At 63.1% G+C, this 56555-nt stretch carries 54 protein-coding genes (2 of these 54 only partly in view); 27 read left to right on the top strand and 27 right to left on the bottom strand.

What is annotated here, in order from left to right:
• The 5 genes from rluB to LU684_RS20455 form a co-directional block, all read right to left on the bottom strand.
• Positions 1-1062 carry the 5' portion of a 23S rRNA pseudouridine(2605) synthase RluB gene (gene rluB, locus LU684_RS20475; RefSeq protein ID WP_016488510.1) on the bottom strand. It extends 6 nt beyond the left edge of the window, so 1062 of the gene's 1068 nt are visible here — the first part of the coding sequence; it begins with the start codon at positions 1060-1062; its stop codon lies beyond the left edge, outside the window.
• Positions 1063-1245: 183 nt separating this feature from the next.
• Positions 1246-2013 (bottom strand): SMC-Scp complex subunit ScpB, encoded by a 768-nt coding sequence (scpB, locus tag LU684_RS20470; protein ID WP_024717734.1) that lies wholly within the window; start codon positions 2011-2013, stop codon positions 1246-1248.
• On the bottom strand, positions 2000-2725 hold the full coding sequence (locus LU684_RS20465; protein WP_161775556.1) for a segregation and condensation protein A: 726 nt from the start codon (positions 2723-2725) through the stop codon (positions 2000-2002). Before LU684_RS20465 ends, scpB begins: the two co-directional genes overlap by 14 nt.
• A 125-nt stretch (positions 2726-2850) precedes the next feature.
• Complete coding sequence (locus LU684_RS20460) at positions 2851-3480, bottom strand: L-threonylcarbamoyladenylate synthase (RefSeq protein WP_060519139.1); 630 nt, start codon at positions 3478-3480, stop codon at positions 2851-2853.
• A 13-nt stretch (positions 3481-3493) separates the two neighbouring features.
• Positions 3494-4354, bottom strand: coding sequence for a PHP domain-containing protein (locus LU684_RS20455; RefSeq protein WP_016488514.1), 861 nt, complete (start codon positions 4352-4354; stop codon positions 3494-3496).
• 66 nt (positions 4355-4420) lie between these two features.
• Between LU684_RS20455 and LU684_RS20450 the strand changes: the two genes are divergently transcribed.
• The 5 genes from LU684_RS20450 (at position 4421) to LU684_RS20430 (ending at position 8120) form a co-directional block, all read left to right on the top strand.
• Positions 4421-5014 (top strand): septation protein A, encoded by a 594-nt coding sequence (locus tag LU684_RS20450; protein ID WP_023048351.1) that lies wholly within the window; start codon positions 4421-4423, stop codon positions 5012-5014.
• A gap of 1 nt (position 5015) precedes the next feature.
• A complete protein-coding gene (locus LU684_RS20445; protein ID WP_016488516.1) occupies positions 5016-5315 on the top strand; it encodes a YciI family protein in 300 nt (99 codons plus the stop codon).
• Between the two features lie 142 nt (positions 5316-5457).
• Positions 5458-6135 (top strand): response regulator transcription factor, encoded by a 678-nt coding sequence (locus LU684_RS20440; RefSeq protein ID WP_016488517.1) that lies wholly within the window; start codon positions 5458-5460, stop codon positions 6133-6135.
• Between the two features lie 167 nt (positions 6136-6302).
• Positions 6303-6719: a Spy/CpxP family protein refolding chaperone gene (locus LU684_RS20435; protein ID WP_016488518.1), complete on the top strand. Its 417-nt coding sequence runs from the start codon at positions 6303-6305 to the stop codon at positions 6717-6719.
• A gap of 60 nt (positions 6720-6779) precedes the next feature.
• Positions 6780-8120, top strand: coding sequence for a sensor histidine kinase (locus LU684_RS20430; RefSeq protein ID WP_102689259.1), 1341 nt, complete (start codon positions 6780-6782; stop codon positions 8118-8120).
• A gap of 150 nt (positions 8121-8270) precedes the next feature.
• Here LU684_RS20430 and LU684_RS20425 read toward each other — a convergent pair whose 3' ends face one another.
• Entirely contained in the window at positions 8271-8828 is a 558-nt protein-coding gene (locus LU684_RS20425) for an NAD(P)H nitroreductase (protein WP_060519140.1), read from the bottom strand.
• 102 nt (positions 8829-8930) lie between these two features.
• Between LU684_RS20425 and LU684_RS20420 the strand changes: the two genes are divergently transcribed.
• Positions 8931-10385, top strand: a complete 1455-nt coding sequence (locus LU684_RS20420; protein WP_016488521.1) for a TrkH family potassium uptake protein — start codon at positions 8931-8933, stop codon at positions 10383-10385.
• Here the strand turns inward: LU684_RS20420 and LU684_RS20415 are convergent.
• The gene (locus tag LU684_RS20415; protein WP_016488522.1) at positions 10342-11403 is read right to left on the bottom strand and encodes an AraC family transcriptional regulator; all 1062 of its coding nucleotides are present in this window, start codon (positions 11401-11403) and stop codon (positions 10342-10344) included. The genes LU684_RS20420 and LU684_RS20415 overlap by 44 nt on opposite strands.
• Before the next feature lie 154 nt (positions 11404-11557).
• Here LU684_RS20415 and LU684_RS20410 point away from each other — a divergent pair, with 154 nt between their 5' ends.
• Complete coding sequence (locus tag LU684_RS20410; protein WP_016488523.1) at positions 11558-11869, top strand: DUF962 domain-containing protein; 312 nt, start codon at positions 11558-11560, stop codon at positions 11867-11869.
• 39 nt (positions 11870-11908) lie between these two features.
• On the opposite strand, the gene LU684_RS20405 is transcribed toward LU684_RS20410, so the two are convergent.
• Entirely contained in the window at positions 11909-12721 is an 813-nt protein-coding gene (locus tag LU684_RS20405; protein WP_016488524.1) for a UDP-2,3-diacylglucosamine diphosphatase, read from the bottom strand.
• A gap of 127 nt (positions 12722-12848) precedes the next feature.
• On the opposite strand from LU684_RS20405, the gene LU684_RS20400 reads away from it, so the two are divergent.
• Together LU684_RS20400 and LU684_RS20395 are read left to right on the top strand one after the other, a co-directional pair.
• Positions 12849-13616 carry a helix-turn-helix domain-containing protein gene (locus LU684_RS20400; protein ID WP_016488525.1) on the top strand — a complete coding sequence of 256 codons (768 nt, stop codon included), beginning with the start codon at positions 12849-12851 and terminating at the stop codon, positions 13614-13616.
• A 167-nt stretch (positions 13617-13783) separates the two neighbouring features.
• A complete protein-coding gene (locus LU684_RS20395; protein WP_232894980.1) occupies positions 13784-14674 on the top strand; it encodes a DMT family transporter in 891 nt (296 codons plus the stop codon).
• Here LU684_RS20395 and LU684_RS20390 read toward each other — a convergent pair whose 3' ends face one another.
• Positions 14675-14956: a SelT/SelW/SelH family protein gene (locus LU684_RS20390; protein WP_016488527.1), complete on the bottom strand. Its 282-nt coding sequence runs from the start codon at positions 14954-14956 to the stop codon at positions 14675-14677. It abuts the gene before it with no gap.
• A 67-nt stretch (positions 14957-15023) separates the two neighbouring features.
• On the opposite strand from LU684_RS20390, the gene LU684_RS20385 reads away from it, so the two are divergent.
• The gene (locus tag LU684_RS20385) at positions 15024-17210 is read left to right on the top strand and encodes a patatin-like phospholipase family protein (protein WP_210668651.1); all 2187 of its coding nucleotides are present in this window, start codon (positions 15024-15026) and stop codon (positions 17208-17210) included.
• A 34-nt stretch (positions 17211-17244) separates the two neighbouring features.
• Here the strand turns inward: LU684_RS20385 and LU684_RS20380 are convergent, their stop codons facing one another.
• Together LU684_RS20380 and recQ are read right to left on the bottom strand one after the other, a co-directional pair.
• The gene (locus tag LU684_RS20380; protein ID WP_016488529.1) at positions 17245-17682 is read right to left on the bottom strand and encodes a MarR family transcriptional regulator; all 438 of its coding nucleotides are present in this window, start codon (positions 17680-17682) and stop codon (positions 17245-17247) included.
• A 150-nt stretch (positions 17683-17832) separates the two neighbouring features.
• Positions 17833-19980 carry a DNA helicase RecQ gene (gene recQ, locus LU684_RS20375; RefSeq protein ID WP_232894979.1) on the bottom strand — a complete coding sequence of 716 codons (2148 nt, stop codon included), beginning with the start codon at positions 19978-19980 and terminating at the stop codon, positions 17833-17835.
• Positions 19981-20225: 245 nt separating this feature from the next.
• On the opposite strand from recQ, the gene LU684_RS20370 reads away from it, so the two are divergent.
• From LU684_RS20370 to LU684_RS20360, 3 genes are all read left to right on the top strand, one after another.
• On the top strand, positions 20226-20813 hold the full coding sequence (locus tag LU684_RS20370) for a YecA/YgfB family protein (protein WP_010955200.1): 588 nt from the start codon (positions 20226-20228) through the stop codon (positions 20811-20813).
• A 7-nt stretch (positions 20814-20820) separates the two neighbouring features.
• On the top strand, positions 20821-21186 hold the full coding sequence (locus tag LU684_RS20365; protein WP_016488531.1) for a YbaN family protein: 366 nt from the start codon (positions 20821-20823) through the stop codon (positions 21184-21186).
• Positions 21187-21497: 311 nt separating this feature from the next.
• Positions 21498-22856: a TolC family outer membrane protein gene (locus tag LU684_RS20360; protein ID WP_016488532.1), complete on the top strand. Its 1359-nt coding sequence runs from the start codon at positions 21498-21500 to the stop codon at positions 22854-22856.
• A 171-nt stretch (positions 22857-23027) separates the two neighbouring features.
• Here the strand turns inward: LU684_RS20360 and LU684_RS20355 are convergent, their stop codons facing one another.
• The 3 genes from LU684_RS20355 to LU684_RS20345 form a co-directional block, all read right to left on the bottom strand.
• Positions 23028-23627, bottom strand: a complete 600-nt coding sequence (locus LU684_RS20355) for a tRNA-uridine aminocarboxypropyltransferase (RefSeq protein ID WP_232894977.1) — start codon at positions 23625-23627, stop codon at positions 23028-23030.
• A gap of 64 nt (positions 23628-23691) precedes the next feature.
• On the bottom strand, positions 23692-25257 hold the full coding sequence (locus LU684_RS20350; RefSeq protein WP_210668652.1) for a methyl-accepting chemotaxis protein: 1566 nt from the start codon (positions 25255-25257) through the stop codon (positions 23692-23694).
• 136 nt (positions 25258-25393) lie between these two features.
• Positions 25394-26287: a LysR family transcriptional regulator gene (locus LU684_RS20345; RefSeq protein ID WP_016488535.1), complete on the bottom strand. Its 894-nt coding sequence runs from the start codon at positions 26285-26287 to the stop codon at positions 25394-25396.
• 225 nt (positions 26288-26512) lie between these two features.
• Between LU684_RS20345 and speB the strand changes: the two genes are divergently transcribed.
• Positions 26513-27463, top strand: coding sequence for an agmatinase (gene speB / locus LU684_RS20340; RefSeq protein ID WP_016498452.1), 951 nt, complete (start codon positions 26513-26515; stop codon positions 27461-27463).
• A gap of 131 nt (positions 27464-27594) precedes the next feature.
• Entirely contained in the window at positions 27595-28974 is a 1380-nt protein-coding gene (locus LU684_RS20335) for a sodium:solute symporter (RefSeq protein WP_016488537.1), read from the top strand.
• Between the two features lie 98 nt (positions 28975-29072).
• Here LU684_RS20335 and LU684_RS30530 read toward each other — a convergent pair whose 3' ends face one another.
• Positions 29073-29201 carry a PA1414 family protein gene (locus LU684_RS30530; RefSeq protein ID WP_009683677.1) on the bottom strand — a complete coding sequence of 43 codons (129 nt, stop codon included), beginning with the start codon at positions 29199-29201 and terminating at the stop codon, positions 29073-29075.
• A 124-nt stretch (positions 29202-29325) separates the two neighbouring features.
• Positions 29326-30219, bottom strand: a complete 894-nt coding sequence (ptrR, locus tag LU684_RS20330; protein ID WP_016488538.1) for a putrescine utilization regulator PtrR — start codon at positions 30217-30219, stop codon at positions 29326-29328.
• Positions 30220-30325: 106 nt separating this feature from the next.
• Between ptrR and LU684_RS20325 the strand changes: the two genes are divergently transcribed.
• On the top strand, positions 30326-31495 hold the full coding sequence (locus LU684_RS20325) for an MFS transporter (protein WP_096426616.1): 1170 nt from the start codon (positions 30326-30328) through the stop codon (positions 31493-31495).
• Positions 31496-31542: 47 nt separating this feature from the next.
• Here LU684_RS20325 and LU684_RS20320 read toward each other — a convergent pair whose 3' ends face one another.
• Both LU684_RS20320 and LU684_RS20315 read right to left on the bottom strand, forming a co-directional pair.
• Positions 31543-32469, bottom strand: a complete 927-nt coding sequence (locus tag LU684_RS20320) for a DMT family transporter (protein ID WP_016488540.1) — start codon at positions 32467-32469, stop codon at positions 31543-31545.
• 106 nt (positions 32470-32575) lie between these two features.
• Positions 32576-32971 carry a hypothetical protein gene (locus tag LU684_RS20315; RefSeq protein WP_016498447.1) on the bottom strand — a complete coding sequence of 132 codons (396 nt, stop codon included), beginning with the start codon at positions 32969-32971 and terminating at the stop codon, positions 32576-32578.
• Between the two features lie 175 nt (positions 32972-33146).
• Here LU684_RS20315 and LU684_RS20310 point away from each other — a divergent pair, with 175 nt between their 5' ends.
• From LU684_RS20310 to LU684_RS20300, 3 genes are all read left to right on the top strand, one after another.
• Positions 33147-33449: a type II toxin-antitoxin system RelE/ParE family toxin gene (locus tag LU684_RS20310; protein ID WP_016488542.1), complete on the top strand. Its 303-nt coding sequence runs from the start codon at positions 33147-33149 to the stop codon at positions 33447-33449.
• A complete protein-coding gene (locus tag LU684_RS20305; RefSeq protein WP_191086862.1) occupies positions 33442-33735 on the top strand; it encodes an addiction module antidote protein in 294 nt (97 codons plus the stop codon). The genes LU684_RS20310 and LU684_RS20305 overlap by 8 nt, the downstream gene beginning before the upstream one ends.
• 89 nt (positions 33736-33824) lie before the next feature.
• Positions 33825-34097, top strand: coding sequence for a hypothetical protein (locus LU684_RS20300; protein WP_096426618.1), 273 nt, complete (start codon positions 33825-33827; stop codon positions 34095-34097).
• 121 nt (positions 34098-34218) lie between these two features.
• Here the strand turns inward: LU684_RS20300 and LU684_RS20295 are convergent, their stop codons facing one another.
• Positions 34219-35580 (bottom strand): DEAD/DEAH box helicase, encoded by a 1362-nt coding sequence (locus LU684_RS20295; protein ID WP_016488545.1) that lies wholly within the window; start codon positions 35578-35580, stop codon positions 34219-34221.
• Between the two features lie 103 nt (positions 35581-35683).
• Here LU684_RS20295 and LU684_RS20290 point away from each other — a divergent pair, with 103 nt between their 5' ends.
• On the top strand, positions 35684-36985 hold the full coding sequence (locus tag LU684_RS20290; RefSeq protein ID WP_232894975.1) for a mechanosensitive ion channel family protein: 1302 nt from the start codon (positions 35684-35686) through the stop codon (positions 36983-36985).
• A gap of 108 nt (positions 36986-37093) precedes the next feature.
• Here the strand turns inward: LU684_RS20290 and LU684_RS20285 are convergent, their stop codons facing one another.
• From LU684_RS20285 to LU684_RS20270, 4 genes are all read right to left on the bottom strand, one after another.
• The gene (locus LU684_RS20285) at positions 37094-38029 is read right to left on the bottom strand and encodes an AEC family transporter (protein WP_016488547.1); all 936 of its coding nucleotides are present in this window, start codon (positions 38027-38029) and stop codon (positions 37094-37096) included.
• A 1-nt stretch (position 38030) separates the two neighbouring features.
• On the bottom strand, positions 38031-38906 hold the full coding sequence (locus LU684_RS20280; protein ID WP_016488548.1) for a carboxylate/amino acid/amine transporter: 876 nt from the start codon (positions 38904-38906) through the stop codon (positions 38031-38033).
• 229 nt (positions 38907-39135) lie between these two features.
• Positions 39136-39735: an FMN-dependent NADH-azoreductase gene (locus LU684_RS20275; RefSeq protein WP_232894974.1), complete on the bottom strand. Its 600-nt coding sequence runs from the start codon at positions 39733-39735 to the stop codon at positions 39136-39138.
• Positions 39736-39842: 107 nt separating this feature from the next.
• Positions 39843-40157, bottom strand: a complete 315-nt coding sequence (locus LU684_RS20270; RefSeq protein WP_031311949.1) for a hypothetical protein — start codon at positions 40155-40157, stop codon at positions 39843-39845.
• A gap of 48 nt (positions 40158-40205) precedes the next feature.
• Here LU684_RS20270 and LU684_RS20265 point away from each other — a divergent pair, with 48 nt between their 5' ends.
• The 4 genes from LU684_RS20265 to LU684_RS20250 all read left to right on the top strand — a co-directional run bounded on the left by LU684_RS20265 (position 40206) and on the right by LU684_RS20250 (position 44402).
• On the top strand, positions 40206-41129 hold the full coding sequence (locus LU684_RS20265) for a LysR family transcriptional regulator (RefSeq protein WP_016488550.1): 924 nt from the start codon (positions 40206-40208) through the stop codon (positions 41127-41129).
• A 13-nt stretch (positions 41130-41142) separates the two neighbouring features.
• Entirely contained in the window at positions 41143-41955 is an 813-nt protein-coding gene (locus LU684_RS20260; RefSeq protein ID WP_060519163.1) for an alpha/beta fold hydrolase, read from the top strand.
• On the top strand, positions 41949-42506 hold the full coding sequence (locus tag LU684_RS20255) for a peptidylprolyl isomerase A (protein ID WP_016488552.1): 558 nt from the start codon (positions 41949-41951) through the stop codon (positions 42504-42506). Before LU684_RS20260 ends, LU684_RS20255 begins: the two co-directional genes overlap by 7 nt.
• A 63-nt stretch (positions 42507-42569) precedes the next feature.
• Positions 42570-44402: an ABC transporter ATP-binding protein gene (locus tag LU684_RS20250; protein ID WP_232894972.1), complete on the top strand. Its 1833-nt coding sequence runs from the start codon at positions 42570-42572 to the stop codon at positions 44400-44402.
• Between the two features lie 163 nt (positions 44403-44565).
• Here the strand turns inward: LU684_RS20250 and LU684_RS20245 are convergent, their stop codons facing one another.
• Entirely contained in the window at positions 44566-45693 is a 1128-nt protein-coding gene (locus LU684_RS20245) for a GNAT family N-acetyltransferase (protein ID WP_016488554.1), read from the bottom strand.
• Positions 45694-45955: 262 nt separating this feature from the next.
• Between LU684_RS20245 and LU684_RS20240 the strand changes: the two genes are divergently transcribed.
• The gene (locus LU684_RS20240) at positions 45956-47200 is read left to right on the top strand and encodes a putative porin (protein ID WP_016488555.1); all 1245 of its coding nucleotides are present in this window, start codon (positions 45956-45958) and stop codon (positions 47198-47200) included.
• A gap of 214 nt (positions 47201-47414) precedes the next feature.
• Here LU684_RS20240 and LU684_RS20235 read toward each other — a convergent pair whose 3' ends face one another.
• Positions 47415-48536: a beta-ketoacyl-ACP synthase III gene (locus LU684_RS20235; RefSeq protein ID WP_016488556.1), complete on the bottom strand. Its 1122-nt coding sequence runs from the start codon at positions 48534-48536 to the stop codon at positions 47415-47417.
• Positions 48537-48710: 174 nt separating this feature from the next.
• Positions 48711-52616 (bottom strand): ATP-dependent RNA helicase HrpA, encoded by a 3906-nt coding sequence (gene hrpA, locus LU684_RS20230; RefSeq protein WP_060519169.1) that lies wholly within the window; start codon positions 52614-52616, stop codon positions 48711-48713.
• Positions 52617-53186: 570 nt separating this feature from the next.
• Between hrpA and LU684_RS20225 the strand changes: the two genes are divergently transcribed.
• Both LU684_RS20225 and LU684_RS20220 read left to right on the top strand, forming a co-directional pair.
• Entirely contained in the window at positions 53187-54551 is a 1365-nt protein-coding gene (locus LU684_RS20225; protein WP_016488558.1) for a glutamine synthetase family protein, read from the top strand.
• Positions 54552-54575: 24 nt separating this feature from the next.
• Complete coding sequence (locus tag LU684_RS20220) at positions 54576-55883, top strand: NAD(P)/FAD-dependent oxidoreductase (RefSeq protein ID WP_096426622.1); 1308 nt, start codon at positions 54576-54578, stop codon at positions 55881-55883.
• A 157-nt stretch (positions 55884-56040) separates the two neighbouring features.
• Here the strand turns inward: LU684_RS20220 and fadD1 are convergent, their stop codons facing one another.
• Positions 56041-56555, bottom strand: partial view of a long-chain-fatty-acid--CoA ligase FadD1 gene (fadD1, locus tag LU684_RS20215; protein WP_016488560.1) — the final stretch only. 1183 nt of this gene lie beyond the right edge of the window; 515 of the gene's 1698 nt are visible here — the last part of the coding sequence; its start codon lies off the right edge, out of view; it ends in the stop codon at positions 56041-56043.

The raw sequence follows: 56555 nt of genomic DNA, 5'->3' as shown, positions 1-56555 counted from the left end.
ACGCGGCTTGCCGCGACCACGGCCTGCCGGCTTGTCACCCTCAGGCTTGCCGGTACGTTTGCGCATCTCGCTCGGGCGCTCGGCCACCGTGCTGCCACGGTTAGGTTTACGCGGGGCCTCTTCACGCGGCTGACGCGCCGGACGCTCGCCGGTAGCAGCACCTTCGTGAGCCGGGCGCAGGTTGCGCACGCGCTCGCCACGGCCCAGCGGGCGGGTCGACTTGCGCTGCAGGCGCTCCATCTTGTCCTTGGCCTTGAGCTTCATGGCAGGCAGCGCGACTGGCTGCAGGCCCACTTCGGCGGCCAGGATGTCGATTTCGCCCTGGGTCATTTCACGCCAGCGGCCCATCGGCAGGTCAGAGTTGAGGAACACCGGGCCGAAACGCACGCGCTTCAGGCGGCTGACCACCATGCCCTGGGATTCCCACAGGCGACGCACCTCACGGTTACGGCCTTCCATCACCACGCAGTGGTACCAGTGGTTGAAACCTTCGCCACCCGGTGCCTTCTGGATGTCGGTGAACTTCGCCGGGCCGTCTTCCAGCATCACGCCGGCTTTCAGGCGCTCGATCATCTCGTCGTCGACTTCACCACGCACCCGTACCGCGTACTCACGGTCCATCTCGTAGGACGGGTGCATCAGGCGGTTGGCCAACTCACCGTCGGTGGTGAACAGCAGCAAGCCGGTGGTGTTGATGTCGAGGCGGCCGATGTTGATCCAGCGGCCCTCTTTTGGCCGTGGCAGGCGGTCGAACACGGTCGGGCGGCCTTCAGGGTCGTCGCGGGTGCAGATTTCACCATCAGGCTTGTTGTACATGATCACCCGGCGAGTGGCCTCGGCGGCCTCTTCGCGCTTGATCAGCTTGCCGTCTACGGCAATGGCGTCGTGCAGGTCGACGCGCTGGCCAAGGGTGGCTGCGACGCCGTTGACCTTGATGCGGCCCTGGCTGATCCAGGCCTCGACGTCACGGCGCGAACCCACGCCAATGCGCGCCAGCACTTTCTGCAGCTTTTCGCCAGCGGGTGGGGTGATCTCGGTATCTTGCAGGTCTTGCTCACTCATCTGGGCACCTCCCGGTGTAGGAATGAAAACAGGTTCTTGGCGACGAACGCGCCAAAAGGCCGCGCATCATACGCGGTTCGGCAATGGAACGCACTGGAGGTTAGAGGGTTTTGCACGCATTGGGAGAGGTTTCAGCCTAGTGGTCTTGTGTTGATCTCACTGGCCCTGTCGCCAAGAGAAGAATCAGGGCTGTAACTTGCCCTCTTCCCCCAGAGAAGCCTCAGGCTCCTCCTCGCGCAAGTCATCAAAATCGATCTTCAACCCCTCCTCCATGGCATCCAGCTCCACCAGCAAACTACGGAAGCTGGTTTCGTCCTTTGGCTCAGAAACGTCTTCTTCCCCAAGGCTGGCATCTGCCAACGCCTGCAGGTGCGCGGGCACTGGCGCATCATCCGGGTCGAGCAGCGGCTCCGGCTCCATTTCGCGCAGCTCGGCCAGGGCCGGCAGCTCATCCAGGCTCTTGAGGTTGAAATGGTCGAGAAACGCCTTGGTGGTGGCAAACATCGCTGGCCGCCCGGGCACTTCGCGGTAGCCAACCACGCGAATCCACTCGCGCTCGACCATGGTCCTGATGATATTGCTGTTCACCGCCACGCCCCGCACGTCTTCGATCTCGCCACGGGTGATGGGCTGGCGGTAGGCGATCAGGGCCAGGGTTTCGAGCAGCGCGCGCGAATAACGCTGCGGGCGCTCTTCCCACAGGCGCCCGACCCAGGGCGCAAAGTCCTCGCGAATCTGCAGGCGGTAGCCGCTGGCCACTTCCTTGAGCTCGAAGGCACGGCCGCTGCACGACTTGCCCAGCACCTCAAGGGCCTGCTTGAATACCTGGGGCTCGGGGCGCTCGGCCTCTTCGAGCAGCTCGTACAGGCGCTCCAGGGATTGCGGCTTGCCCGAAGCCAGCAAAAAAGCTTCGATCAGTGACGCCAGGTCGCGGGGGTCATTCAGGTTCATCAGGTTCTTCAACAAGCGCTGGGCGAAGCCGCACATGGATAGCGGCGAAGGGTTCATTCTGCACCAGTTCGATCAGCGATTCCTTCACCAGTTCGAGAACCGCCATGAAGGTCACCACCACACCCAGCTTGCCCTCTTCGGCGGCAAACAGGTCGCCGAACGGCACGAAAGCACCGCCCTTGAGGCGCTCCAGCACCTGGCTCATGCGCTCACGGGTGGACAAGGTCTCACGGCTGATCTGATGGCTTTCGAACAGGTCGTTGCGGCGCATGACCTCGGCCATGGACATCAGCAACTCTTCCAGGCTGACCTGCGGCAACAGCTTGCGGACCTTGGCCTGCGGTGCTTCCAGGCGCGGCACAACGACCTCGCGGCCCACCCTTGGCAGGTCGTCAATGCCCTCGGCTGCGGCCTTGAAACGTTCGTACTCCTGCAGACGGCGGATCAGCTCGGCGCGCGGGTCGCCCTCCTCCTCCTCGACATCGGCCGAACGCGGCAGCAGCATGCGCGACTTGATCTCGGCGAGCATGGCGGCCATCACCAGGTACTCGGCAGCCAACTCCAGGCGCACGCTTTTCATCAGTTCCACGTAGCCCATGTACTGACGGGTGATTTCCGCCACCGGGATGTCAAGGATGTCGATGTTCTGCTTGCGGATCAGGTACAGCAAGAGGTCGAGCGGCCCTTCGAAGGCTTCCAGGATGACTTCCAGGGCATCCGGCGGAATGTACAGGTCCAGCGGCATTTCGGTCAGGGCTTCGCCGTAGACCAGGGCCAGTTGCAACTGCCGAGGCGACTCGGCCTGCTCAGCCGGTGCCTCGGGCGCTTCCATCTGGCTCACGCGTTGACCATAAACGGCGTGGGGTCGCCGCAGCCTTCGCGGATCAGGGCGGGCTCATCGCCAGTGAGGTCAATGACGGTCGACGCCTTGAGATCGCCAAAACCGCCATCGATGATCAGATCGACATGGTGCTCCAGGCGCTGACGGATCTCGTGGGGGTCGGTCATCGGCTCTGTTTCGGGCGGCAAGATCAAGCTCACGCTCATCAACGGCTCGCCCAGCTCTTCTAGCAGAGCCAGCACGATCGGGTTGGATGGCACGCGCAATCCAATGGTCCGCCGTTTCTCGTGCATCAGCAACCGCGGTACCTCGCGGGTGGCATTGAGAATGAAGGTATAAGGCCCCGGAATGTGCGCTTTGAGCAGGCGGAACGTAGACGTATCGATCTTGGCGAACAACCCCATTTGCGACAAGTCGCAGCACAGCAGCGTGAAGTTGTGCTGCTTGTCCAACTGGCGCAAGCGCCGAACCCGCTCGATGGCGTTTTTATCGCCAATCTGGCAGCCCAGCGCGTAGGCCGAGTCGGTCGGGTAAACCACCACGCCACCCTTGCGGATGATCTCGACGGCCTGTTTTATCAGGCGCGCTTGTGGGTTCTCCGAATGAATCTGGAAAAATTGGCTCACGTAGTCATCCTGTTCATAGCGCCAAAGGCTGTTCATGGCTGAATCGACGCCACAGAGGTGGCAGATCCTCGGGCAAAGGCCGGTAGGCACCGATCTCTCCCCAGGTGCCGGGGCCATGGAAGTCACTGCCAGCGCTTGCCAGCAGGCCGAACTCACGAGTAAGGATGGACATCGTGCCCACCTGCTCGGCCGGCATCATCCCGTTGACCACCTCAAGTGCCTGCCCGCCTGCCTGAATATAGTCGGCAATCAGCCTTCTGCGCTTGCTGCGGGTCAGGTCGTAGTGCATGGGGTGTGCAAGGCTCACCCACGCTTTGGACTGCCGCAGGGTGGCGACAGTTTCGTCGAGGGTCGGCCAATGCTGCTTGACGTCGCCCAGCTTGCCGGCACCCAGCCACTTGCGAAACGCCTCGCCGCGGTCCTTGACGTGCCCGGCACGCACTAGGTACTCGGCAAAATGGGGGCGCGCCGGGGCGTTGCCGCTGTCGCCCAGCTCGTGCTGTACGGCGCGGGCGCCCTCGAGTGTGCCGGGCATGCCCTTGGCTGCCAGCCGTTTGTCTATTTCTTCGGCGCGCAGCCAGCGGCCACGGTGCAGCGCTTCAATGGCCGCCAGCAAGGGCGGCGCGTCCAGCGGGAAGTCATAACCCAGCACATGGATGGTCGCGCCACCCCAGGTGCACGACAATTCCACCCCGCTGACCCAGCGCATGCCCCGCTCAATGCAGGCCTGGCGGGCTTCGGGCAGGCCTTCGAGGGTGTCGTGGTCAGTCAGTGCCAGCGTTTGCACCCCGTGCTCATGGGCCCGGGCAACCAGTACCGAGGGCGACAGGGCGCCGTCGGAGGCCGTGCTGTGACAGTGCAGATCAACATTCATGGAGAGCGCTTTCGCTGGAATCGATGTTTGTTATTATGCCGTCACATCCCGATTCTGGCTGCCATTGTGAAACAATTCATCGATTTCATCCCGCTGCTGCTGTTCTTCATCGTCTACAAGCTTGACCCGCGCCCCATGGAAGTCGCCGGCCACAGCTTCGAATTCGGCGGCATCTACAGTGCCACGGCCATGCTGATCATCAGCTCGCTGGTGGTGTACGGTGCGCTGTTCCTGCGCCAACGCAGGCTGGAAAAGGGCCAATGGCTGACGCTGGTGGCCTGCCTGGTATTCGGCGGCCTGACCCTGACCTTCCATAGCGAAACCTTCCTCAAGTGGAAAGCGCCGGTGGTGAACTGGCTGTTCGCCCTGGGCTTTGCCGGCAGCCATTTCATCGGCGATCGGGTGCTGATCAAGCGCATCATGGGCCACGCCCTGACCCTGCCCGATGCCGTCTGGACCCGCCTGAACGTTGCCTGGATCGGTTTCTTCCTGTTCTGCGGCGCGGCCAACCTGTTCGTCGCCTTTACCTTCCAGGACTTCTGGGTGGACTTCAAGGTGTTCGGCAGCCTGGGCATGACCGTGATCTTCCTGGTGGCGCAAGGCGTGTACCTGTCGCGCCACCTGCACGACGACCCTTCTACTACCAAACCCAAGGATTGACATGCTCTACGCCATCATCGCCAGCGACGTCGCAAACTCCCTGGAAAAGCGCCTGGCTGCCCGCCCGGCGCACATCGAACGCCTGCAGCAGCTCAAGGCCGAAGGCCGCGTGGTGCTGGCCGGCCCCCACCCAGCCATCGACAGCAACGACCCGGGCGAAGCCGGTTTCAGCGGTAGCCTGATCGTTGCCGAATTCGAATCGCTGGCCGCGGCGCAGGCCTGGGCCGATGCCGATCCTTACATTGCGGCGGGCGTGTACGACAACGTCGTCGTCAAGCCGTTCAAGCAAGTATTGCCTTGATCTGAGACCAAGTCGCTTCCTCGCGGGCAAGCCCGCGAAGAAGCTGACACGGCACCAGTAGTTATACGGCTGCCATCAGTCTGCGGTATCTTTGCCACTGGCGGGCCGAATAGCCGCCGTCAATGGTTGAATTGAGTGAGTCATGAGCGAGCTGTTACTGATTGATGATGACCAGGAACTGTGCGAGCTGCTCGGCAGCTGGCTGACCCAGGAAGGGTTCACCGTGCGTGCGTGCCATGATGGCCTGAGCGCACGCCAGGCCCTGGCCGAGCACGCTCCGGCGGCCGTGGTACTGGATGTGATGCTGCCCGATGGCAGCGGCCTGGAATTGCTCAAGCAATTGCGCAGCGAGCACACCGAGCTGCCGGTGCTGATGCTCTCTGCACGGGGCGAGCCGCTGGACCGCATTCTTGGCCTGGAGCTGGGCGCCGACGACTACCTGGCCAAACCTTGCGACCCGCGCGAGCTCACGGCCCGTCTGCGAGCAGTGTTGCGCCGCAGCCACCCCACCGCCACCACCAGCCAGGTGGAACTGGGCGACCTGGTGTACAGCCCTGCGCGCGGCGTGGCCAGCATCGACGGCCGTGAAATGACCCTGACCCTGTCCGAAAGCCGCATTCTTGAAGCCCTGCTGCGCCAGCCTGGCGAACCGCTGGACAAGCAGGAGCTGGCGCAAATCGGCCTGGGGCGCAAACTGACCCTGTACGACCGCAGCCTGGACATGCATGTCAGTAACCTGCGCAAGAAGATCGGGCCGCATGCCGATGGCAGGCCACGTATCGTGGCGCTGCGTAGCCGTGGCTATTACTACTGCCTGTAACTCGCTGCAAGCTACAAGAAGGCGCAAGATCGCAATCGGCTTCACTTGCAGCCTGGAGCTTGGAACTGTTCTTTACAGTGCCTTTACCATCCCCTGACTGCGCTTGACGGTGATCTCCCTAGACTGTGCTCATCCGGTAACCACCGGCCTATGAAAGGAGAGACACCATGCGCAAGACCCTTATCGCCCTGATGTTCGCCGCCGCCCTGCCGACCGTGGCCATGGCCATGCCTGAAGGCGGCCCGCGTCACGACGGCCCGCATCATCGCGGTGATGCGCCTTTCCATCAACTGGACCTGAGCCGCGACCAGCGCCAGCAGATCGGCAAGCTGATGGGCGAGCAGATGCAGCAGCGCCGTGACATCACCGAGCGCTACCTGGCCAAGCTGCCAGCCGCCGACCAGAAAGCCATGAAAGACGAGCTGCAAGCCAGCCGCGACAAGACCGACACTGCGGTGCGCAACCTGCTCAAACCTGAACAGCAGAAAAAGTTCGACGAACTGCAAAAGGAACGCGCCGCCAAGAAAGCCGAGTGGCAGGAGTTCCAGGCCTGGAAAGCTGAAAAAGGCACCAAGGCTCAGTAAGCTGTCCGCCCGATGCCCGGCCCGCCTCCCCGCGGGCCGGGCTTTTACCGTTTACAGGAGGTGCACTTGCGTTCACTGTTCTGGCGCATCCTGGCCAGTTTCTGGCTGGCTATCACCCTGGTCGCAGGCCTGTCTATCCTGCTGGGCCACATGCTCAACCAGGATGCCTGGATCCTAAGCCGCCACCCGGGCCTGAATACCCTGGCCAGCAAGTGGGCCAAGCATTACGAGCAGCAAGGCCTGGATGCGGCACAGCACTTTCTGGAACGGCGCAAAGATCGCTACAAGATCGACGTGCAGGTACTCGATGACAGTGGCGAGGCTGTGGTGCCCGGCACCTTCCCACGCCGTGCGGCGGCCTTCGAGGCACGCCAGCACAATGACGAGCGGCGCCTGCCATGGCGTCGGCTGACCGAGGAATACACCAGCCCGGAGACCGGCGAAACCTACCTGCTGATCTACCGCATCCCCCACCCTGCACTGGACGCCTGGCACCGCGAAAGCCTGATGTGGCCGCTCAGTGCCTTGGGCATTGCGCTGGTGGTACTGACCCTGTTCAGCCTGCTGGTCACCCTGTCCATTACCCGCCCGCTAAGCCGCCTGCGCAGCGCGGTGCATGACCTGGGGCAGACCACTTACCAGCAGAACAGCCTGGCGCAGCTGGCTGCACGGCGTGACGAGTTTGGCGTGCTGGCCAAGGACTTCAACAAGATGGGCGCGCGCCTGCAAAGCACCATTGGCAGCCAGCGCCAGTTGCTGCGCGATGTGTCCCATGAGTTGCGCTCGCCGCTGGCCAGGCTGCGCATTGCCCTGGCTTTGGCCGAGCGCGCCGGGCCTGAGCAGCGGGAGACCTTGTGGCCGCGCCTGACCCGCGAGTGCGACCGGCTGGAAGACCTGATCAGCGAAATCCTTGCCTTGGCCCGGGTCGATGCGGAGCAGGCTCATGCCGAGCCGGTCGACCTCAATGCCCTGCTCGGCAGCGTGCGCAAAGACGCCTTGCTCAGCGCACCGGACCAGGACGTGCGCTTGGAGGCGCAGCCGGGGTTGACCCTGCAAGGTTGGCCGACGCTGATCGAGCGCGCCGTCGACAACCTGCTGCGCAATGCCCTGCGCTTCAACCCGGTGGGGCAGCCGGTCGAGGTCAGCGCCGTGCGTGAGCAGGACCACATCGTGATCAGCGTGCGTGACCATGGGCCCGGGGCGGCAGCGGAGCATCTGGCGCAGCTGGGCGAGCCGTTCTTCCGCGCGCCGGGGCAGGACGCGCCAGGGCATGGCCTGGGGCTGGCGATTGCGCGCAAAGCGGCGGAGCGCCATGGCGGGAGACTGGTGCTGGATAACCACCCACAGGGGGGCTTTGTGGCCAGGCTGGAGTTGCCCTTGGCTGAAGCTGCTGGCAGTTAATGTGATGTAAAGGCCACTGGCCTCTTCGCGGGGCAAGCCCGCTCCCACAGGTACGGCGCAGGTATCAGGCACCGCACAGTACCTGTGGGAGCGGGCTTGCCCCGCGAAGAGGCCAGTGGCCCTGATGCAATAAATCAGCCCCAGGCTGCGTTACTCGCCCCAGGCGCTGACGAACTCGGCAGTGTCCAGCACCGGCGCAGTGCGCGGCTCGGTCAGCGGCGTGCCGACATACAGGTAACCGATCAACTCTTCATTCTGGGCCAGACCCAGGCCCTTGTGCACATGGGCATCGAAGGCCATGTCCCCGGTACGCCACACCGCCCCGATGCCTTGCGCATGCGCGGCAATCAGAATGCCGTGCGCCGCACAGCCGGCTGCCAGACGCTGCTCGGACTTGGGCACCTTGAAGTGGTCCTGCAGCTTGGCGATCACCACGATCAGCAGCGGCGCCCGCAGCGGCATGGCGCGGGCCTTGTCCAGCGCAGCCTGGCTGGCTTCGCCCTTGTTCTGCACCGCTTCAGCGAACAGCTCACCCAGCTTTTCACGGCCCTGGCCCTCGATGGTCAGGAAGCGCCATGGTCGCAGCTGGCCATGATCCGGGGCGCGCAAGGCAGCCTGGAACAGCGCCTCGCGCTGTGCGGCATTGGGTGCCGGGTCAGTCAGGCGTGGCACGGAAACACGGTTGAGCAATGCGTCGAGAGCCTCCATCGGCTACCCTCCTGGCAGTTGAATGTGCGGCCATTCTAGCGTTTACATCACCAGACCCATAGGTAGAATGGCGCCCTTCCGTTTCGAGTCAGAGCAGATCACATGGCGTTGCCGACCTTAAGGATCATTGGTTTCATCATCGGCATCTTCCTGATTACCCTCGCCGTCGGCATGGCTGTGCCCATGGCGACCCTGGTGATCTTCGAGCGCACTGGTGACATGCCCTCCTTCCTCTGGTCGAGCCTGATCACCTTCATCGCCGGCCTGGCCCTGGTGGTACAGGGCCGCCCCGAGCATGTCCACCTGCGCCCGCGTGACATGTACCTGCTCACGGTCAGTAGCTGGCTGGTGGTGTGCGTGTTTGCCGCCCTGCCGTTCCTGCTGACCCAGCACATCAGCTACACCGACGCCTTCTTCGAGAGCATGTCGGGCATCACCGCTACCGGCGCTACCGTACTCAGCGGGCTCGATAACATGTCGCCGGGTATTCTCATGTGGCGCTCGATGCTTCACTGGCTCGGCGGCATCGGCTTCATCGCCATGGCGGTGGCGATCCTGCCATTGCTGCGCATCGGCGGCATGCGCCTGTTCCAGACCGAATCGTCCGACCGCTCGGAAAAGGTCATGCCACGCTCGCACATGGTGGCCAAGTCGATCGTGGGGGTGTACGTCGGCTTCTCTATCCTCGGCTCGCTGGCCTTCTGGTGGGCGGGGATGAGCCCGTTCGATGCAATCAACCACGCCATGTCGGCAATCTCCACCGGCGGCTTCTCCACCTCCGACCAGTCGCTGGCAAAATGGGATATCCCGGCCGTGCACTGGGTCGCGGTGGTGGTCATGATCATGGGCAGCCTGCCGTTCACCCTTTACGTCGCGACCCTGCGTGGCAACCGCAGGGCGCTGATCCGTGACCAGCAGGTGCAAGGTTTGCTGGGCATGCTGGTGGTTACCTGGTTGGTCCTGGGTACCTGGTACTGGTACAGCACCAACCTGCACTGGCTCGATGCCCTGCGCCACGTAGCCTTGAACGTGACCTCGGTGGTCACTACCACCGGCTTCGCCCTGGGCGACTACAGCCTGTGGGGCAACTTTTCGCTGATGCTGTTCTTCTACCTGGGCTTCGTCGGCGGCTGCTCCGGCTCGACCGCAGGCGGTATCAAGATTTTCCGCTTCCAGGTGGCCTACATCCTGCTCAAGGCCAGCCTCAACCAACTGATCCACCCGCGTGCGGTGATCAAGCAGAAATACAACGGCCACCGCCTCGACGAAGACATCGTGCGCTCGATTCTGACGTTCTCGTTCTTCTTCGCCATCACCATCTGCGTCATGGCCCTGTTGCTGTCGTTGCTGGGCGTGGACTGGATGACCGCATTGACCGGCGCTGCCGGCACAGTTTCGGGTGTAGGCCCGGGCCTGGGTGAAGTGATCGGCCCGTCGGGCAACTATGCCACGCTGCCGGATGCGGCCAAGTGGATCCTGGCGGCCGGCATGCTGCTTGGCCGCCTGGAAATCATTACGGTGCTGGTGCTGTGTATGCCGGCGTTCTGGCGTCACTGACCCCCTCGGCGTCCGTGCCGAGGCGGGCGCGGTACTCGCTTGGGGTGGCATCGAACCAGCGGCGGAACGCCCGGTAGAAATTGCTGGGGTCGGCAAAGCCCAGCAGGTAGGCGGTTTCCAGCAGTGTCATGCCCGGCTGGGCCAGGTATTGCTCGGCCAGCTCGCGACGGGTGTCATCAAGCAAGCTCTGGAAACTGGTGCCCTCCTCCTGCAGACGCCGCTGCAAGGTGCGCTGCGACAAGTGCAAGGCCTGGGCCAGGGTTTCGCGCTTGGGTTCCCCCTGCGGCAAGATGCGGCACAACACCTGCCGCACGCGGTGGGTAACCCGGCTTTCGGAAAATCGTGCCAGGTACTCCCCGGCAAAACGGTCGTGCAGCACCGCCATGGCCTCGTTGGCAGTCGGCAGCGGCGCCTCCATGTCGGCCCGTTCGAACACCAGCGCATCGTGCGGCGCGCCGAACACCAGGGGCGAATGGAACGCCACTTTGTACGGCTCGACATTCTTTGGCTGCGGCCCCTGCACCAGTACCCGGCGCGGCTGTACCGGCCGCCCACTGAGCCATTTGCTCAGCGCCAGCGCACAGGCCAGCGATGCTTCGGCACTGTGCCGGGTCGGGGGCAGATGGTCGCCATGCACCGTCAGGATCAGCGAATAGCCCTCGTCGCCAAGGACAAAACTGAGATCGGAGCTTTCGGCGATGATGCGCTGGTACCGCACCAGGCGCTGGAAGCCTTCTGCCAGGGTGCGGCTGGACATCAATGCATAGCCCACCACATGGAACGAAGCCGGCCGTACCACGCGGGCCATGTTCAGGCCAATGGCTTCATTGCCTGACAGCTCCACCGCCAGCTGCCACAGCCGGGTCATGGAATCTTGCGGAAAACGTGCATCGGGGTCGTCGAGGGCAGCGAAGTCCAGCCCCAGTTGCTTGAACATGGACGGGCAGTCCAGCCCTTCCAGTTCGAGCGCCTTCACAATCCCTGATGCCCAGCTGGCTGACGTGGTTCTTTCGCTCATGACAGGCTTCTTTTTACCGACCGCTCCTGCGGTGAACCCCAAGGATACTCATTTGGCGCCTATTGTCACTGGTAGGCCCCGTCAGTCACTCTAGACTCGAATCAGGCTCCACGCCGTGCATCTTGTCCAGAAGTATTAATCCCGGAGCACTGCCATGAACCGCACAGCGCAGTATCGCAGTTTTGCCGAGTTCTATCCTTACTACCTGGGGGAGCACAGCAACCCCACCTGCCGCCGCCTGCACTTTGTCGGCACCAGCTTGGTAATAGCGCTGCTGGCCTACACCATTGGCAGTGGCAAGTGGTTGCTTTTGCTGGCCGTGCCGCTGTTCGGCTATGGCTTCGCCTGGGTCGGGCACTTCTTTTTCGAAAAGAACCGGCCGGCGACCTTCACCTACCCGCTGTACAGCCTGGCCGGGGATTTCGTGATGTTCCGGGATATCTTGCTGGGCAAGATCCGGCTGTAGACATTGAGGGCGGGTTGCGGCCCCATGGTTCTGCAGCCTCTAAGCCGGCTCACGCGACGCCGCCACTGCCTGCGCTTCCCGCGCCTGGGCATCGGCCAACCGATACAGCTCGATACGGCCATCCCAATGCTCGATCAGCGCCGTGCACGACTCCACCCAGTCTCCGCAATTGAGGTAGTCCACCTCGCCCACCTTGCGGATCTCGGCATGGTGGATATGCCCACACACCACCCCGTGCAAACCACGCCGGGTGCACTCATGGGCAATGGCATCCTCGAAGTCGCTGATGAAGTTCACCGCGCCCTTGACCTTGTGCTTCAGGTACGCCGACAGCGACCAGTAACCATAGCCATACCGCGCACGCCAGTGGTTGAGCCAACGGTTGAGCACCAACGTGAACCCGTAGGCACGATCACCGAGAAACGCCAGCCAGCGGTGGTAACGGGTAATCACGTCGAACTGGTCACCATGGATCACCAGCAGGCGGCGGCCATCGGCGGTCAGGTGTTCGGCCTCATCCACCAGCTGGATGTTGCCCAGGATCAGCTTCGAGTAGCGGCGCAGGAATTCGTCATGGTTGCCGGTGACGTAGATCACCTCGGTACCGCGCTTGCTCATGGTCAGCAAGCGGCGGATCACGTTGGTGTGGGCTTGTGGCCAGTAAATGCCACCGCGCAGTTTCCAGCCATCGATGATGTCGCCTACCAGGTACACGCGGTCGGCCTGGTAGCCCTTGAGGAACTGCGACAGGTGTTCGGCCTGGCAGTCGCGTGTCCCCAGGTGGACATCGGAGATCCACAGGGTACGCACGCGTTGCTTGCGCGAGGGACGGGAGAGTTCGGCATGGGTCATGGACAGGCTCCGGCGCAGTTTGCTGGAGACTGGCAGGCGCGCATGACAGCGCCGTGGCAAAACGGTTACCGGTGATCGCCTGCCGGGAATGAGGCACAATGCGGATCTGCCCTGCGAGGACGCCCCCATGACCGCCGGCCCGATACTCTCGCTGCGCCATTACCGCGACAGCCTGATCGCCCACAGCCACGAACACCCGCAACTGGTGTTCGGCCTGCGTGGCCGCCTGGAGTTCGAGGTACAGGGGCAAGGCGCCGGGATCGACCGGCAAGGGCTGGTCGTGGTCCCGGCAGGCGCGCATCACACCTGCGCCAGCGATGGCGGCAGCCACTGCCTGGTGCTTGATGTGCCTGGCGAGCAGTGGCTGCACGAGCAGCTGGGCGAGCATGCCGATGCCAGCCGCCGCCTGCTCGACCGCCCCGCCGCGCTGGGCCTGGACGACCGTCAGCAACAGTTGGTGGACTGGCTGGCGGCCAGCCCCATGGACGACCCGCTGATTGCCCGGCAAGGCGCAGCGCTGTTGCTGGCCAGCCTCAACTGCACGGCAGCAGCCAACGTGCGCCCCAGCCAGCGCCTACCCTATGCAGCCTTCGATGCCCATATCGAGCAGCATGCTGCCTACCCGTTGCAGGTCGCCGACCTGGCGCGCATCGCCGGGCTGTCCGGCGCCCGGCTGCATGCGCGGTTTACTGCCGAATGCGCCATGACACCGATGGACTACATTCGCCAGCGGCGCTTGCTCAAGGCGCGGCGGCTGGTGGTGCAGACCGTGCTACCGATGAGTGAAATTGCGGCGCAGGTGGGGTATTGCTCGCAGAGTGCGTTTTCAGCGGCGATGTTGCGGGCGTTCGGGTGTACGCCAATGGCTTTGCGGCGAGAGCCTGGCGACAACTGACAGCAGTCTTGCGACAGAAATCGTTGGCCTGTGGTTTTACACTTTGCCAGTGCCGGCCTCTTAGCAGCACAAGGCTGCTCCCACAGAATACGCACAGTCCCTGTAGGAGCAGCCTTGTGCTGCGAAGAGGCCGGCAACGTCGATAAAGATCTTGAGCAAGGACCACCATGAACCACCGCACCGCCCTCGGCGCCCTGCACATTGGCGCGCTGTTCTTCGGCCTGACCGGCGTCTTCGGCAAACTGGCCGCCACTGCCAGCCCGGCGATCATCGTCTTCGGCCGCGCCGCCTTCGCCGTACTCGCCCTGGCCCTGTTCGCCAGCCTGACCGGCCCGGGCTGGCAGCGCCTGAGCAGCCAGGGTATCCGTCGCCTGCTGCTCGGCGGTGTGCTGCTGGCCGGTCACTGGGTCAGTTTCTTCATTGCCGTCAAAGTTGGCGGCGTGGCCATCGCCACCCTCGGTTTCGCCAGTTTCCCGGCCTTCACCGTCATCCTCGAAGGCCTGCTGTTCCGCGAGCGCATCCGCCGCAACGAGGCCGTGCTGGTGCTGCTGGTCAGCATCGGCCTGATACTGGTCACGCCAGATTTCGACCTGGCCAGCGAGGCCACTGGCGGCCTGCTCTGGGCACTGCTGTCAGGGCTGCTGTTCTCGCTGCTGTCCCTCACCAACCGCGCCGGCTCCGGGCGTTTGCCAGCAGTACAGGCTGCCCTGTGGCAGAACCTGGTGGTAGGCCTGTGCCTGCTGCCGTTCGCCGCACCAGGTCTGGCAGGCGTGGCGGCCATGGACTGGCTGTGGATCGCCCTGCTCGGCATCTTCTGCACCGGCGTGGCGCACAGCCTGTTCGTCGCCAGCCTGGCGGTGATCAAGGCGCGCACCGCCGCCGTGGTGTTCGGCATGGAGCCGGTCTATGGCATTGCCGTGGCCTGGGTGGTGTTCGCCGAAACCCCGACCTTGCGCATGCTGCTGGGCGGCGCGTTGATCATCTTCGCCATCGTGCTGTCCAGCCGCATGACCCGAGAACAACCACCCAAGCAGCGGCCACTGGCCGAGGGCGCCTGATCAGCGGTCGTTGTGGCCAAGGTCACGCTGCGGGTCGATCTGGTCGCGTACCCGCTGTTTCAGCACCTTGGCCTCGGGGAAGCCGCCGTCGGCCTTGCGCTCCCAGATCTGCACGCCATTGCAGGTAATGCAGAAGACCCCGCCGGTGCCCGGTGACAGCGCGACCTGGCCAAGGTCGTCGGCAAACGTGCTGAGCAGTTCCTGGGCCAGCCAGGCAGCGCGCAGCAGCCACTGGCACTGGGTGCAATAAGTGATGACGATTTCGGGCTTGTTGTCGGCCATGCTGAGGCATCTCCAGGTAAGGGGCCGCTTATACTAGCGGTCTTTAGCCCACGGTTTGAGACTCACGATGCGCCGTTTGCTGTGCTGTTTGCTGCTCGCCCTCACCTCCTTCATGGCTGCCGCTGCGGAACCTGCCAGGCCCAAGGTCGGCTTGGTGTTGTCGGGGGGTGCCGCCCGTGGCCTGGCCCACATCGGCGTGCTCAAGGCACTGGAGGAACAGGGCGTGCGCATCGACGCCATCGCCGGCACCAGCATGGGCGCAGTGGTCGGCGGGCTTTACGCTTCGGGCTACAGTGTCGCAGAACTGGAAAAGCTCGCCACCACCCTGGACTGGCAACAGGCGCTGTCCGATGCCCCGCCGCGCAAGGACGTGCCGTTCCGGCGCAAGCAGGATGATCGCGATTTCCTGGTCAAGCAAAAGCTCAGCTTTCGCGACGACGGCAGCCTGGGCCTGCCGCTGGGGGTGATCCAGGGCCAGAACCTGTCACTGCTGCTGGAAAGCAAACTGGCGCACACCGCCGATACCCGCGATTTCGACAAGCTGCCCATCCCCTTTCGCGCTGTAGCCACTGACATCGCCAGTGGCGAAAAGGTGGTGTTCCGCCGCGGCCATCTGCCCCAGGTCATCCGTGCCAGCATGTCGATCCCCGCCGTGTTTGCCCCGGTCGAACTGGACGGCCGCCTGCTGGTGGACGGCGGCATGGTCGACAACATCCCCGTCGACGTGGCCCGCGAAATGGGCGTGGACCTGGCCATCGTGGTCGACATCGGTACCCCGCTGCGCGATCGCAAGCAACTGCTGACCGTGGTCGACGTGCTTAACCAGTCGATTACCCTGATGACACGGCGCAATTCGGAAGAACAACTGGCCAGCCTGCAGCGCGATGACATCCTCATCCAGCCATCGCTAGCTGCCTTCGGCGTGACCGACTTCGGCCGTGCCCGGGACATGATCGACGCCGGTTACCGCGCCACCCGCCTGCTCGACCAACGCCTGGCTGCCCTGCGCGAGCCTGAGGGTGACAGCAACCTGGCCGTGGCCCGCTCGCCACGCCAGCGCACGCCGGTGATCACCGCGATCCGGATCGAGAACGACTCCAAGGTCAGCGACGACGTGATCCGCTCTTACATCCGTCAGCCGATCGACGCCCCCCTTGAGCTGGACCGCCTGCAGACCGACATGGGCACGCTCTACGGCCTGGACTACTTCGACCGGGTGCAGTATCGCGTGGTGCACAAGGGCAACGACAACACCTTGGTGATCAACGCCCGCGGTCGACGCGGCGGCACCGACTACCTGCGCCTGGGCCTGAACCTTTCGGACGACCTGCGCGGTGACAGCGCCTTCAACCTGGGCGCCAGCTACCGGGTCAATGGCATCAACAGCCTGGGTGCCGAGTGGCTGACCCGTGGCCAGATCGGCGACCAGCAAGAACTGTACAGCGAGTTCTACCAGCCGCTGGACGTTGGCTCGCGCTATTTCATTGCGCCGTACCTGGATTTCAGCTCACAGAACATCGAAGCCACCCTGGACAACGACCCCGTCGCAGAGTACCGCCTGGAACGCTACGGCTTTGGCCTGAACCTCGGCCGCCAGATTGGCACCAACGGTGAAGTACGCCTGGGCGTGGGCAAGGCCTGGGGCGAGGCCGAGGTACGCATTGGCGACCAGGACCTGCCCAAGGTCAGCTTCAACGAGGGCTTCTATGAACTGAAGTATTCGTTCGACACCCTCGACAACGTGTATTTCCCGCACAGCGGTGAGGACATTGGCCTGACCTTGCGCAAGTACGACAAATCGCTGGACTCCGACCAGGATTACCGGCAGTGGCTGTTCAACCTGGACAAGGCCATCAGTAGCGGGCCGAACACCTTCGTGCTGGGCGGACGCTACGGGCGCACCCTGGACGCTACCGAAGTGGTGACGTCCAGCTTCGTGATGGGTGGGGCACGAGAGCTGTCTGGCTTTCGCCAGGACTCGGTGTCGGGGCAGAACGTGAGCCTGCTGCGCATGGTCTATTACCGCCGGCTGACGCCACGGGCCTACGTACCGCTGGACTTCCCGCTGTACATTGGCGGGTCGCTGGAACGTGGGCGCGCGTGGAACAACGACAACGAGTTCGACAGCGGCTACATCAATGCGGCGAGCATCTTCCTGGGGCTGGAAACGCCTCTGGGGCCGCTGAACTTCAGCTACGGCACCAACAGTGCGCATGAGCAGGCGGTGTACCTGAACCTGGGGCATACCTTCTGATTCGCCGGGGGCCGCAAAGCGACCCCAGGGGCCCTCAGGACTTCTCGAGGTTGGACAGGATCGTGGCATGCACCCGCATGCACACCTGCAACTCTGCCTCGTCCACCCCGGTGAAAAGCTCCAACCGCAGCTGGTTGGCGATGGTTTCGATCTGGTCGATCAGCGGCTTGGCCGGCGGGCACAGCAAGATCTTCTTGGCCCGCCGGTCTTCCACCACCGCCTGCCGGCGCACCAGCCCTTGTGCTTCCAGGCTGTCGAGCAGGCGCGCCAGGGTCGGGCCTTCAACGCCCACGCTCTGGGCCAGCTCACGCTGAGTAGGGGCTTCTTCGAAACGCGCCAGGTGCAGCAACACCAGCCAGCGCGCCTGGGACAGGTTGAGCCCGGCCAGGCGGCGGTCCAGTTCGGCACGCCAGCCCCGGGACATCTGGGCCAGCTGCATGCCGAAGCGGTGTTGGTTGTCGGTCAGGGGCATAAGCAACTCATTGAACAGATCTAATTATTAGGCAGCTAACCATGCCCTTTCCGACGAGGCAAGGCTCGCGCGCCCTTCGCCGTTCGATAATCGTCAAAAAGCATGACAAAGGTCAGCAGATGGCGGTTCTGCCCTCGATCTGACTGCCCGTCACATCTCGAACTCGGCCGCCAGCGCCGCACGCACGCAATACAGCACACCCTCCGGCACCCGTGCCCCGAACTGGGGCGCAATGGCCGAAACCGGCGGCAGTTCGCCCTCGCCATCCAGGAAGGCGTCCTGTACTTCCATCAGCAGGTCTTCCGGCAGGTCGAGGGCCTGGTAAAGGCTAAGCTCCTGGCGGCCCAACGCCTCGGCCAGCAGGCTATACACGTTCTTCTCGCTGCAGTTGAGCTGCCCGGCGATCTGCGCCGGGGTCATGCCGGCCCGGGCCAGGCTGACCAGTTCGTGGCGCAGGTCGAGTACCACTTTCGGCGCCTCTTCGGTGCCACCGCTGTTGTTCAGTACCTCGAGGAACGCCTGGCCATAACGCTCCAGCTTGCGCGCCCCCACACCGCTGACCTGGGCCATATCGCTGAGGCTGACCGGCTGGCTGCGCAGCATTTCCAGCAGCGTCGAGTCGGGGAAGATGACATAGGGCGGCACACTGTGCTCCTCCGCCAGCTTGCGCCGCAGGGTACGCAGCGCTTCCCACAGCTCGCGCTCCTCGGCACGCACCAACTGGCTGGCCGGGCTGCCACCGCTGGACGATGAGGTCTTGGCCGTGGTCTGCGGCTTGAGGTCGCGACGCAGTTGCAAGGTCACCTCGCCGCGCAGCAGTGGCCGGCAGCTGTCGGACAGGCGCAGGCCGCCATAGCCCTCCAGGTCGATGTCGACCAGCCCACGCGCCACCAGCTGGCGGAACAACGAACGCCACTCGACCTCGGCCAGGCCCTTGCCGACGCCGAACACCGACAGCTTCTCGTGGCCGAAATTGCGCACCTTCTCGTTGTCCTTGCCCAACAGCACATCGACCAGGTGGCCGACACCATAGCGCTGGCCAGTGCGGAAAACCGCCGACAGCGCCTGACGGGCCGGCTCGGTGGCGTCCCAGGTCTGAATGTTGTCGACACAGTTGTCGCAGTGCCCGCACGGCTGCTCGAGGATTTCATCGAAATAGGCCAGCAACGACTGGCGGCGGCAGCGGGTCTCTTCACACAACGCCAGCATGGCGTCGAGCTTGTGCTGCTCGATGCGCTTGTGGCGCTCGTCTCCTTCGGAGTTCTGCAGCATCTGCTTGAGCATGACCATGTCCTGCAGGCCGTAGGCCATCCAGGCATCGGATGGCAAGCCGTCCCGGCCGGCACGGCCGGTTTCCTGGTAATAGGCCTCAAGCGACTTGGGCAGGTCGAGGTGGGCAACGAAGCGCACGTTGGGTTTGTCGATACCCATGCCGAAGGCAATGGTGGCGACCATGATCAACCCTTCCTCATTGAGGAAGCGGTGCTGGTTGGCAGAACGGGTCTCGGCAGCCAGGCCGGCATGATAAGGCAATGCCGGGAAACCCTGATCACAGAGGAAGGCTGCCGTTTCGTCGACCTTCTTGCGCGACAGGCAGTACACAATGCCCGCGTTGCCGCGGCGCTCGCCAAGGAAGGCCATCAGCTGCTTGCGCGGCGCTTCCTTGGGTACGATGCGATAGAAGATGTTCGGCCGGTCAAAGCTCGACAGGAAGCGCTCGGCGCCTTGCAGGTGCAGGCGCTGGACAATCTCTTCGCGGGTGCGCATATCGGCGGTGGCGGTCAGCGCAATGCGCGGCACATGCGGGAACAGCTCGGCCAATTGCCCCAGTTGCAGGTATTCGGGGCGGAAATCGTGGCCCCACTGCGACACGCAGTGCGCCTCGTCGATGGCAAACAGCGAGATGTCCAGATCGCGCAGGAAATCGAGCATGCGCGGCTGCACCAGGCGCTCCGGCGCCAGGTACAGCATCTTCACTTCGCCACGGCGCAGGCGCCCGGCCAGTTCACGCTGCTGCTCCGCCGTCAGGGTAGAGTTCAGCGCGGCAGCCGACACGCCCAGTTCGTCCAGCGTGGCGACCTGGTCGTCCATCAACGCAATCAGCGGTGAGACCACCACCGTCAGGCCCGGGCGCAGCAGCCCCGGCACCTGGAAACACAGCGACTTGCCGCCACCAGTGGGCATCAGCACCAGGGCATCGCCGCCATTGGCCACGCATTCGATGATTGCTGCCTGGCGCCCACGGAAACTGTCGTAGCCGAAGATGTCCTTGAGAACGCGCTGAGCCTGTTCGAGCATGTGCAACTCCACAAATCGCCGTACCACCCTGCATACAGGCTGGACGAAAAACCCGCTCCGCACACGCCAAATGCGTAAGCGGTTTTTGCCAGGGGCCGATAAAATCTGCCCCTGCATGAAAAATCGCGGAGTATACCGCAGCACCGCACTGCACAGGGCACCATGGTGATAGACGTTCCCTTTACCCCGCTACCCTTGCTTGGTGCTAGAATTCGGTATCGTTTATTCCCCAAGGTAGCCCTGTAATGTCCTTCGCCGAGCAACTGACCCGCCTGCAAGCCTTCCTCGACGCCGACGAGCTGCACGAAGAGGCGCTGGACTACGTCGCCGCCCACGGCTACCTGACCGCCCTGTCGATCAACGCCGAGGACGTGCCCGAGCGCGAATGGATCGACGCCTTGTTCGCCGAAGAGCCGCACTACGCCAGCGAGGCCCAGCGCACCGAGATCGAAGCCACCCTGGTGGCGTTGAAAGCGCACATCGCCCGCCAGCTGGCCAGCGACGAAGAATTCGACCTGCCATGCGACCTCGACCTGACCGACGAGCCGGATGATTCCGACCTGCGCGGCTGGTGCATTGGCTTCATGGAAGGCGTGTTCCTGCGTGAAGAGGCCTGGTTCGAGAACGCTGAAGAAGAAGTCAGCGAAATGTTGCTGCCGATCATGGTGGGCTCTGGCCTGTTCGACGAACAGCCAGAGTTCGCCGACATCGCCAGCAACGCCAACCTGCAGGATGACATGATCGTCCAGATCCCCGAGGCGCTGAGCGCATTGTTCCTGCTGCTGCACGCCCCTGACGAAAAACCGGCGCTGCTCAAGCCACGCCACCACTGAGTCGCCTGTGCGCTACCTGCTGCTGGCCATCGGCTGGCTCAGCGTTGCGCTGGGGGTGTTGGGGATATTCCTTCCGGTATTGCCCACCACCCCTTTCCTGCTTTTGGCGGCAGCCTGCTTTGCCCGCAGTTCGCCGCGCTTTCACCACTGGCTGGTCCATCACCCGAAGCTCGGGCCATGGATCCGCGACTACCTCAGTGGTGAAGGCATCCCCCTCAAGGGCAAGGTCTACGCCATCGGCCTGATGTGGGCCAGCATTGGCCTGTCGTGCTATCTGGTGCCCCTGTTCTGGGCACGCGCCTTCATGTTGACCAGCGCTGTATTGGTAAGCCTCTATATCGTCAGGCAGAAAACCCTGCACACACCGAAGTGACATTTTTTTGTCGCCAAATATCACTTTCGCCTAACGGTCGTTTTCTTTATCCGAAATGGTTCTGGAACCACACAAAAGCCTTGTATTCATTGGCTTTCTTGCCTTTTCGCGCGCTTGCCAGCACAAAGTTTCGCTGCCCTTGTTAGACAATATATGTCTTATATGGCTATTTGATATGAAGAAATCTTCTTATCTATCGCGTTGAATGTACTTAGCTGTGTTGTTAAAAACCTGCAACACTATACGCGATAATTTTATCGTCATTTTTTTGGCGAGCAGCAGGATCAATTCCAGGATCAGGGAGATGTACCATGCGCGTTTTGAACCCCATCACCAGTGCATTACTGTTGGCCCTGGCGAGTGCCAACGTACAGGCGATGTCGATCACCGAGGCCGTCCAGAGCGCCGTGGACTACCACCCGCAGGTAAGCTCCAACCGTAACAGCAAGCTGTCGGCCGATGAAGACGTCAAGTTTGCGCGTGGTGGCTACTACCCTTCCGTGGATTTGGTTGCTGGCTATGGCCGCCAGCGTTCGGACAATGCCACCACCCGTGCCGAGGGTAACCACAACAAGGAAACCCTCAACTACACCCAGTCCGAGCTACGCCTGCGGCAGATGATTTTCGACGGTTTCAACACCGCGAACGAAGTGGGCCGCACCGAAGCGGTTTCCACCTCCCGCGCCTACTACACCCAGGCAGTTGCCCAGGATGTCGCCCTGCGTGCGATCGAGGTATACCTGGAAGTGCTCAAGCGCCGTGAGCTGGTAACCCTGGCCAAGAACAACCTGCAAGCCCACCTGCGCGTCAACGACCAGATCGGCCTGCGTAACGAGCGCGGCGTTGGCAGCACCGCCGACCTCGACCAGTCCCGCGCCCGTCGCGCCCTGGCGGAAAACAACCTGGATACCGCCGAAGTGGACCTGGCCGATGCCGAGGCCAACTTCTTCAGCGTGATCGGCCGTGCCCCGGACGAACTGGAAAGCCCGCCGACCATCAAGGGCGAGGTGCCTGAGACCCTCGACGGCGCGCGCGACAGCATGCGCCAGAACAACCCCTACATCAAATCGGCACAGGCTGACGTCAACGCCGCCGAGCAGCAATACGAAGTGGGCAAGTCGACCTTCTACCCGCGCTTCGACGCCATTCTTGCAACCGGTGCCAACAACAACACCGGTGGCGAAAAAGGCCACAACAACAACGATTGGCAGGCCGGCGTAGAGATGAACTACAACCTGTTCCGCGGCGGCAGCGACAAGGCCCGCCTGCAGTCTGACGCGCACAAGATCAACCAGGCCCTGGACATCCGCAACAACGCCCTGCGTGAGCTGACCGAAAACCTGAGCCTGGCGTGGAACGCCATGAACAATGCCAGCAAGCAGCTGCCTACCGCGCGTGAATACGCCGAGACCACCAAGCGCGTGCGCGCCGCTTACCAGGACCAGTTCGGCCTGGGCCAGCGTACCCTGCTGGACGTGCTTGACAGTGAAAACGAGCTGTACAACGCCGACCGCCGTTACACCGAAGTCCGCTACACCGAGGAATTCTCGCGCTACCGCGTGCTGGCGACCATGGGTGAGCTGTTGAGCAAACAGCGTATTTCGCTGCCGCCAGAGGCGCTGGCTACCACGGAAGTGCGTACCGAGGCGCGTCTACCTGAGATGCGTTGATCGGCTTCAAGTTCTGGAGGCCGCTTTGCGGCCCTTTCGCCGGCAAGCCAGCTCCCACAGGTACTGCATAGGCTTCAAACTTTGTGCAGCTGCCTGTGGGAATAAAAGCATGAGCCTTGACACTGTAACTGTGGGAGCTGGCTTGCCGGCGATAGGGCCCTCACGGGCACCTCAACCCTCACCATGGTTACGCTGGAACGTCTCCACCCCCATGGCCCTGATCTGCCCCTCGATCAACGCCTCGAACGGCGCCAGCAGCGCATCGAAGCTGGCAGGTTGCTCCAACGCATTCAAAGCCCCCACCACTGCCTCTATGGTCGATAGCGCCCCCGCCTCCGGCGCCTTGCGCAGCCGATAACGCGAAGGCGCGACTGCCCACAGCGTCACCCTCGGCAACCCTTCCAGCAGCGGGTTCATGTACAGCAGCTTGCGCGCCTTGCGCCAGGTGCCGTCGGGCACGATCAGCAGCAACGGCGTGTCATCGACCTTGCCATAGGCTGTCAGCACCTGAGCGTCATCGCCCGGGAACAGCAAGGCCGGCCGGTAACCAGGCGTTGCCAGCAATTCACCCAGATCATCGAATACCTCGCCCACCCGCAGCTCGGCGTTGTTCAGGCCAAGGGCAGCAAGGCGCGCAGTGTTCAGGGCATGGGCGGTTTCACTGGGGTGCTGCAGCAGGATGACGCGGGTGCGGCTGTCGAGCGCGGGGATCAGTGGGCAGAGGCAATGGTCGAGCGGGCGCTGGCAGCGCTCGCAGCGGGGTCTGGGCATGGGGTTCTCCTTGGCGGGAACAGTGTGCCACAGAACCGGGGCCCGCTTTGCGGCCCCAGCGATCTCAGCGGTTGAAGCGCTCCGCCAGGCTATGCAGGTATTCCGCCATGCGCTCCAGGTCCTGGCTGATTTCTGCACCCTGCCTGGCCTGCCCGGCACTCTGGTCACACAGCTGGGCAATTCTCACGATCTGCTGGTTGATGTCCTCGGCCACATGGCTTTGCTGCTCCGACGCCGTCGCCATCTGCTGGCTCATGCCGGTGATGCGGCTGACCGCCTGGGCAATCCCGCTCAACGCCGTCTGCACCGCCTCGACGCTGTGCACGCTGTCCCGCGAGATCTGCTCACCCCGGCTGGCGGTGCTAACCGCCCGTTCCGCGCCCGCGCGCAACGAAGCAATGATGTGGTGAATCTCGTCGGTCGATGCACGGGTACGTTGTGCCAGCGAACGCACTTCATCGGCCACCACGGCAAAACCCCGCCCCTGCTCACCCGCGCGCGCCGCCTCGATGGCAGCGTTGAGCGCCAACAGGTTGGTCTGCTCGGCAATCGAGGTAATCACATCGACCACGCTGCCGATGGACTGGGTCTGCTCGGCCAGGGCATTGACCGCCTGACCGATGTCGTTGACGGCATCGCTCATGCTGCCCATGGCCTTGAGGCTCTGCAGCGCGAGCTCGCTGCCATGCTGCGCCAGTTGGTCGGCATCGCCAGCCGCATGCGCCGTGCTCTGCACGTTGTGAGTGACCTGCTGGATGGTTGCGGCCATCTGCGCAATGGCCGTGGCCGACTGGTCGGTCTCGCTGCGCTGGCGGTCAAGCATCTGCGCCTGGGCATCGGACAAATCTGAGGACTGCGCAGCCCGCGACTTTACCCCGACGCCAGCGTCCACCAGGCGGGTCAGGGCTGTTTGCAAGCGCGCTTCCTCGCTGATGATGGCCAGGTCAAGCTGGCCCTGCAGGCCCGGGTTGTCGCTGTAAGTCAGCGCCACCAGCGGGCTGGTGAAGGCTTTGGGATGCTCGGCCAACGTGCGGCGGATGGCCTGGTTCTGCCGGTGCTCGACGAGGTACCAGGCCAACAGCAGGCTGGCCATCAGCACCCCAAGTGCTGCATAGGCCGGCAGCCACAAGTAACCGCCTGCCGATACCAGACCTGCGGCTATCAACGGCCAGCCATGGGCTAACCCACGCCCCAGCCGCGCCGCCCAGGGCACAGCTGCGCGGTCGGCCCGCAGGCGCGCATAGAGCGCCTCGGCGCGGCGGATCTGCTCACGCGTGGGCACCGAGCGCACCGACTCGTAACCACTGATGCGGCCCTGCTCGTAGATGGCCGTGACGTAAGCGCTGACCCAGTAGTAATCACCATTCTTCGCCCGGTTCTTGACCACCCCCATCCACGGCTTGCCCTGCTTGATCGTGTCCCACATATGCCCGAACACCGATGCAGGCATGTCCGGGTGACGCACCAGGTTGTGCGGTTGGCCGACCAGCTCGTCATAGGTAAATCCGCTGATCGCCACGAAGGCTTCGTTGCAGTAGGTGATGCGGCTGTTGAGGTCAGTCGTGGAAATCAGGCGTTGATCGCTTGAGAAGGTTCTTTCGTGCTCAGTGACGGGCAAATTCATGCGCATCGGGGCGATCCTTGCAGGATGAAATAAGGGGAAAATCATCAGCGCAAGTTGATATGTAGCAGAGCGCTATCAGGTTAGCGGTCAGCTTTTGCCGGAATTTAACGTCGCCCGACGGAATGCATGAATGCGTCGCTGCTCAGCCCACGTTCAACTGGCTTTTCAACAGATCACGGAAGGTCTGGATCAGCGGTTCACGGCTACGCCCACGGCGAATGATCAGCGAGAACGGCGCCTGGTAGCCAAAGGTGGACGGCGACAACACGCGCAAATCCCCCTTGTCGACCCAAGCCTGGGCATAGTGCTCGGGCAAGTACCCGATATAGGCGCCGGACAGGATCAGGATCAACTGCGCTTCCATACTCTCCACCGTCGCCGCGCTGTGCTTGAAGCCATGCCGGGCCAGCTCGGCCTGGCTCCAGTAGCCGCGCCCGACCATGCGCTGCTGCGTCACTACCGGCTCGGGGATGCGCCGCTCGGTATACAACGGGTGGCGGCTGCTGCAATACAGCCAGTGCTGTTCACGGTACAACGGCTGGTAGAGCAGGCCGCTCATGCGCGAGGAGAACGCACCGATGGCCAGGTCCAGTCGGTTGTCCTGCACGCCCAGTTGCAGCTCGTAAGGGCTGGACACCGACAGGTGCAGGTGCACCGCCGGGTGCTCCTGGCTGTAGGCGCCGATGGCTTCGGCCAACGGCAAGGCCCGGTCGCCGACCGTGGAGTCGATAACCCCGAGGTTGAGGGTGCCACGCAACTCGCCCTTGAGGGCAGCGGCATACTGCTCGAAGCCATCCAGTTCGGCCAGAAGCCGCAGGGTCTCCTGGTGGAACAGCTCGCCCTTGCTGGTCAGGCTGAAACCGCCACGGCCGCGGTGGCACAGCACGATGCCCAGCGCGCCCTCCAACTGGCTCATGTAGGTGCTGATGGCCGAGGTCGACAGGTTCAACTCGCGCTGGGCGTTGGCAAAGCCCTGGTGGCGCACCACGCTGACAAAGATGCGCAGCAGTTTCAGGTCGGGCAAGGTCGAGGCCATGGTGCAACGGTTCCGCAGGTGTATTTGCGCGCAGTCTAACCGCTCTGCCCGTCTTTAGTTCAGAAATTCCTGAACTAAGTATTTGTCGGTAGCGATTCTTCCCCGGCACTACCTTCAGCAGACTTGGCCGAAATGTCCCTGCCCGCCGGCAAAACCACACGTGAGAGGCGCGCGGCGGCACAGGTTCGAACAAACACAACAATCGACCGACTGATGAGGCCCACCGTGGACAAGACTCTCCACCAACCACTGGGCGGCAACGAAATGCCGCGTTTCGGCGGCATCGCCACCATGCTCCGTCTCCCCCACCTGCAAAGTGCCCAAGGCCTGGATGCTGCCTTCATCGGCGTGCCCCTGGACATCGGTACCTCGCTGCGTTCCGGCACCCGTTTCGGCCCGCGGCAGATCCGCGCCGAGTCGGTGATGATCCGCCCCTACAACATGGCCACCGGGGCCGCACCGTTCGACTCGCTGTCGGTGGCCGACATCGGTGACGTGGCGATCAACACCTTCAACCTGCTGGACGCCGTACGCATCATCGAAGAAGCCTACGACGAAATCGTCGAGCACAATGTCATCCCGATGACCCTGGGCGGCGACCACACCATCACCCTGCCGATCCTGCGGGCGCTGCACAAGAAGCACGGCAAGATCGGGCTCGTGCACATCGACGCCCACGCCGACGTCAACGACCACATGTTCGGCGAGAAGATCGCCCACGGCACCACCTTCCGCCGCGCCGTGGAAGAAGGCCTGCTCGATTGCGACCGTGTGGTACAGATCGGCCTGCGCGCCCAGGGCTACACCGCCGATGACTTCAACTGGAGCCGCCGCCAGGGCTTCCGCGTGGTCCAGGCCGAAGAGTGCTGGCACAAGTCGCTGGAACCGCTGATGGCCGAAGTGCGGGAAAAGGTCGGCGGCGGCCCGGTGTACCTGTCGTTCGACATCGACGGCATCGACCCGGCCTGGGCGCCCGGTACCGGCACCCCGGAAATCGGCGGCTTGACCACCATCCAGGCGATGGAGATCATTCGCGGCTGCCACGGCCTGGACCTGATCGGTTGTGACCTCGTCGAAGTCTCCCCGCCTTACGACACCACCGGCAATACCTCGCTGCTCGGTGCCAACCTGCTGTTCGAGATGCTCTGCGTGCTTCCGGGCGTCGTGCGTCGTTAACACCGCTACACCCCGGCAGGAGCCATGAGGGAGGGCCACAGAGGCCCGCCAACAACACGACAAGACCGCCGGCGGCCGTGGCCGCCCGCGTGGTCGATCTCGCCATAATAAAGATAATCGGGAGAACCCCAATGGCCTTGGACATCATTGTTGTAATGATCTACACCGCCGGCATGCTCGGGCTTGGCTGGTACGGCATGCGACGTGCAAAAACCCATGAAGACTACCTGGTAGCCGGGCGCAACCTGGGCCCTGTGCTGTACATGGGCACCATGGCCACCACCGTGCTTGGTGGTGCTTCTACCGTGGGCACCGTGCGCCTGGGCTACGTCCATGGCATCTCCGGCTTCTGGCTATGCGCGGCCCTTGGCCTGGGCATCATCGCCATCAACCTGTTCCTGGCCAAACCGCTGCTGCGCCTGCGCATCTTCACCGTGACCCAAGTGCTTGAGCAACGCTACAACCCGACCGCACGCCAGGCCAGCGCCGTGATCATGCTGGCCTATGCGCTGATGATCGGCGTCACCTCGACACTGGCCATGGCCACCGTATTGCAGGTGCTGCTGGACCTGCCCTTCTGGGCTTCGCTGCTGCTCGGCGGCGGTGTGGTGGTGCTGTACTCCACCATTGGCGGCATGTGGTCGCTGACCCTTACCGACATCGTCCAGTTCGTGATCAAGACAGTCGGCCTGATGTTCATCCTGTTGCCCGTGTGCCTGTACAAGGCAGGTGGCTGGGACACCTTGGTGGCCAAGTTGCCAGCGGCCAGCTTCCAGCTGACCACCATTGGCTGGGACACCATCATCACCTACTTCCTGATCTACTTCTTCGGCATCCTCATTGGCCAGGACATCTGGCAGCGGGTGTTCACTGCGCGTGACGAAAAGGTTTGCCAGCGTGCCGGTACCGTCGCCGGTGTGTACTGTGTGGTGTACGGCCTGGCCTGCGCCGCCATCGGCATGGCCGCGCATGTGCTGATGCCCGACCTGGCCAACCCGAACAATGCCTTTGCCGAGATGATCAAGAGCACCCTGCCCGATGGCATCCGTGGCTTGCTGATGGCCGCGGCCCTGGCGGCCATGATGTCCACCGCCAGCGCCGGCCTGCTGGCGGCCTCGACCACTGTGACCGAGGACCTGCTGCCCAAGCTGCGTGGCGGCAAGCAGTCGAGCCTGGGCATGAGCCGCCTGTTCACCCTGCTCACCGGCCTGGTGGTGCTGGGCATCGCGCTGATGGTCAACGATGTGATCAACGCGCTGACCCTGGCCTACAACCTGCTGGTCGGCGGCATGCTGATCCCGCTGATCGGGGCGATCTTCTGGAAGCGTGCAACCACCGCTGGCGCGATTGCCAGCATGTCGCTGGGCTTTGCCACCGCGCTGCTGTTCATGTTCAAAGACGGGCTGGAGGCCAATACGCCGATCTACTACAGCCTGGCGATCGGCTTGGTGAGCTTTGTGGCGGTTAGCCTGATGTCTCGCAAAACAGTCGGTGCGGTGAATCTGGCCTGACATTAGCCTCAAGCCCTATCGCCGGCAGGGATAACACTAAACTCCAAGACACAAAAAAGGCCGCAGCACCCACCAGGTGCTGCGGCCTTTGTCTTATATCAGCGGCGACGCGGCTGGCGTTTGCGCTGCTCTTCATCAGTCGGGATCGGCACCGGCTGCAAGGGTGGTGGAATCAGCCCCAGGGCGACCGCCAGGTCGTGGAGCCAGTTGGACAGTGGTTTATTCATAATGCCCCCTTGACGGGTCAGCCTCACGGCGAATCAATCCTGGGATGGTTCATACAGATCATAGCCTGATGTCCTGTATTACGCATGCCAATGCTCTTACAGATAAGGGCCATTTTGACGCGGATCAAGCCCTGGCGCCGCATTCCGACGACTGGTTAATCGTTTCGCTTTGTTGCAAGTCGATCCATGCCTGCAGATTCGCCCCACGCATGCCCTGACGCCACATCAGCCAGGTGACCGCCTGATCGAACGGCTGCTGCAGCCGGTGCACCCTCACCCGGTCACGCCCAGGCAGGCTGTCGAGCATCGATTGGGCCATCATCGCCACGCCTGCGCCCGCGATCACGCAGGCCAGCATGCTCTGGTACGACTCGATCTCCATCACCCGGCCCATGGGCGTGTGGGCATGGGCATACCACGCCTCCAGACGCATGCGGTAAGAACAGCCCTGGCGGAAAGTGAACACCGCCTTGCCCGCCACATCCCTGGCGGTTTGCACCGCCGGGTGCTCGGGGCTGGTGATCAGCACCAGTTGTTCCTCGCACAACGGCACGCCATCCAGCCCGGCCAGGTTCGGCGGGCCATCCACCAGGGCAGCGTCCAGGGTGTGGCCAAGCAGGCCCTCCAGCAGCTCGCCGCTGGGCGCTGCGCGCACCTGCAGGTTTACTGCGGGGTAGGCCTGGTGATAACGCGCCAGCAACGCTGGCAGGTGGGTGGCAGCCGTGCTGTACATGGTCCCCAGCACGAAGTCGCCGGCCGGCTCGCCGCCGCGTACAGCGGCCAGCGCCTCGTCGCGCAAGGCCGACAGGCGGTTGGCGTACTCCAGCAGCACCTTGCCCGCCGGCGACAGCTGCAGCCGTTGGCGCTCGCGCAGGAACAACTCGACACCCAGTTGCTCCTCAAGCTGGCGAAGGCGCGTGGACAGGTTGGACGGCACCCGATGCAGGCGCTCTGCAGCACGGGTGACTGAGCCTTCCTCGGCCACAGCCTGAAAGATACGCAGCTGGCTGAATTCCACAGCATTCTCCAAAACAGAACAACTTGATCATCATTATTCAATTTTATTGAAAATGAAACCACCCTAACCTGCCAGTCATCGCTTAATTCCACGCAGGAGACCTGTCATGTCGCCACTCACTCAACTGTTGGCCAGCGCCGTGGCGTTGATGATGGCCATGGGCATCGGCCGTTTCGCCCTCACACCGCAACTGCCGCACCTGATCGCCGAAGGCCAGTTCGATCTGACGGTCGCCGGGCTGGTCGCGGCCGCCAACTACCTGGGCTATTTCATTGGCGCGGTGGACGCCATGTTCGCTCGCACACCCGGCCAGGTGCGCCTGCGCCTGCACGGCGGGCTGTGGCTGTGCGTACTGCTGACCCTGGCCTCATGGGCCGCCGACGGTTTCTGGAGCCACCTGCTGCTGCGCTTTGGCACCGGCGTGGCCAGTGCCTGGGTGCTGGTGATGATCACCAGCCTCAGCCAGCAGGTAGCCAACGCCCACAACCGCCAACGGCTGGGTGCCTTGGTGTTTGCAGGCCCCGGCCTGGGCATTGCCCTGACCGGGCTGTTGGCACTGCTGGCGCATCTGCTGGGGCTGGGTTCGGCAGCACTGTGGTTGATCTACGCCGTGGCTGCGCTGGTGATGCTGCTGGCCGTACGGCCTTGGCTGCCACGCGCGCTGCAAGCTGCCCCCACTCCCTCGCCAGCGCACCCGGGCCCGGCCCGCAGCGCCGGCATTGGCCGCCTGGCGCTGGTATATACGCTGTACGGCGTGGGTTACATCCTGCCGGCCACTTTCCTGTCGCAAATGGCCAACCAGCAGTTCCGCGGGCAGTGGATGGCCGACCTGTTCTGGCCGGCGTTTGGCCTGGCGGCAGCGCTGGGGGTGGTGCTGGTGAGCTTGCGCCGTAACGGGCGCACCTCGGCCTGGCTGACCGCCACCCTGTGGTTGCAAGGGCTGGGCGTACTGGCCTGCCTGGTGGGCGGCGGGATCGGTTTGGCGCTGGGTGTGGTGCTGTGTGGCGGGCCGTTCCTGGCCTGCATGCAATTGGTGATGCAACGCTCGCGGGAGCTGGCCCCGCATGCCACACAGCGCAATGCCGGGCTGCTGACTGCATGCTTTGCCCTGGGGCAGTTGAGCGGGCCGTTGCTGGCGGCGGTCAGCAGCCATTACAGCGGCGGCCTGCAGCCGGCGTTGATGCTGGCGGCGATGGGGCTGGGGCTGGCGGGCGTGCTGGTGATCTCCAGCGGGCAGCGTATCCAAGGTTGCCAGGCGGCAACCCGCTCAGCCTGATTAATTGGTTTTGCCTGTACCGGCGATAGGGCCAGCACAGGCAACCTTCAACCCACCAGCTTGCGCAATTGTTGCTTCACCCAAGGCTCGGCACTCACCAGAACCACACCCAGCAACACCAACAGCGCGCCGATCACGAAATTGACGCTTAGCGGCTCGTCCAGCAGCAGCACCCCAAAGGTCACCCCGAACAGCGGTGTAATGAACGAAAACACCGCCAGGTTGGACGCCAGGTACTTGCGCAGCAACCAGAACCAGGTCAGGTAGCTGATGAACGACACCACAATGCCCTGGAACAGCACACTGCCCATCGCCAAGGGTGTCAGCGATACAGCGCCGATCTGCCCGCTAAGCAAGGCAATCAGCAACAGGCCTGCAAACCCCACCGCCAGCTGATAGAACAAGGTCAAGGTAGCCGGTGCTTCCGACAGCCGCGAGCAGCGCACCACGACTGTAGTAGCGCCCCAGGCCAGCCCGGCGATCACGCCAAAGGCATCACCCAGCAGCATGCGTCCATCCATTTCCTCGAACGACATGCCGCCAGCAAACGCCATGGCAATGCCACCGAAGGCCAACAGAATGCCCAGCCACTGCAACAACCGCAGGCGCTCGCTGGGCAGCCGAAAGTGCAGGCCCAACGCGGTAAAAACCGGCGCGGTGTAGAGGAACACGGACATGTGCGCCGCCGACGTCAGCTTCAGGCCCTCGGCAATGAACAGGAATTCCACGCCAAATAACCCGCCCGCGAGCAACCCGGCCCGCCAGGTGATGCCAACCTGCTCCCAGCCACCGCGCCAGCACAGCATCAGCGCCACCAGCACAGCGGCAATGCCATTGCGCAGCGCGGCCTGCATCACCGGCGCGATGTCGACCGCGGCGGTCTTGATCAGCACCTGCTGGCAACCCCAGATCAGGCACAGCCCCAGCATCACCTGAAAGGCAAAGGCGTCAGGGTTCTTGCGGACCGCGCTCATAGGCGGGCCTCTGGGGTGTTCGCAGGCATGGGCATAGGCTCGGCAGTCTTCAGAAGCTACCGATTATCGGGTTTCCCTACCCGCTGTTGCCAGCCTCAAAACGACCTCAAGCGATCTGCGCCTTCGAAGACACCTGTTCGAAGGTGGCTTCATCCAGCGCATCCGCCTGTTCGTCCAGCACCTGGCGCGGGTGTTCGAAGCCCGGGATGCTGCTGTCGATCAGGCTCAGCAAGCGTAAACCACGCTCGGTCAGCACAAAGTTTTCGCCATTGCCGCCCTCTTCTTCAGGCCGGCTTTCGATGAAGCCACGCTCGAACAGCAGCTTTTCATACTCACAAGCGTGGGTTTTAAGGTGATCCAGATCCCCCACCGGCTCACCCTTGGCGGCCTGGGCCGCGGCGTGCTGTTCGGCATAGGGGCGTGGCGTAAAGCTATGACCGGCGCCGTTCTGCACTTCGTGCAGCAAACGTTCGATCAGGTCCCAATCGTAAGCGATGCTCATGGCTACGGGCTCCTGCTGTGGACGGAAGGGGTACACAGGTTGGGACCTGCCGACGCAAGCGGTGTTCCGAAAGATGAAGGCTGGATGGATGCCACGGTCTGAAGCCGCGTAGGTAGCAATAGACAGAAACCATTTGCTGCCTCGCCTGGTGTAGTTTATAAACTACATTCACTCGATGAAGAAAATCGAATCCAGCAGTTTCAGGCATTGGGTGACCGGACTACGGGACTTAAGCGCCAGAGCCCGAATCATTTCTCGGATCAACCGGTTGATGGAGGGTCTGCCTGGCGACGTATCTCCGGTAGGCCATGGCGTGAGTGAGCTCAAAATTCACTATGGTCCCGGCTATCGGGTGTACTTCCATCAGACGGGCAGCACCTTCGTCATTCTGCTCTGTGGCGGCGACAAAAGCAGTCAAAAGCGAGACATCAAGGTTGCCCACCAGATTCTGCGTTCGTGGAGGATGCAAAATGACTGAAACCTTCTCTGAATTCGATCCTGCCGCGTACCTCACTACACCTGAAGCAATCGCGCAGTTCATGACCGATGCACTTGAAACCGGCGATGCCAGCTATGTCGCTAAAGCTGTCGGCGTGGTTGCACGTGCCAAGGGCATGAGCGAACTGGCGAAAGAGACGGGGCTGTCCCGAGAGCAGCTTTACAGGTCATTCAGCGATCATGGCAACCCCACGCTGAAGTCGTTTCTGACCGTGATGAAGGCATTGGGAATAGACATGACGGCGCGGCCTCACCTCGCTGGCTGACAACGCATCTGCGCCATCGGTCGCCAAGGTTGAACTTGCTTGCCGCCGCATCGTTCCACCGCGCATAGCCACCGCTAGAGGTAAAAAGGATGAAACCGCTGCTGCCGATTACCTGCGTCATTGTCCTGTCCTGCGCCCTGCCCGCCTGGGCCTGCACACCGGAAGAAGCCACGCAGAAACGTGAAGAGCTGGCCGGGTTGGTTACCCAGTTGACCGAGCAGAACCCGCAGAAGGCGAAGGAGATCAACGACGAGCTTCAAGGGATGGATCTAGGAACGGCGAGCAAGGACTTGCCCGACAAGTGTCAGCTGATAGACCAGCGGATCAAGGAACTGAAAACGGCGGAGAAGAAGGCCGATTGATTGACGGGTTGCCTTCGATAGCTCCATCGCCGGCTAGCCAGCTCCCACAGGTCCGCTGAATTCAGCGTCTGTGGTTTCCCTGTGGGAGCTGGCTGGCCGGCAATAGGGCCTTGATCGCTACTTATTCAACAGCAGGCTTGCGCTTTTTCAGCGGCGCCAGGCCGTCAGCGCTGGCCAGCGGTGCGTTGGCCCGCGGTTTGGCGGTTGGCTTGCGCTTGGCGGCAGCTTTCTTGTCGCCGGTTTTCTTATCAACTTTCTTCTTCTTGGCGCCAACAGCCTTACCCGAGGCCTTGACCTTCTTCGGCCCGCTGTAGGTGCCTTTCACTTCCTTGATGACACGGCGCTCGAACTGCTGCTTGAGGTAGCGTTCGATGCTCGACATCAGGTTCCAATCGTTGTGGGTAATCAACGAGATCGCCAGGCCTTCGCCACCGGCACGGCCGGTACGGCCCACGCGGTGCACGTACTCGTCACCGCTACGAGGCATGTCGAAGTTGATCACCAGGTCCAAGCCGTCGATGTCCAGGCCGCGAGCCGCCACGTCGGTAGCCACCAGCACCTTGGAGCTGCCCTGCTTGAAGCGCTCGATGGCCAGCTTGCGGTCTTTCTGGTCCTTTTCGCCGTGCAGCACGAAAGCCTTCACGTCCTTGGCCACCAGGTGACCGTAGATACGGTCGGCCATGGCGCGGGTGTTGGTGAAGATGATCGCCTTGTCGAAGGTTTCGTTGGCCAGCAGCCACTGCACGATGTGCTCTTTGTGCTGGTCGTGGTCGGCGGTGATGATCTGCTGGCGGGTGCCCTCGGCCAGCTGCGAGACGCTGTTGAGCATCAGGTGCTCAGGGTCTTTCAGCACCTTGCCGATGATGTCGCGCAGGGCCGCGCCACCGGTGGTGGCGGAGAACAGCAGGGTCTGTTCGCGGTTTTCGCACTCCTTGCACAGTCGCTCCATGTCTTCGGCAAAGCCCATGTCCAGCATGCGGTCGGCTTCGTCGAGGATAAGCACCTGCACGTGGGACAGGTCAAGGTTGCCGGCGTTGAGCTGCTCAAGCAGGCGACCCGGGGTGCCGATCAGCACGTCCGGCACCTTGCGCAGCATGGCGGCCTGTTCCTTGAAGTCCTCGCCGCCGGTAACCAGGCCCGCCTTGATATAGGTGAACTGCGAGAACAGCTCAACCTGCTTCAAGGTTTGCTGGGCCAGCTCGCGGGTCGGCAGCAGGATCAGCGCACGGATCTCGACGCGCCCGCCTTTCAGGTCAACCAGGCGATTGAGCAGCGGCAGCACGAAGGCCGCCGTTTTGCCACTGCCGGTCTGCGCGGTCACGCGCAGGTCGCGCCCTTGCAGGGCCAGGGGGATGGCCGCGGCCTGCACCGGGGTTGGCTCGACAAATTTAAGCTCGGCCACGGCTTTAAGCAGGCGTTCATGCAGGGCGAATTGGGAGAACACGGAGGTAACCTCAGGCAAGTGCGGGAAATTCAGTTGCATAGGGTAACGTTTTCTGCCGCCTTAGCCGAATTTCTTTTGGCAACTTTGTCGCCATCCGCGCTCTAATGGCCCTTCGTTTCGCAACAAGACTGTATGCAAGCCCATGGATATACAACGAATCTGGCGTGACTCCCTCGACCTGTGGGGCACCCTCGACCAACACCCGATGCTGCACGCCGCCATTGGCCTGGCGGTGCTGCTGCTGATTTCCCTCATCCTCGGCCGCCTGGCGCGCTTCCTGATGCTGCATGGCGCCCGCCTGCTGGCCCGCCAGCCCGCGCTGAAATGGCTGGATGACCTGCGCCACAACAAAGTGCTCCACCGCCTGGCGCAAACCACGCCGTCGCTGGTGATCCAGTTCGGCCTGAAGCTGGTGCCGGAGCTGTCCGACACTGCCCAGCACTTCCTGGGCAACGTGGCCCTGGCCTTTACCCTGCTGTTCATGACCATGGCGCTGTCGTGCCTGCTGGATGCCCTGCTCGACATCTACGCCCGCACCGAACACGCCCGCACCCGCTCGATCAAGGGCTATGTGCAACTGGCCAAGATGATGCTGTGGATCTTCGCCTCCATCGTCATCGTCGCCACCTTGATCGACCGCTCGCCGTTGCTGCTGCTGTCGGGCCTGGGTGCCATGTCGGCGGTGCTGCTGTTGGTGTACAAGGACACCCTACTGTCGTTCGTCGCCAGCGTGCAACTCACCAGCAACGACATGCTGCACGTGGGTGACTGGATCGAAATGCCGCAGGTGGGTGCCGATGGCGACGTGGTGGACATTACCCTGCACACGGTGAAGGTGCAGAATTTCGACAAGACGATTGTCTCCATCCCCACCTGGCGCCTGATGAGCGAGTCGTTCCGCAACTACCGCGGCATGCAGCAGTCCGGTGGCCGGCGGATCAAGCGCAGCCTGTTCATCGATGCGGCCGGGGTACGCTTTCTGACCCGCGAAGAGGAGCAGCGCCTGAGCCAGGTGCAGCTGCTGGGCGACTACCTGGCCGGCAAGCGCCAGGAGCTGCAGAACTGGAACGAGGCGCTGGGGCCTGTCGCCGAGCTGTCGGCTAACCGCCGCAAGCTGACCAACATCGGCACCTTCCGCGCCTTTGCCCTGGCCTACCTGAAAAACCACCCCAACGTGCACCCGAACATGACCTGCATGGTGCGGCAGATGCAGACCACGGCCGAAGGCGTGCCGCTGGAGATCTACTGCTTCACCACTACCACGGTGTGGGCGGATTACGAGCGGATCCAGGGGGATATCTTCGACTACCTGCTGGCGGTGTTGCCGGAGTTCGGGTTGAGCCTGTATCAGCAGCCCAGTGGCAATGACATGCGGGTGGGGCTGAGTGGGCGTGCGGCGCAAGAGCCTGTGTCGCGTCGGCTGGAAGAGATGAGCGAGGCTTGAGATTGCCGGGGCTGCTTTGCAGCCCTTTCGCGACACAAGGCCGCTCCTACAATGACCGCGTAAATGCTGATTCTGTGGGAGCGGGTTAACCCGCGAATGGGCCAGTAGCTACCCCGCATAACCCAGCAGGTACAACAGCCCGGTCAAGGTCACCAGCGACGCCACGGTCGACAACAGGATCGTCCGCGAAATCAGCCCCGCCTCGCGGTTGTAATACTCCGCCAGCATGAACGGCCCCGTGCCGGTCGGCAGCGCTGCCAGCAGCACCGCCGAAGCCGCCCACATGCTCGGCAGGCTGAATACCTTGTATGCCAGCACCCAGGTCAGCGCCGGCTGCCCCACCAGCTTCAAGCCCACCAATGGCCACGGGCTGGCTTGCGCACCCGCGCGCTTTTCTGCCAGGAATGCACCCAGCGATACCAACGCGCACGGCGTGGTGGCCAACGCCAGCATGTCCAGAAAATGCAGCACCGGCTCGGCCAGCCCCAACCCGCTCATGGCCCAGCCAGCCCCCGCCAGCGGCGAAATCACCAGCGGGTTCTTCGCCAATGCCTTGCCAACGACCACCACGGCGCGACCGATATGCCGCTCCGCTTGTAGCCCGACCTCGATCAGCGTCAGCGAAATGGCGAACACCAGGCACACCACGATCAACGATGAAATCAGTGCCGGCTGCAAGCCCGCCTGGCCGAACAGCAGCAGGCACAACGGGATGCCTATGTAACCGGTGTTGGCATACCCCGCACTCAGCCCGTCGATGCTCGACGCCACCAGGCCATGGCCGCTGTTCAGACGCCACAACAGCGTGGCCACGAACATGGCCAGGGCGCCCGTGCCAAAGGCCGCGATGAACCCCGGGTGCCAGATCTCGCTCCAGGTGGCAGTGGCCGTCACCTTGAACAGCAACGCCGGCAGGCACAGCCATACCACCATCCTGTTGATTTCGGCGGCGGCCTTGTCACCCAGCTTGTTGGTCTTGCGGCACAGATAGCCGACGAGGATCAGGGCGAAGATCGGCGCAACAATCACGAAGATGGTGTGCATGTCAGGCCTTGCCGGCCAGCGGTGCCTGCGCGCGTGCGCCCAACCGGCTCAGCCACACGGACGCCAGGATGATCGCACCGCCGATGAACAGCCGCCCCAGCGGCTCGTGCTGGTTCCAGATCAGCAGGTTCAGGAGCAACCCCACCGGCACATGCAGGTTGTTCATGACCGCCAGCGTGCCGCCAGAAACCATGCACGCGCCCTTGTTCCACCAGTACAGGCCCAGCGCCGTCGGGCACAGGCCCAGGAACAACAGCACCAGCCATTGCACATCGGTACTCGGCAGGTGCTGGGCATTGCCGAACAGCAGGAAGGCCGGCAGCACCACCAGCAAGGCGCCCAGGTAGAAGTAGCCAAAACGCGCGTAGTGCGGCAGGTCACTGGGGTTGCGCGCGACCAGGTGGCGGTACAGCACCTGGCCGGCGGCATAGGTGAAGTTGGCCAGTTGCAGCAGCAGGAACCCGATGAAAAACTCGCCGCTGATGCTGTCGAAGCGGATCACCGCGGCACCGGCTACCGCCACCAGCGCCGCCAGCAGTGCCCATGGGTTGAAACGCCGGTTCATGGCGTCTTCGATCAGCGTCACGTGCAACGGCGTGAGGATGGTGAACAGCAGCACCTCAGGCACCGTGAGTACGCGGAAGCTCAGGTACAGGCAGACGTAGGTGATGCCATACTGCAGTGCGCCGATCAGCAGCATCGAGCGCATGAAGCGCGGTTCGACCTGGCGCCAGCGGGTCAGCGGCAGGAACACCAGGCCGGCCAGCAGCACCCGTGCGAGCACGGCGAAGTAGCTGTCGACGTGCCCGGCCAGGTACTCGCCGATCAGGCTGAAGGAAAACGCCTGGATCAGCGCGACGATTATCAGGTAGCCCATGGTTGCCTCTCGTAATCAAGGCCGCGACCTTAGCGGGTTGCGCCGAATGAGTTCAACCATTCAGGTGCCTGTCATGGTTTTTTTGTTAGGGCATAAATCGAGCGCCGCCCGCGCGGCGCATCGCGAGCACTACAAAGCTCAGTAGAGTCACAAAAAAAGCCCGGCCATTGGCCGGGCAGTACACCCAAAGGAGCAAAAACAGGTGTCAGGGTTGGGAATTCAGTAAACCTCAGGCCACTGCCGCCAGCCTGGCCTTGGCCTGGTTGACGCCTTTCTCGTGGAATTCGCCACTCATGTTCAGGCCTTCGGCATGGATGAAGTCGACATCATGAATGCCGATGAACGCCATCACCTGGCGCAGGTACGGTTCCTGATGGTCGCTGGCGGCGCCCGCATGGATACCGCCACGGGCAGTCAGGACCACGGCGCGCTTGCCGGTCAGCAGGCCCTGCGGGCCGGTGGGGGTGTACTTGAAGGTGATGCCGGCACGCAATACGTGGTCCAGCCAAGCCTTGAGGGTGCTGGGGATGGTGAAGTTGTACATGGGCGCAGCCATCACCAGCACGTCGGCGGCCAGCAATTCATCAGTCAATTCATTGGAACGGGCCAGGGCCTCAAGTTCGGCGGCGCTGCGCTGTTCTTCCGGCTTCATCCACCCACCCAGCAGGTTGGCGTCCAGGTGCGGCACCGGGTTCACGGCCAGGTCACGCACAGTAATCTGATCAGCCGGGTGAGCGGCCTGCCATTGCTGGATGAAATCACGGGTCAGCTGACGAGAAACGGAATCCTGCTGGCGGGCGCTGCTTTCGATGATCAGTACGCGGGACATGGGTGCCTCCATCGGCGAAAAGGGTGCGATTCGATGGAGGTGAGATTAAGGCTTGACCTATCGATAAAAAAGCGTAAAAAGTGGGTTCAATCAATCGATTAATCAGTTTATTCCGGGCTGCAGTTCACGGCGATCCGTAGTTTGATGATCTGCCTGTTGAATTTGGCAGTGACATCCACGCTTTTACCGGCCGGCACGTTCACCCGGCGTACCCGCGGTGCCTCCGGGCCATTGCGGAAGGTCACCTTGCACGCCGCCGGCACTTGCCCATAGTTGTTGAGGGTAATGGCGCCGATGTCGTAGGCCGTGTCATAGGCGGTGTAGTCCAGCTTGACCCCGGTCAGTTCCTTTTCCACATCGATGGGATAGGCCATGGCCCCGAGGGGCAGGCACATCAGTATTGCCGCACAATATTTCTTCATGGGCCGCTCTCCTTGAAAGAGCGCAGCTTAGGACAACAGGAGCGAAAGATGAAAGCGCCGCGCGTAACCCTTGACCAGTGGCGAACCCTGCAAGCAGTGGTCGATCACGGCGGGTTTGCCCAGGCCGCCGAGGCACTGCACCGCTCGCAGTCCTCGGTCAGCTACACCGTGGCCCGCATGCAGGAACAACTGGGTGTGCCACTGCTGCGCATCGACGGCCGCAAGGCGGTGCTCACCGAGGCGGGCAACGTGTTGTTGCGTCGCTCTCGCCACCTGGTCAAGCAGGCCAGCCAGCTCGAAGACCTCGCCCACCATATGGAACAAGGCTGGGAAGCCGAGGTGCGCCTGGTGGTCGATGCCGCCTACCCCAGTGCCCGCCTGGTACGTGCCCTGGCCGCGTTCATGCCGCAAAGCCGCGGCTGCCGGGTGCGCCTGCGTGAAGAGGTGTTGTCTGGCGTAGAGGAAGTGATGCACGAAGGCATCGCCGACCTGGCCATCAGCAGCTACAGCATTGGCGGCTACCTGGGCGCCGAACTGAGCGCGGTGGAGTTCGTCGCCGTCGCCCACCCTGAACACAGCCTTCACCGGCTGGGCAGGGAACTCACCTTCCAGGACCTGGAAAGCCAGCTACAGGTGGTCATCCGCGACTCCGGCCGCGCGCAGCCACGCGACGTTGGCTGGCTGGGTGCAGAGCAGCGCTGGACGGTCGGCAGCCTGGGCACCGCCTCCACCTTTGTCAGCAGCGGCCTGGGCTTTGCCTGGCTGCCCCGACACATGATCGAGCGCGAACTGCGCGAAGGTGTGCTCAAACCATTGCCGCTGGATCAGGGTGGCAGCCGCCACCCACTGTTCTACCTTTATTCGAGCAAAGAGAAGACCCTGGGCCCGGCCACGCAGATTCTCATCGAGCTGCTGCGCAACTTCGACACCGCGCCACTGGACGTGCCCTTCGCAGCCCCCCCGCAAGCCTGAGAGGACCGCGCCCATGGCCTATTTCGAACACGAAGGATGCGCACTGCATTACGAGGAATATGGCCAGGGCGACCCGTTGGTGTTGCTGCACGGCCTGGGCTCCAGCTGCCAGGACTGGGAGTTGCAGGTGCCGGTGCTCAGCCGGCATTACCGGGTGATCCTCATGGACATCCGCGGCCACGGTCGCTCCGACAAACCGCGCGACGGCTACCACATAGCCACCTTCAGTGCCGACCTGCTGGCCCTGCTCGAACACCTGCACACGGGGCCCGTGCACTTCGTCGGCCTGTCGATGGGGGGTATGGTCGGCTTCCAGTTTGCCGTCGACCACCCGCAATGGCTGCGCAGCCTGTGCATCGTCAACAGCGCCCCCGAAGTCAAGCGCCGTACCCGCAGCGACTGGCTGTGGTGGCTCAAGCGCTGGGGCCTGGCACGCATCCTCAGTGTCGAAACTGTCGGCAAGGGCCTGGCCGAACGACTGTTCCCCAAGCCTCACCAGGCTGCCCTGCGGCAGAAGATGGCCCAACGCTGGGCGCGCAACGACAAGCGCGCCTACCTCAAGAGCTTCGACGCCATCGTCGACTGGGGCGTGCAGGAACGCATCGGCCGTATTCACTGTCCCAGTCTGGTCATCGCTGCCGACCACGATTACACCCCGATACAACTGAAACAGCGTTACGTTGCCTTGATGCCCAACGCCAGGCTGGTGGTCATCGACGATTCGCGGCACGCTACGCCCCTCGATCAACCCGAGGTCTTCAACCAGACCCTGCTGCAGTTCCTCGCAGCCGCTTCCACCTCTCAAGGATCTTTGAGCCCATGCTGAAAAAACTCCTGCTCACCGCCTGCTCGGTCGCCTTCGCCACCAGCGTCATGGCTTCCGACAAGACCCCGCACGTCATGCTGGACACCAGCTTCGGCCAGGTCGAAATCGAGCTGAACGCCGAGAAGGCGCCGATCAGTACCAAGAACTTCCTCGAGTACGTCGACAGCGGCTTCTACAACAACACCATTTTCCACCGAGTGATCCCCGGCTTCATGGTCCAGGGCGGCGGCTTTACTGACCAGATGGTACAGAAGAACACCAAGGACCCGATCAAGAACGAGGCCAGCAATGGCCTGCTGAACACCCGCGGCACCCTGTCGATGGCGCGCACCTCCAACCCGAACTCCGCCACCAGCCAGTTCTTCATCAACGTAGCCGACAACGATTTCCTTAACCCGGGGCGCGACGCCGGGTACGCCGTGTTCGGCAAGGTGACCAAGGGTATGGACGTGGTCGACCAGATCGTCAACTCGCAAACCACCACCAAAAAAGGCATGCGTGATGTACCGGCCGACCCGGTCTACATCAAGTCGGCCAAACGCATCGACTGACCGCAGGCTGCACAGGGACGTGCAACCGCCTGAGGGCCGGATGGAACAGGAGTGTCGTTACCCATGCTGTACCGTCGTTTTGAACAACTGATCGATATCTTTCGCGAAGCCCCCAGTGAATCGCCACCCACCAGCGTGTGGCCGTTCTACCTGTATTACCTGCGCCAGGTGTGGCCCAGCTTCCTCGCCCTGCTGGTGGTCGGCCTGTTCGCCTCGCTGATCGAGGTGGCGATGTTCAGCTACCTCAGCCGCATCATCGACCTGGCCCAGGGCACGCCGAATGTCAGCTTCTTCAGCGAGCACAGCGGTGAACTGATCTGGATGCTGGTGGTGATCCTGCTGCTGCGGCCGTTGTTTTTTGGCCTGCACGACCTGCTGGTACACCAGACCATCAACCCCGGCATGACCAGCCTGATCCGCTGGCAAAACCACACTTATGTGCTCAAGCAGAGCCTGAATTTCTTCCAGAGCGACTTCGCCGGGCGCATTGCCCAGCGCATCATGCAGACCGGCAACTCGCTGCGTGATTCTGCCGTGCAGGCGGTGGACGCGTTGTGGCATGTGCTGATCTATGCGATCACCTCGCTGGTGCTGTTTGCTGAAGCCGATTGGCGCCTGATGCTGCCGCTGCTGGTCTGGATCGCTGGCTACATCGCCGCGCTGTTCTACTTCGTGCCACGGGTCAAGGAACGTTCGGTGATCTCCTCCGACGCCCGCTCCAAGCTGATGGGGCGGATCGTCGACGGCTACACCAACATCGCGACGCTGAAGCTGTTCGCCCACACCGACTACGAGCAGCAGTACGCACGTGAGGCGATCCGCGAGCAAACCGAAAAAACCCAGCTGGCCTCGCGGGTAATTACCAGCATGGACGTGGTCATCACCACACTCAACGGCCTGCTGGTGGTTGCCACCACAGGCCTGGCGCTGTGGCTGTGGAGCCAGTCACTGATCACCGTTGGCGCCATCGCCCTGGCCACCGGCCTGGTGATCCGCATCGTCAACATGTCGGGCTGGATCATGTGGGTGGTCAACGGCATCTTCGAGAACATCGGCATGGTCCAGGACGGCCTGCAGACCATTGCCCAGCCGGTTACCGTCACCGACCCGCCCAACGCGCCGGCGCTCAAGGTCAGCCGCGGCGCGGTGCATTTCGATGATGTCGACTTCCACTATGGCAAGGCTGCCAATGTGATCGAAGGGCTCGACCTGAACATTCGCCCGGGCGAAAAAATCGGCCTGATCGGCCCGTCCGGCGCGGGCAAGTCGACGTTGGTCAACCTGCTGTTGCGCCTGTATGACGTGCAGGGCGGGCGCATCCTCATCGATGGCCAGGACATTGCCAAGGTGAGCCAGGCCAGCCTGCGCGCACAAATCGGCATGATCACCCAGGACACCTCGTTGCTGCACCGCTCGATCCGCGACAACCTGCTGTACGGCCGCCCCGATGCCAGCGAGGCGCAGTTGCACGAAGCGGTTCGCCGCGCCCGCGCCGACGAGTTCATCCCGCAACTGTCGGACGCCCAGGGGCGCACCGGTTTCGATGCCCATGTGGGTGAGCGCGGGGTCAAGTTGTCGGGCGGCCAACGCCAGCGTATCGCCATCGCCCGGGTGCTGTTGAAGAATGCACCGATCCTGATCATGGACGAAGCCACTTCGGCGCTGGACTCGGAGGTGGAGGCCGCCATTCAGGAGAGCCTGGAGACGCTGATGCAGGGCAAGACGGTGATTGCCATTGCCCACCGGCTGTCGACCATTGCCCGGATGGACCGGCTGGTGGTGCTGGACAAGGGCCGGATTGTCGAAAGTGGCAGCCATGCGCAGTTGCTAGAGCAACAAGGGTTGTATGCCCGGCTGTGGCATCACCAGACCGGGGGCTTTGTCGGGGCCGACTGATCTGCGCTACGGCGCGCTTCTTGTAGGAGCGGCCTTGTGCCGCGAAAGGGCTGCGCAGCAGCCCCAGGTTTCAGCTTCGCAGCAATAATTGCCGGGGCAGCTTTGCGGCCCTTTCGCGGCACAAGGCCGCTCCTACAGGGATCGCGCTGCAGCCGAAGACGCATCAGGCCCGGCGGTAGGGCAACATCCCCCTCGCCTCCTCGGCATACCCCCTCACCCCTTCGCGCTCCTGCAGCAGAAAATCCTCCACCGCCCGCCGCAACCCCGGGTGCAGCAGGTAATGCCAGGACCGCGTCAACACCGGCTCAAACCCGCGTATCAGCTTGTGCTCGCCCTGCGCTCCGGCATCGAAACGCTGGTAACCCTCGGCAATGGCAAAGTCCATGCCCTGGTAGAAACACGTTTCGAAATGCAGCCGGTCGAACTCATCCAGGCAGCCCCAGTAGCGGCCAAACAGGCTGTCGCCCCCCACCAGGCTCAAGGCCATCGCCACATCGCGCCCACCTTGACGGGCCATCACCACACGCAGCGCCTCGGGCATGCGTTCGGCCAGCAGGCTGAAAAAATCGCGCGTCAGGTAGGGGGCACGACGGCGCACCGCATAGGTGTTGGCATAGCACAGAAAGACGAAATCCCACTGTGCCTCGTCCAGTTCATCACCGCGGTACCAACGGAATTCGATGCCCTGCCCTGCCACCTGCTCTCGCTCCTTGCGCATCTGCTTGCGCTTGCGAGAGCTCAGGCTGTCGAGAAAGTCCTGGAAGTCGCGATACCCCCGGTTTTGCCAGTGGAACTGGCAACCCAAGCGTTCCATCCACCCAGGCAGGCCGGCCAACTGCGCGTCCAGCGCCGGGTCGGTGAAGTTGATGTGCGCACCTGAAAGCCCACCCTTGCCCAGATACTCCGGCAAGGCCTGCAGCATCAGCAAGCCGTCAGCCGGATCGGCCGCCAGCAGCCGTGGGCCGCTGACCGGGCTGAACGGCACAGCGCCGAGCAGTTTTGGGTAGTAGGCGATGCCAGCCCGCTCACAGGCCTCCGCCCAACCATGATCGAACACATACTCGCCAAACGAGTGCCATTTGCGATATGCCGGCAACAGTGCCCGTACCTGCCCGTCACGCTCCAGCACCAGGTGCTCGGCGGCCCAGCCGGTATTTCGCTGCACGCTGCCGCTGTCTTCCATCGCGCTGAGGAAGGCATGGCGCAGGAACGGTTGGCCCGCCGGCACCAGGGCATCCCAGGTGGCCGCCGGAAGATCACGCAAATGGGCAAGGCTATACAGGCTGGTCACGGTTTCGGCTCGCTGTCTGAAGGCCCTCAGTATCCCCAAGGATGGCCCGGCACTCAAATGACGAAAGCCAGGCTGATCCTTTTACTCTCAATTACTTAACAACAGTGCCACTAATTAGACATTAATCTGTCATTGGCCCCCGCAATACTTGCGCCTGTTTTCCGGAACCCCAGAACCTGTCTATTCAGGCCCTTTCCGAAGACATGCCAACGCAGGGGCAGGCGCTTGAGCCTCCCCCATTTTTTTCAGTAGGGAGAACCTTATGCGTCTTGTTTCTACACTTACCGGAGTGAGCCTCACCGGCATGATGCTGGCTCTGAGCGCCCCGGCCAGTGCTGCTGTCGACGCCAAGCTGCTCGAAATGCTCCGCGCCAATGGCTCGATCAACCAGGCGCAGTACAACGAACTGCAGGGCGACCTGGCAAAAGAAACCAAGGAAAAGGCCGACCAGAAAGCTCAGTCCGAACGTATGAGCTCCTTTGAACAAAAAGTGGCATGGGCCGCCAAGACCCAGATCAAGGGTGATGTGCGCCTGCGTTACGAAGACGTCAACGTTGACAACCCGATCTCCCGTAGCGGCAACCAGGACCGTGAGCGCGTGCGTGCCCGTGTCGGTTTCTACAGCGAGATCAACCCGCAGGTCGACGCTGGCGTGCGTGTGGCCACCGGTAGCAGCGCCGATGCTCGCTCGACCAACCAAAGCCTGGACAACTATTTCGAGAAGAAATCGCTGTGGGTCGACCTGGCCTACCTCGACTGGCATCCGACTGCCGTGCCAAACCTGCACCTGATCGGCGGCAAGATGATGCAGCCATGGGTGAGCATGGGCGACATTATCTGGGACAGCGACATCAACCCTGAAGGCGTGGCGGCTACCTACAAGACCAACCTCGGCCCCGCCGAAGTGTTCGGCAGCATCGGCCACTACAACCTGAAAGACAACGTAGACGGCGACGGCGTGCAGTACAAGCACGACGCGCAGCTGTACGCGGCCCAGCTGGGTACCAAGTTCAACGCGGCTGACACCGTCAAGGTTACCGTGGGCGGCAGCATTTACGGCTACGACAACGACAAGGCCTCGGCTGCCCTGGCTTCGCTGGGCAACACCACCAACGAGTTCCAACTGGTGGAAGGTTTTGGCCAGGTCGACTTCACCGGCTTCGCCATCCCGCTGTCGGCTTACGGCCAGTTCGTCAAGAACACCGAAAGCACCGACGGCAAGGACAAGGCCTGGCTGGCCGGCCTGAAGAGCAAGATCGGCGCCTGGAGCCTGGACTACAACTACCGCGACGTACAGCGTAACGGTGTAGTGAGCCTGTTCACCGACTCTGACTTCGGTAACGGCTTCACCGGTTCCCGTGGCCACAAGTTCAAGGTGGGTTACGAAATCGACAAGAACTTTGCGCTGGGCGCGGCCTACATGATGGCCAAGACCGACTACTCCAACCTGCCGAACAGCGATGCTGACGTAGACACCCTGCAGGTGGACCTGGAAGCCAAATTCTAAGCATCACCCTCTCTGCTTCAAGCTGAAGCGGGAAACGCCGACCCCATCCGGCGTTTCCCGTTTTTTTTGCCTGTGAAATTGTAGGGGGCTGCTTCGCAGCCCATTCGCGGCACAAGGCCGCTCCTACAATGGGACGCGATCCCTTGTAGGAGCGGCCTTGTGCCGCGAATGGGCCGCAAAGCGGCCCCCGGCTATCTCGGATCAGACCAGGCAATCAGCGCTTGCGCAAGATCACGCTACCAATCGAATACCCCGCACCAAACGAGCTCAACACGCCCAGCGAGCCCTTGGCCAAGTCATCCTGGTACAAGTGGAAGGCAATCACCGAACCCGCCGAACTGGTGTTGGCATAACGGTCGAGAATCACCGGTGCATCTTCCTCGGCCACTTCACGCCCCAGCAGCTTCTTGACGATCAGGTGGTTCATGCTGAGGTTCGCCTGGTGCAGCCAGAAGCGCTTGACGTCGCTCGGTTGCAGGCCGTTTTCCTGCAGGTGCTCACCGATCAGCTCGGCCACTTTTGGGCACACCTCGCGGAACACCTTGCGGCCTTCCTGGATGAACAGTTTGTCTGCCGCACCTTCACCCTCTTCCGCCGCACGGTTGAGGAAGCCGAAGTTGTTGCGGATGTTGTTGGAAAACTCGGTCCACAACTTGCTGCTGACGATGTCGAACTGGTGCGCCGAGGTGGCCTGGTCGGCACGCTCGATCAGCACCGCCGTGGCGGCATCACCGAAAATGAAGTGGCTGTCACGGTCACGGAAGTTCAGGTGGCCGGTGCACACCTCCGGGTTGACCATCAGCACCGCGCGCGCCTGGCCCAGGGCCACGCTGTTGGCGGCGGTCTGGATGCCGAAGGTGGCCGACGAGCAGGCCACGTTCATGTCGAAGGCAAAGCCCTGGATGCCCAGCGCCTGTTGTACTTCGATAGCAATGGCCGGGTATGGGCGCTGCAAGTTGGAGCATGCGACGATTACCCCATCGACATCGGCAGCGGTGCGGCCGGCGCGCTCCAGGGCCTGGCGGGCAGCGGCGACGGCCATTTCGCAGAGCACCGACGGCTCGTCGTTGGAACGCTCTGGCAGGCGTGGCTTCATGCGCTGCGGGTCGAGGATGCCGGCCTTGTCCATGACAAAGCGGCTCTTGATGCCCGAAGCCTTTTCGATGAACGCCGCGTCGGACAGCGGCGCCGCTTCGACCTCACCGCGCTCGATGGCAGCGGCGTTGTCCTGGTTGAACTGCTGCGACCAGGCGTTGAAGGAGGCCACCAGTTCTTCGTTGGAAATGCTCTGGGCCGGGGTATACAGGCCGGTGCCGCTGATCACGACGTTATGCACGGTCGTTCCTCTGGTCAAAGGCCATCGCCACGGGGCGCTGGCTGGAAACATGACAGATTAATGGCACTTTAGTACCAATTTTGGGGCGTACGCTCACCCCTGTGGAAGCGGGCGCGCCCGCGAAGGGCCGCAAGCGGCCCCAAACTCCCCAAAGTTTGCCACAAATAAGGGAGGTTAGCCTTCCACCTGGCTCCATTGTTTGCTCAATCTTTTGTCGGAAATCGGCACTTTGGTTCCCAGTTGCTGGGCAAACAACGACACCCGGTACTCCTCCAGCCACCAACGGTACAACGCCAGTTGCTCATCACGCTTGCCTTCTTGGGCATGCTTGTCGGCACGGGCCTTGTACTGCGCCCACAGGTTGGCCAGCTCGCCGGACCAGACCCGGTCTTTCTGCACTTGCGAACCCAGCTTCTCCAGGCGCAGTTCCACCGCCTTGAGGTAACGTGGCAGCTCCTTGAACCAGGCCGCGGGTGTTTCGCGCACAAAGCCCGGGTACACCAGGTTACCCAGCTGCTGCTTGATGTCGTTCAGCGCCACCGCCTGGCTCAGGTCGATCTTGCCCTTGAAGCGCTTCTGCAACCCATGCCACAGCTTCAGCACTTCCAGGGTTTGCCGCGCCAGGCGCTCGGCATGCTCAGCCCAGCTGCCGCGCTTGCGCTCTGCCAGCCCGGCCAAGGCCGCACCATCACGCGGCAGCGGTTGTTCGCCTTCAAGGATGCAGGTGTCCAGGCTGGCCAGCAGAATGTCTTCGACCAGCGCTTCGACCCGACCCAGTTCACGGTACAGCAGGCCCAACTCGGTCAGCCCCGGCAACTTGCCGCGCAAGAACTTGGCCGGCTCGGCCAGTTGCTGCAGCAATAGCCGTTGCAACGCACGGCGGTGCTGGAACTCGGCTTCGGCCTGGGTCGAGAAACGCCCTTCGCGCACGGTGCCGTTGTCTTCGACCAGTGCCGGGTACACGGTCATCGACAGGCCGGCAATCTTCTGCTGGGCGGTCTGTTTCACTTCGCTGAAGGCTTTGGCCTGCACCGGCTGTTCGCTTTTGGCATCACGCGGCACCGCCAGCGCTGCCTGACTGGCAGCGGCAAAGCGTGCAGTCAGCTCGGCCAGGTCGCGGCCTTCGCCAAGGAACTTGCCTTGGCCATCGACCACTTCGATGTTCATCCGCAGGTGGCCTTCGACCAGCTTGACCGATTCGTCCCAGGCCTCATCGGACACCCGTGCACCGGTCATGCGCAACAGCTCCTGGCCCAGGGCCTGCGGCAGCGCCCCTTGACCGAAAGTCATGCGCGCCAGCGAGGCCTTGACGAAGTCCGGCACCGGCACGAAGTTCTTGCGCAGCGCCTTGGGCAGATTGCGCACCAGCGCCACGCACTTGGCCTCCAGCAGGCCTGGCACCAGCCATTCCAGGCGCTCGCCGGGCAGGCTTGGCAGCAGCGGTGCCGGCACCCGCACGGTCACGCCGTCACGCGGGTGGCCTGGTTCGAAGTGGTAGGTCAACGGCAGGCGCAGTTCACCGACTTGCAGGCTGTCCGGGTACTGCGCAGCGGTGACTTCGCTGGCCTCACGGGCCAACACGTCTTCCTCGCGCATGATCAGCAGGTTCGGGTCCTTCTGGCTGGTCATGCGGTACCAGGCATCGAAGGTCGCGGTCTGGTGGATCTCCGCCGGCAAGCGCGCTTCGTAAAAGGCGTAGAGGGTTTCTTCGTCGGCGAGAATGTCGCGCCGACGAGCCTTGGCCTCCAGCTCGTCGAGTTCTTCGAGCAGGCGTTTGTTTGCCGCCAGGCACTTGGCCCGCGACTGGATTTCACCGCCAACCAGGCCCTCGCGAATGAACAGCTCACGCGAGGTCACCGGGTCGATCGGGCCGAAGTGTACCGGCCGGCGGCCGACCAGGATCAGGCCATAGAGGGTGATCTGCTCATAGGCCACCACCTGCCCACGCTTCTTTTCCCAGTGCGGTTCGAAGTGATTCTTCTTGATCAGGTGGGTCGCCAGCGGCTCGATCCAGTCAGGCTCGATCTTGGCGACCATACGCGCATACAGCTTGGTGGTTTCCACCAGTTCCGCGGCCATTACCCACTGCGGGCGCTTGCGGCCAATGCCGGAAGACGGATGCACCCAGAAGCGCCGCTGGCGGGCGCCCTGGTAATCGCCCTCTTCGGTTTTCTGGCCAATCTGGCTAAGCAGGCCGCTAAGGATGGCCTTATGCACCTTCTGGTAGTCAGACGGCTCCTTGTTGACCACCAGCTGCAGCTCGCGGCAGATCAACGACAACTGGCGATGGGCATCGCGCCACTCGCGCAAGCGCAGGTAGTTGAGGAAATTCTTGCGGCACCAGTTGCGCAACGGGCTGGCAGTCAGGGCCTGGCGTTGCTCTTCGAAACCCCGCCACAAATTGACCAGTGCGGCAAAGTCGGTATCAGCGTCCTTCCACTGCGCATGCGCCTGATCAGCAGCCTGCTGGCGCTCCGGCGGGCGCTCGCGTGGGTCTTGCACCGACAGCGCACTGGCAACGATCAGCACTTCCTGCAGGCTGCCCTGGCGTGCGCCTTCAAGCAGCATGCGGCCCAGCCGCGGGTCGACCGGCAGACGTGCCAGTTGGCGGCCGATGGGGGTCAGCTGGTTCTCGCGGTTGACCGCCGACAGCTCCTGCAGCAGGTTGAAGCCGTCGCTGATGGCCTTGCCATCCGGTGGCTCGATGAACGGGAAGGCATCGATCGCACCCAGGCGCAAATGCAGCATCTGCAGAATCACCGCCGCCAGGTTGGTGCGCAAGATCTCCGGGTCGGTGAACGCGGGCCGGCTGTTGAAATCTTCTTCGCTGTAAAGCCGTACGCAGATGCCTGGCTCTACCCGGCCGCAGCGGCCTTTACGCTGGTTGGCACTGGCCTGGGACACCGCCTCGATAGGCAGGCGCTGTACCTTGGCGCGGTAGCTGTAGCGGCTGATGCGCGCCGTGCCGGTGTCGATCACGTAGCGGATACCAGGTACCGTCAGCGAGGTTTCGGCAACGTTGGTGGCCAGCACCACGCGCCGCCCGGTGTGCGGCTGGAAGATGCGCTGTTGCTCCGCTGGCGACAGGCGCGCGTACAGCGGCAGAATCTCGGTGTGGCGCAGTTGCGCCTTGCGCAGGATCTCGGCGGCATCGCGGATTTCCCGCTCGCCCGGCAGGAAGATCAGCACATCGCCCGGCCCCTTGCCCTCACTGCGCTCATGGTGCGAAAGCTCATCCAGGGTCGCGAGGATGGCCTGGTCGACGGTGAGGTCATCCTCGATCTGGTTGCCTTCCTCGTCCTGCTCGCTGGTCAGCGGGCGGTACCAGGTTTCCACCGGGAAAGTGCGCCCGGACACCTCGATGATGGGCGCGTCGTCGAAGTGCTTGGAAAAACGCTCCAGGTCGATAGTCGCCGAGGTAATGATCAGCTTCAGGTCCGGCCGGCGATGCAGCAGGGTCTTCAGGTAGCCGAGCAGGAAGTCGATGTTCAGGCTGCGCTCATGGGCTTCGTCGACAATGATGGTGTCGTAACGCTCCAGGAGGCGGTCGTGCTGGGTTTCGGCCAGCAGGATACCGTCGGTCATCAGCTTGACCAGGGTATTGGAGTCGCTCTGGTCTTCGAAACGCACCTGGTAGCCAACCAGCCCGCCCAGGGGCGTGCCCAGCTCTTCGGCAACCCGCGCCGCCACGCTGCGCGCCGCGATCCGGCGCGGCTGGGTGTGGGCAATAAGGCCATGGCTGCCACGGCCCAGCTCCAGGCAGATTTTCGGCAGCTGGGTGGTCTTGCCCGAACCGGTTTCGCCGGCGATCACCAGCACCTGGTGCTCGGCCAGGGCCTTCTTTATTTCGTCACGTTTGGCGGCGATCGGCAGGTTGTCGTCGTAACGCACGGTCGGCACACTCTGCTGGCGCGCGGTGACCTGAGCGCAGGAGGCCTGGACCTTTTCCACCCACTGCGCCAGTTTCGCCTCGTCGGGGCGCTTGCGCAGTTCGTGCAGTTGCCGCCGCAGGCGATGGCGGTCGGCGATCATGGCGTGGTCGAGGTTTTGCAGCAGTTTGTCGATGGCGTGGTCAGTCATGGGGCTTTTTAGTGATGCAGGTGAGCCTGCTTTTTCATGATCGGCATTCGAAGGATGCGCGATTGTCGCAGATTTGAGCCTACTTTGCTGTCCAGGCTGGCACGGTCCCTGTAGGAGCGGCCTTGTGCCGCGATGGGCTGCGGCAGCAGCCCCAAGACCTGCGCCTCAGCACACAGTGCCGGGGCTGCTGCCGCAGCCCATCGCGGCACAAGGCCGCTCCTGCAGGGATCGTATGGCGGCTGAAAGTTTAGCAAGGGCATATGTGAAGGTTGCCATTCACTGCTTTAATCAACCTTACGCCGCATGTGAGTATCAAAGGCATGACTCCCGTCCAGCCCATCGCGCCACCGTCTTCCCGCCCTTCCCTCCCGAAGGCCCGGAGCCGTGCCGGGGAAAATCCGCTGGTCCACATCATCCTCGCCTTCTGGGCCCTGTGGCACTGCCGCCACGCGCGCCCACCGGACACTTCGCTCACGCCATTGTGAACAAACCCGGCCAGCGTCTGGCCATTTGACTCAACTGGGCCGCCTGCTTGTGCGGTGGCCCTGTGCGCACGTGAGCGAATCAATCATGCACTTTGCACCCGTAGAGCAGGCTGCCCGTTTTCTGGCCGACAACCCCGATATCGAGCTGTTCGAATTGTTCATCCTTGACGCCAACGGCGTGCCGCGCGGCAAGCTGTTGCACCGCGAGGAACTGCTGGCCGTGTACCAGACCGGCCGGCCGCTGCCCAGCACCATCCTCGGCCTGACCCTGAACGGCGACGACGTAGAAAACTCGGGCCTGGTCTGGGACGTGGGCGACATCGACTGCCGCGCCTACCCGCTCGAAGGCAGCCTGGTGCGCTTGCCCTGGCGCCGGGTACCCACTGCTGCGGTACAGGTCAGCATGCACCCGAGCGAAGGCCTGCCGGCCAGCGTGGCCGACCCGCGTCATGTGCTGCTGCGCACCATCGAAGCGCTGAAAGCCGACGGCTATCACCCGGTGATGGCCTGCGAGCTGGAGTTCTACCTGCTCGACCAGCAACGCGACGCCCAGGGCCGCCCGCAACCGGCGCTGGACAACGATGGTGGCCGCCCGCGCACCACCCAGGTCTATGGCCTGCGTGAACTGGAGCAGATCGAACCGTTCCTCGCCGACCTGTACGCGGCCTGCAAGGCTCAGGGCATTCCGGCGCGTACCGCTATTTCGGAATACGCACCCGGCCAGGTGGAAATCACCCTGGAGCACGGCGACGCCCTGCAGGCGATGGACCAGGCCGTGCGCTACAAGCGGCTGGTGAAAGGCGTGGCCCACGCCCACGGCATGCAGGCCTGCTTCATGGCCAAACCGTTTGCCAACCTGGCCGGTACCGGCATGCACATGCACCTGAGCCTGGCGGACAGCGCGGGCAACAACCTGTTCGCCAGCGAAGACAAAGCCGGCACCCCGCTGCTGCGTCAGGCCGTGGCCGGCATGCTGCGCCACCTGCGCGATTCGCTGCTGCTGTTCTGCCCCAACGCCAACTCGTTCCGCCGCTTCCAGGCCAACAGCTATGCGCCGCTGGCGCCGACCTGGGGCGTGGACAACCGCACCGTGAGCCTGCGTGTACCCGGCGGCCCGGCCAACAGCCGGCATGTGGAGCACCGCATTTGCGGCGCCGACGCCAACCCCTACCTGGCCGCAGCGGCTATTCTCGCCGCCAGCCACCGGGGCATCCGCGAACAGCTGGACCCGGGCGCACCGGTGGAAGGCAACGGCTATGCCCAGGCCACCGAACACCTGCCCACCGACTGGCTGACTGCCCTCGACGCCCTGCAACATTCCCATTGGGCCCGCGAAGCATTGGGCGAAGACTTCCTTGGCGTGTACCTGAAGGTCAAACGCGCCGAGTACCGCCAGTTCATGGCCGAAGTCAGCGAGCAGGACTGGCGCTGGTACCTGCACCAGGCCTGAGCCCCTACATAACAAGGAACACCCATGAACGCAGCATTGAACAAAGGCCCGGCGCAACGTGCGCCGTCCTACTACAGCGCCACGCTCAACGACCACACCGAGTACCCGCAGCTCAAGGGCACGGTACAGGTGGACGTGGCCATCATCGGTGGCGGCTTCACCGGCGTCGCCACGGCGGTGGAGCTCGCCGAGCGTGGCCTGAAGGTCGCCATCGTCGAAACCAACCGCATCGGCTGGGGCGCCAGCGGGCGCAATGGCGGCCAGGTCACCGGCAGCCTGTCGGGCGACGAGGCCATGCGCACGCAGATGCGTAGCCACCTGGGCGCCGAAGTCGACGATTTCATCTGGCACCTGCGTTGGCGCGGGCACCAGGTGATCGAACAGCGCGTGGCGCGCTATGGCATCGACTGCGACCTCAAGCACGGCCACCTGCACGCGGCGATGAAGCCCTCGCACATGAACGAGCTGCGCGCATTCGAGGCCGAGGCCCAGCGCCGGGGCATGGGCGAGCAGGTGCAATTGCTCGACCGCGCCGCAGTGGCCGAGCACCTGCAGAGCCCACTGTACCTGGGCGCGTTGAAGAACCTGCGCAACCTGCACCTGCACCCGCTCAACCTGTGCCTGGGTGAGGCCCGCGCTGCCCACAGCCTGGGTGCATTGATCTTCGAAAACTCCGAGGTGCTGGACATCGTCCACGGCCCGCGCCCGGCGGTGGTCACCGCCCACGGCCGGGTCGAGGCACGCCAGGTGATGCTGGCCGGCGATGTGTACCACAAACTGGAAAAGCGCCAGCTCAAGGGCAAGATCTTCCCGGCCATGGGCGGTATCGTCACCACCGCGCCGCTGGGTGAGCTGGCTGAGCAGATCAACCCGCAGGACCTGGCGGTGTACGACTGCCGCTTCGTGCTCGACTACTACCGCCTGACCGCCGACAAGCGCCTGCTGTTCGGCGGTGGCGCCAACTATTCCGGCCGTGACTCACGGGATATCGAAAGTGAACTGCGCCCGTGCATCGAGCGCACCTTCCCGGCATTGAAAGGCGTGCCGATCGAGTTCCAGTGGAGCTGCGCCATGGGCATCGTGGTCAACCGCATCCCGCAGTTGGGCAAGCTGTCGGACAACGTGTGGTACTGCCAGGGTTATTCGGGGCACGGCATTGCCACCAGCCACATCATGGGCGAAATCATGGCCGAGGCATTGACCGGGACGCTGGAGAAGTTCGACACCTTTGCCCAGTGCAAGCATGTGCGGGTGCCGATGGGGGATTTGCTGGGCAACCCGCTGCTGGCGGCGGGGATGTGGTACTACCAGATGCTGGAAAAACTGCGCTGAGCCTGAAGCGGTGCAACCTCGGCAGGAACGGCCTTGTGCCGCGAAAGGGCCGCAAAGCGGCCCCAGGTTCTCAGCCGTAATGCTGAAATTGCTGGGGCCGCTTTGCGGCCCTTTCGCAGCACACGGCTGCTCCTGCAGGGACTGCGCTGGCGGGGCGTCAGGCGATCTTCTTCAAGCCCTGCTTCTTGAGTTCTTCATCGCGCAGCTCGCGGCGCAGGATCTTGCCCACGTTGGTGGTCGGCAGCGCATCACGGAACTCGATCAGGCGCGGTACCTTGTAGCCGGTAACGTTGGCACGCATGTGCTCCATCACCTGCTCCTTGGTCACGGTCATGCCCGGCTTGACCACGATGAAAACCTTGATCACTTCACCTGACTTCTCGTCAGGCACACCAATGGCTGCACACTGCAGCACGCCCGGCAAGGCCGCCAGCACATCTTCCAGCTCGTTGGGGTACACGTTGAAGCCCGAGACCAGAATCATGTCCTTCTTGCGGTCGACGATGCGCATGTAACCGTCCGGCTGGATCAGGGCGATGTCACCGGTCTTCAACCAGCCTTCGCTGTCCAAAATCTCGGCGGTGGCGTCTTCGCGCTGCCAATAGCCCTTCATCACCTGCGGGCCCTTGACGCACAGTTCGCCCACCTCGCCCAACGGTAGCTCGTGGCCGG

The organism is Pseudomonas sp. NMI542_15 (assembly GCF_021283425.1).
GTDB lineage: Bacteria > Pseudomonadota > Gammaproteobacteria > Pseudomonadales > Pseudomonadaceae > Aquipseudomonas > Aquipseudomonas fortuita.
The sequence above is the reverse complement of the archived record's forward strand: the minus strand, read 5'-3'. Positions and strand labels throughout refer to the sequence as shown.

Excerpts from the sequence above, each read along its gene's own strand:
- LU684_RS20435 (WP_016488518.1), top strand. The coding sequence starts at position 6,303 with ATGCGCAAGACCCTTATCGCCCTGATGTTCGCCGCCGCCCTGCCGACC.
- LU684_RS20395 (WP_232894980.1), top strand. The coding sequence starts at position 13,784 with ATGAACCACCGCACCGCCCTCGGCGCCCTGCACATTGGCGCGCTGTTC.
- LU684_RS20380 (WP_016488529.1), bottom strand. The coding sequence starts at position 17,682 with ATGCCCCTGACCGACAACCAACACCGCTTCGGCATGCAGCTGGCCCAG.
- LU684_RS20240 (WP_016488555.1), top strand. The coding sequence starts at position 45,956 with ATGCGTCTTGTTTCTACACTTACCGGAGTGAGCCTCACCGGCATGATG.
- LU684_RS20400 (WP_016488525.1), top strand. The coding sequence starts at position 12,849 with ATGACCGCCGGCCCGATACTCTCGCTGCGCCATTACCGCGACAGCCTG.
- LU684_RS20440 (WP_016488517.1), top strand. The coding sequence starts at position 5,458 with ATGAGCGAGCTGTTACTGATTGATGATGACCAGGAACTGTGCGAGCTG.
- LU684_RS20390 (WP_016488527.1), bottom strand. The coding sequence starts at position 14,956 with ATGGCCGACAACAAGCCCGAAATCGTCATCACTTATTGCACCCAGTGC.
- LU684_RS20250 (WP_232894972.1), top strand. The coding sequence starts at position 42,570 with ATGCTGTACCGTCGTTTTGAACAACTGATCGATATCTTTCGCGAAGCC.
- LU684_RS20275 (WP_232894974.1), bottom strand. The coding sequence starts at position 39,735 with ATGTCCCGCGTACTGATCATCGAAAGCAGCGCCCGCCAGCAGGATTCC.
- LU684_RS20255 (WP_016488552.1), top strand. The coding sequence starts at position 41,949 with ATGCTGAAAAAACTCCTGCTCACCGCCTGCTCGGTCGCCTTCGCCACC.
- LU684_RS20410 (WP_016488523.1), top strand. The coding sequence starts at position 11,558 with ATGAACCGCACAGCGCAGTATCGCAGTTTTGCCGAGTTCTATCCTTAC.
- LU684_RS20285 (WP_016488547.1), bottom strand. The coding sequence starts at position 38,029 with ATGCACACCATCTTCGTGATTGTTGCGCCGATCTTCGCCCTGATCCTC.
- scpB (WP_024717734.1), bottom strand. The coding sequence starts at position 2,013 with ATGAACCTGAATGACCCCCGCGACCTGGCGTCACTGATCGAAGCTTTT.
- LU684_RS20305 (WP_191086862.1), top strand. The coding sequence starts at position 33,442 with ATGACTGAAACCTTCTCTGAATTCGATCCTGCCGCGTACCTCACTACA.
- LU684_RS20290 (WP_232894975.1), top strand. The coding sequence starts at position 35,684 with ATGGATATACAACGAATCTGGCGTGACTCCCTCGACCTGTGGGGCACC.
- LU684_RS20260 (WP_060519163.1), top strand. The coding sequence starts at position 41,143 with ATGGCCTATTTCGAACACGAAGGATGCGCACTGCATTACGAGGAATAT.
- LU684_RS20445 (WP_016488516.1), top strand. The coding sequence starts at position 5,016 with ATGCTCTACGCCATCATCGCCAGCGACGTCGCAAACTCCCTGGAAAAG.
- LU684_RS20225 (WP_016488558.1), top strand. The coding sequence starts at position 53,187 with ATGCACTTTGCACCCGTAGAGCAGGCTGCCCGTTTTCTGGCCGACAAC.
- LU684_RS20315 (WP_016498447.1), bottom strand. The coding sequence starts at position 32,971 with ATGAGCATCGCTTACGATTGGGACCTGATCGAACGTTTGCTGCACGAA.
- LU684_RS20360 (WP_016488532.1), top strand. The coding sequence starts at position 21,498 with ATGCGCGTTTTGAACCCCATCACCAGTGCATTACTGTTGGCCCTGGCG.
- LU684_RS20350 (WP_210668652.1), bottom strand. The coding sequence starts at position 25,257 with ATGCGCATGAATTTGCCCGTCACTGAGCACGAAAGAACCTTCTCAAGC.
- LU684_RS20385 (WP_210668651.1), top strand. The coding sequence starts at position 15,024 with ATGCGCCGTTTGCTGTGCTGTTTGCTGCTCGCCCTCACCTCCTTCATG.
- LU684_RS20295 (WP_016488545.1), bottom strand. The coding sequence starts at position 35,580 with ATGCAACTGAATTTCCCGCACTTGCCTGAGGTTACCTCCGTGTTCTCC.
- LU684_RS20405 (WP_016488524.1), bottom strand. The coding sequence starts at position 12,721 with ATGACCCATGCCGAACTCTCCCGTCCCTCGCGCAAGCAACGCGTGCGT.
- LU684_RS20325 (WP_096426616.1), top strand. The coding sequence starts at position 30,326 with ATGTCGCCACTCACTCAACTGTTGGCCAGCGCCGTGGCGTTGATGATG.
- LU684_RS20415 (WP_016488522.1), bottom strand. The coding sequence starts at position 11,403 with ATGAGCGAAAGAACCACGTCAGCCAGCTGGGCATCAGGGATTGTGAAG.
- recQ (WP_232894979.1), bottom strand. The coding sequence starts at position 19,980 with ATGCTCGAACAGGCTCAGCGCGTTCTCAAGGACATCTTCGGCTACGAC.
- LU684_RS20265 (WP_016488550.1), top strand. The coding sequence starts at position 40,206 with ATGAAAGCGCCGCGCGTAACCCTTGACCAGTGGCGAACCCTGCAAGCA.
- LU684_RS30530 (WP_009683677.1), bottom strand. The coding sequence starts at position 29,201 with ATGAATAAACCACTGTCCAACTGGCTCCACGACCTGGCGGTCGCCCTG.
- LU684_RS20220 (WP_096426622.1), top strand. The coding sequence starts at position 54,576 with ATGAACGCAGCATTGAACAAAGGCCCGGCGCAACGTGCGCCGTCCTAC.
- hrpA (WP_060519169.1), bottom strand. The coding sequence starts at position 52,616 with ATGACTGACCACGCCATCGACAAACTGCTGCAAAACCTCGACCACGCC.
- LU684_RS20280 (WP_016488548.1), bottom strand. The coding sequence starts at position 38,906 with ATGGGCTACCTGATAATCGTCGCGCTGATCCAGGCGTTTTCCTTCAGC.
- LU684_RS20420 (WP_016488521.1), top strand. The coding sequence starts at position 8,931 with ATGGCGTTGCCGACCTTAAGGATCATTGGTTTCATCATCGGCATCTTC.
- LU684_RS20355 (WP_232894977.1), bottom strand. The coding sequence starts at position 23,627 with ATGCCCAGACCCCGCTGCGAGCGCTGCCAGCGCCCGCTCGACCATTGC.
- LU684_RS20310 (WP_016488542.1), top strand. The coding sequence starts at position 33,147 with ATGAAGAAAATCGAATCCAGCAGTTTCAGGCATTGGGTGACCGGACTA.
- LU684_RS20320 (WP_016488540.1), bottom strand. The coding sequence starts at position 32,469 with ATGAGCGCGGTCCGCAAGAACCCTGACGCCTTTGCCTTTCAGGTGATG.
- LU684_RS20455 (WP_016488514.1), bottom strand. The coding sequence starts at position 4,354 with ATGAATGTTGATCTGCACTGTCACAGCACGGCCTCCGACGGCGCCCTG.
- LU684_RS20300 (WP_096426618.1), top strand. The coding sequence starts at position 33,825 with ATGAAACCGCTGCTGCCGATTACCTGCGTCATTGTCCTGTCCTGCGCC.
- LU684_RS20370 (WP_010955200.1), top strand. The coding sequence starts at position 20,226 with ATGTCCTTCGCCGAGCAACTGACCCGCCTGCAAGCCTTCCTCGACGCC.
- LU684_RS20270 (WP_031311949.1), bottom strand. The coding sequence starts at position 40,157 with ATGAAGAAATATTGTGCGGCAATACTGATGTGCCTGCCCCTCGGGGCC.
- LU684_RS20425 (WP_060519140.1), bottom strand. The coding sequence starts at position 8,828 with ATGGAGGCTCTCGACGCATTGCTCAACCGTGTTTCCGTGCCACGCCTG.
- LU684_RS20335 (WP_016488537.1), top strand. The coding sequence starts at position 27,595 with ATGGCCTTGGACATCATTGTTGTAATGATCTACACCGCCGGCATGCTC.
- LU684_RS20345 (WP_016488535.1), bottom strand. The coding sequence starts at position 26,287 with ATGGCCTCGACCTTGCCCGACCTGAAACTGCTGCGCATCTTTGTCAGC.